The 57210-nt window shown below is 54.6% G+C and carries 50 protein-coding genes, 1 tRNA gene, 3 pseudogenes and 1 riboswitch (1 of these 55 only partly in view); of the genes and pseudogenes, 27 read left to right on the top strand and 27 right to left on the bottom strand.

Annotated features, from left to right (window positions below; all coding sequences use genetic code 11):
- The 3 genes in view from LA04_RS00715 to LA04_RS00705 are tightly spaced (each overlapping or abutting the next) and all read right to left on the bottom strand, a layout consistent with a single transcriptional unit that may run on beyond the window.
- Nucleotides 1-906, bottom strand: the 5' portion of a protein-coding gene (locus tag LA04_RS00715; protein WP_047650110.1) for a FecCD family ABC transporter permease. The gene continues 135 nt to the left of window position 1, outside the view; only the first 906 of its 1041 coding nucleotides appear in the window; it begins with the start codon at nucleotides 904-906; the stop codon falls past the left edge of the window.
- Nucleotides 903-1886: a FecCD family ABC transporter permease gene (locus LA04_RS00710; RefSeq protein ID WP_047650109.1), complete on the bottom strand. Its 984-nt coding sequence runs from the start codon at nucleotides 1884-1886 to the stop codon at nucleotides 903-905. Before LA04_RS00710 ends, LA04_RS00715 begins: the two co-directional genes overlap by 4 nt.
- Nucleotides 1883-2695 (bottom strand): ABC transporter ATP-binding protein, encoded by an 813-nt coding sequence (locus LA04_RS00705; RefSeq protein WP_047650107.1) that lies wholly within the window; start codon nucleotides 2693-2695, stop codon nucleotides 1883-1885. Before LA04_RS00705 ends, LA04_RS00710 begins: the two co-directional genes overlap by 4 nt.
- Before the next feature lie 386 nt (nucleotides 2696-3081).
- Between LA04_RS00705 and LA04_RS00700 the strand changes: the two genes are divergently transcribed.
- Nucleotides 3082-5223 carry a TonB-dependent siderophore receptor gene (locus LA04_RS00700; protein WP_047650105.1) on the top strand — a complete coding sequence of 714 codons (2142 nt, stop codon included), beginning with the start codon at nucleotides 3082-3084 and terminating at the stop codon, nucleotides 5221-5223.
- 187 nt (nucleotides 5224-5410) lie between these two features.
- Here the strand turns inward: LA04_RS00700 and LA04_RS23065 are convergent, their stop codons facing one another.
- The 7 genes from LA04_RS23065 to nudF form a co-directional block, all read right to left on the bottom strand.
- Nucleotides 5411-6253, bottom strand: a complete 843-nt coding sequence (locus LA04_RS23065) for an HNH endonuclease (protein WP_052119506.1) — start codon at nucleotides 6251-6253, stop codon at nucleotides 5411-5413.
- A 50-nt stretch (nucleotides 6254-6303) separates the two neighbouring features.
- On the bottom strand, nucleotides 6304-8394 hold the full coding sequence (locus LA04_RS23060; RefSeq protein WP_081957632.1) for an AAA family ATPase: 2091 nt from the start codon (nucleotides 8392-8394) through the stop codon (nucleotides 6304-6306).
- An 80-nt stretch (nucleotides 8395-8474) separates the two neighbouring features.
- The gene (parE, locus tag LA04_RS00685; RefSeq protein ID WP_047650103.1) at nucleotides 8475-10361 is read right to left on the bottom strand and encodes a DNA topoisomerase IV subunit B; all 1887 of its coding nucleotides are present in this window, start codon (nucleotides 10359-10361) and stop codon (nucleotides 8475-8477) included.
- Nucleotides 10362-10389: 28 nt separating this feature from the next.
- Nucleotides 10390-10971 (bottom strand): esterase YqiA, encoded by a 582-nt coding sequence (gene yqiA, locus LA04_RS00680; RefSeq protein ID WP_008502976.1) that lies wholly within the window; start codon nucleotides 10969-10971, stop codon nucleotides 10390-10392.
- Nucleotides 10971-11798 (bottom strand): 3',5'-cyclic-AMP phosphodiesterase, encoded by an 828-nt coding sequence (gene cpdA, locus LA04_RS00675; protein ID WP_047650102.1) that lies wholly within the window; start codon nucleotides 11796-11798, stop codon nucleotides 10971-10973. Before cpdA ends, yqiA begins: the two co-directional genes overlap by 1 nt.
- A gap of 27 nt (nucleotides 11799-11825) precedes the next feature.
- Nucleotides 11826-12248 (bottom strand): DUF1249 family protein, encoded by a 423-nt coding sequence (locus LA04_RS00670; RefSeq protein WP_003862516.1) that lies wholly within the window; start codon nucleotides 12246-12248, stop codon nucleotides 11826-11828.
- Nucleotides 12245-12877 carry an ADP-ribose diphosphatase gene (gene nudF / locus LA04_RS00665; protein ID WP_008502974.1) on the bottom strand — a complete coding sequence of 211 codons (633 nt, stop codon included), beginning with the start codon at nucleotides 12875-12877 and terminating at the stop codon, nucleotides 12245-12247. Before nudF ends, LA04_RS00670 begins: the two co-directional genes overlap by 4 nt.
- A gap of 204 nt (nucleotides 12878-13081) precedes the next feature.
- On the opposite strand from nudF, the gene tolC reads away from it, so the two are divergent.
- From tolC to LA04_RS00650, 3 genes are all read left to right on the top strand, one after another.
- Nucleotides 13082-14560, top strand: a complete 1479-nt coding sequence (gene tolC, locus LA04_RS00660; protein ID WP_047650101.1) for an outer membrane channel protein TolC — start codon at nucleotides 13082-13084, stop codon at nucleotides 14558-14560.
- Nucleotides 14561-14720: 160 nt separating this feature from the next.
- A complete protein-coding gene (locus LA04_RS00655) occupies nucleotides 14721-15389 on the top strand; it encodes a DUF1190 family protein (protein WP_047650100.1) in 669 nt (222 codons plus the stop codon).
- A 2-nt stretch (nucleotides 15390-15391) separates the two neighbouring features.
- A complete protein-coding gene (locus LA04_RS00650; protein WP_047650098.1) occupies nucleotides 15392-16552 on the top strand; it encodes a glutathionylspermidine synthase family protein in 1161 nt (386 codons plus the stop codon).
- 92 nt (nucleotides 16553-16644) lie between these two features.
- On the opposite strand, the gene ygiD is transcribed toward LA04_RS00650, so the two are convergent.
- Nucleotides 16645-17433 (bottom strand): 4,5-DOPA dioxygenase extradiol, encoded by a 789-nt coding sequence (gene ygiD / locus LA04_RS00645; protein ID WP_047650096.1) that lies wholly within the window; start codon nucleotides 17431-17433, stop codon nucleotides 16645-16647.
- 196 nt (nucleotides 17434-17629) lie between these two features.
- Between ygiD and zupT the strand changes: the two genes are divergently transcribed.
- Nucleotides 17630-18403, top strand: a complete 774-nt coding sequence (zupT, locus tag LA04_RS00640; RefSeq protein WP_047650094.1) for a zinc transporter ZupT — start codon at nucleotides 17630-17632, stop codon at nucleotides 18401-18403.
- A 32-nt stretch (nucleotides 18404-18435) separates the two neighbouring features.
- On the opposite strand, the gene ribB is transcribed toward zupT, so the two are convergent.
- Nucleotides 18436-19089 carry a 3,4-dihydroxy-2-butanone-4-phosphate synthase gene (gene ribB / locus LA04_RS00635; protein ID WP_023309208.1) on the bottom strand — a complete coding sequence of 218 codons (654 nt, stop codon included), beginning with the start codon at nucleotides 19087-19089 and terminating at the stop codon, nucleotides 18436-18438.
- Between the two features lie 106 nt (nucleotides 19090-19195).
- Nucleotides 19196-19346: riboswitch (FMN riboswitch) on the bottom strand.
- Between the two features lie 119 nt (nucleotides 19347-19465).
- On the opposite strand from ribB, the gene ubiK reads away from it, so the two are divergent.
- Entirely contained in the window at nucleotides 19466-19762 is a 297-nt protein-coding gene (gene ubiK / locus LA04_RS00630; RefSeq protein ID WP_045371366.1) for a ubiquinone biosynthesis accessory factor UbiK, read from the top strand.
- 96 nt (nucleotides 19763-19858) lie between these two features.
- Here the strand turns inward: ubiK and hldE are convergent, their stop codons facing one another.
- From hldE to LA04_RS00615, 3 genes are read right to left on the bottom strand one after another with little or no spacing between them, the layout of a single operon-like run.
- Nucleotides 19859-21289, bottom strand: a complete 1431-nt coding sequence (gene hldE, locus LA04_RS00625; protein WP_047650091.1) for a bifunctional D-glycero-beta-D-manno-heptose-7-phosphate kinase/D-glycero-beta-D-manno-heptose 1-phosphate adenylyltransferase HldE — start codon at nucleotides 21287-21289, stop codon at nucleotides 19859-19861.
- 40 nt (nucleotides 21290-21329) lie between these two features.
- Nucleotides 21330-24185 (bottom strand): bifunctional [glutamate--ammonia ligase]-adenylyl-L-tyrosine phosphorylase/[glutamate--ammonia-ligase] adenylyltransferase, encoded by a 2856-nt coding sequence (gene glnE, locus LA04_RS00620; RefSeq protein WP_047650089.1) that lies wholly within the window; start codon nucleotides 24183-24185, stop codon nucleotides 21330-21332.
- A gap of 21 nt (nucleotides 24186-24206) precedes the next feature.
- The gene (locus LA04_RS00615) at nucleotides 24207-25508 is read right to left on the bottom strand and encodes a CYTH domain-containing protein (RefSeq protein ID WP_047650088.1); all 1302 of its coding nucleotides are present in this window, start codon (nucleotides 25506-25508) and stop codon (nucleotides 24207-24209) included.
- Nucleotides 25509-25737: 229 nt separating this feature from the next.
- On the opposite strand from LA04_RS00615, the gene LA04_RS00610 reads away from it, so the two are divergent.
- Nucleotides 25738-26358 (top strand): TIGR04211 family SH3 domain-containing protein, encoded by a 621-nt coding sequence (locus LA04_RS00610; RefSeq protein WP_047650365.1) that lies wholly within the window; start codon nucleotides 25738-25740, stop codon nucleotides 26356-26358.
- Between the two features lie 60 nt (nucleotides 26359-26418).
- Nucleotides 26419-27660 (top strand): multifunctional CCA addition/repair protein, encoded by a 1242-nt coding sequence (locus LA04_RS00605; RefSeq protein ID WP_047650086.1) that lies wholly within the window; start codon nucleotides 26419-26421, stop codon nucleotides 27658-27660.
- A gap of 10 nt (nucleotides 27661-27670) precedes the next feature.
- Here the strand turns inward: LA04_RS00605 and bacA are convergent, their stop codons facing one another.
- Together bacA and folB are read right to left on the bottom strand one after the other, a co-directional pair.
- Complete coding sequence (bacA, locus tag LA04_RS00600; RefSeq protein ID WP_008502957.1) at nucleotides 27671-28492, bottom strand: undecaprenyl-diphosphate phosphatase; 822 nt, start codon at nucleotides 28490-28492, stop codon at nucleotides 27671-27673.
- A gap of 106 nt (nucleotides 28493-28598) precedes the next feature.
- Complete coding sequence (gene folB, locus LA04_RS00595) at nucleotides 28599-28967, bottom strand: bifunctional dihydroneopterin aldolase/7,8-dihydroneopterin epimerase (protein WP_023309215.1); 369 nt, start codon at nucleotides 28965-28967, stop codon at nucleotides 28599-28601.
- Nucleotides 28968-29074: 107 nt separating this feature from the next.
- On the opposite strand from folB, the gene plsY reads away from it, so the two are divergent.
- On the top strand, nucleotides 29075-29695 hold the full coding sequence (gene plsY, locus LA04_RS00590; protein WP_032659895.1) for a glycerol-3-phosphate 1-O-acyltransferase PlsY: 621 nt from the start codon (nucleotides 29075-29077) through the stop codon (nucleotides 29693-29695).
- Between the two features lie 84 nt (nucleotides 29696-29779).
- Nucleotides 29780-31246: an MFS transporter gene (locus tag LA04_RS00585; RefSeq protein WP_047650085.1), complete on the top strand. Its 1467-nt coding sequence runs from the start codon at nucleotides 29780-29782 to the stop codon at nucleotides 31244-31246.
- 40 nt (nucleotides 31247-31286) lie between these two features.
- Here the strand turns inward: LA04_RS00585 and LA04_RS00580 are convergent, their stop codons facing one another.
- Nucleotides 31287-31709 (bottom strand): MarR family winged helix-turn-helix transcriptional regulator, encoded by a 423-nt coding sequence (locus tag LA04_RS00580; RefSeq protein ID WP_047650083.1) that lies wholly within the window; start codon nucleotides 31707-31709, stop codon nucleotides 31287-31289.
- 147 nt (nucleotides 31710-31856) lie between these two features.
- Between LA04_RS00580 and LA04_RS00575 the strand changes: the two genes are divergently transcribed.
- From LA04_RS00575 to ureG, 9 genes are all read left to right on the top strand, one after another.
- A complete protein-coding gene (locus LA04_RS00575; protein WP_047650082.1) occupies nucleotides 31857-32870 on the top strand; it encodes an alpha/beta hydrolase in 1014 nt (337 codons plus the stop codon).
- A gap of 145 nt (nucleotides 32871-33015) precedes the next feature.
- Complete coding sequence (locus tag LA04_RS00570) at nucleotides 33016-33843, top strand: urease accessory protein UreD (RefSeq protein WP_047650080.1); 828 nt, start codon at nucleotides 33016-33018, stop codon at nucleotides 33841-33843.
- Between the two features lie 10 nt (nucleotides 33844-33853).
- Nucleotides 33854-34156 carry an urease subunit gamma gene (locus LA04_RS00565; RefSeq protein ID WP_047650079.1) on the top strand — a complete coding sequence of 101 codons (303 nt, stop codon included), beginning with the start codon at nucleotides 33854-33856 and terminating at the stop codon, nucleotides 34154-34156.
- Between the two features lie 10 nt (nucleotides 34157-34166).
- Nucleotides 34167-34481, top strand: a complete 315-nt coding sequence (locus LA04_RS00560; protein ID WP_047650077.1) for an urease subunit beta — start codon at nucleotides 34167-34169, stop codon at nucleotides 34479-34481.
- Nucleotides 34474-36177, top strand: a complete 1704-nt coding sequence (gene ureC / locus LA04_RS00555) for an urease subunit alpha (protein ID WP_047650076.1) — start codon at nucleotides 34474-34476, stop codon at nucleotides 36175-36177. Before LA04_RS00560 ends, ureC begins: the two co-directional genes overlap by 8 nt.
- A gap of 9 nt (nucleotides 36178-36186) precedes the next feature.
- A complete protein-coding gene (gene ureE / locus LA04_RS00550; RefSeq protein WP_047650074.1) occupies nucleotides 36187-36651 on the top strand; it encodes an urease accessory protein UreE in 465 nt (154 codons plus the stop codon).
- 9 nt (nucleotides 36652-36660) lie between these two features.
- Nucleotides 36661-37200, top strand: a complete 540-nt coding sequence (locus tag LA04_RS00545; protein ID WP_047650073.1) for a HupE/UreJ family protein — start codon at nucleotides 36661-36663, stop codon at nucleotides 37198-37200.
- Nucleotides 37200-37874: an urease accessory protein UreF gene (locus tag LA04_RS00540; protein WP_047650072.1), complete on the top strand. Its 675-nt coding sequence runs from the start codon at nucleotides 37200-37202 to the stop codon at nucleotides 37872-37874. The genes LA04_RS00545 and LA04_RS00540 overlap by 1 nt, the downstream gene beginning before the upstream one ends.
- Nucleotides 37875-37883: 9 nt before the next feature.
- Nucleotides 37884-38501: an urease accessory protein UreG gene (gene ureG, locus LA04_RS00535; protein ID WP_014071813.1), complete on the top strand. Its 618-nt coding sequence runs from the start codon at nucleotides 37884-37886 to the stop codon at nucleotides 38499-38501.
- Between the two features lie 43 nt (nucleotides 38502-38544).
- On the opposite strand, the gene tsaD is transcribed toward ureG, so the two are convergent.
- Entirely contained in the window at nucleotides 38545-39558 is a 1014-nt protein-coding gene (gene tsaD / locus LA04_RS00530) for a tRNA (adenosine(37)-N6)-threonylcarbamoyltransferase complex transferase subunit TsaD (protein ID WP_024906472.1), read from the bottom strand.
- Between the two features lie 236 nt (nucleotides 39559-39794).
- Here tsaD and rpsU point away from each other — a divergent pair, with 236 nt between their 5' ends.
- From rpsU to rpoD, 3 genes are all read left to right on the top strand, one after another.
- A complete protein-coding gene (gene rpsU / locus LA04_RS00525; protein WP_001144069.1) occupies nucleotides 39795-40010 on the top strand; it encodes a 30S ribosomal protein S21 in 216 nt (71 codons plus the stop codon).
- Nucleotides 40011-40125: 115 nt separating this feature from the next.
- Nucleotides 40126-41871 carry a DNA primase gene (gene dnaG / locus LA04_RS00520; protein ID WP_047650069.1) on the top strand — a complete coding sequence of 582 codons (1746 nt, stop codon included), beginning with the start codon at nucleotides 40126-40128 and terminating at the stop codon, nucleotides 41869-41871.
- 154 nt (nucleotides 41872-42025) lie between these two features.
- On the top strand, nucleotides 42026-43873 hold the full coding sequence (gene rpoD / locus LA04_RS00515) for an RNA polymerase sigma factor RpoD (RefSeq protein WP_023309228.1): 1848 nt from the start codon (nucleotides 42026-42028) through the stop codon (nucleotides 43871-43873).
- A gap of 102 nt (nucleotides 43874-43975) precedes the next feature.
- Here rpoD and LA04_RS00510 read toward each other — a convergent pair.
- Nucleotides 43976-44310 (bottom strand): annotated as a pseudogene (locus tag LA04_RS00510) (uracil-DNA glycosylase family protein).
- A gap of 124 nt (nucleotides 44311-44434) precedes the next feature.
- On the opposite strand from LA04_RS00510, the gene LA04_RS00505 reads away from it, so the two are divergent.
- From LA04_RS00505 to LA04_RS00490, 5 genes are all read left to right on the top strand, one after another.
- A tRNA-Ile gene (locus LA04_RS00505) sits at nucleotides 44435-44510 on the top strand.
- A gap of 129 nt (nucleotides 44511-44639) precedes the next feature.
- Entirely contained in the window at nucleotides 44640-45380 is a 741-nt protein-coding gene (locus tag LA04_RS00500; protein ID WP_152594338.1) for a hypothetical protein, read from the top strand.
- A 74-nt stretch (nucleotides 45381-45454) separates the two neighbouring features.
- Nucleotides 45455-45679: a helix-turn-helix transcriptional regulator gene (locus LA04_RS23200; RefSeq protein ID WP_065356082.1), complete on the top strand. Its 225-nt coding sequence runs from the start codon at nucleotides 45455-45457 to the stop codon at nucleotides 45677-45679.
- A 10-nt stretch (nucleotides 45680-45689) separates the two neighbouring features.
- Nucleotides 45690-45881 (top strand): helix-turn-helix transcriptional regulator, encoded by a 192-nt coding sequence (locus LA04_RS25195; RefSeq protein ID WP_047650065.1) that lies wholly within the window; start codon nucleotides 45690-45692, stop codon nucleotides 45879-45881.
- 155 nt (nucleotides 45882-46036) lie between these two features.
- Nucleotides 46037-46684, top strand: coding sequence for a YagK/YfjJ domain-containing protein (locus LA04_RS00490; protein ID WP_081957631.1), 648 nt, complete (start codon nucleotides 46037-46039; stop codon nucleotides 46682-46684).
- Nucleotides 46685-46915: 231 nt separating this feature from the next.
- Here LA04_RS00490 and LA04_RS00485 read toward each other — a convergent pair whose 3' ends face one another.
- The 7 genes and pseudogenes from LA04_RS00485 to LA04_RS25185 form a co-directional block, all read right to left on the bottom strand.
- The gene (locus LA04_RS00485) at nucleotides 46916-48688 is read right to left on the bottom strand and encodes an Hsp70 family protein (protein ID WP_047650062.1); all 1773 of its coding nucleotides are present in this window, start codon (nucleotides 48686-48688) and stop codon (nucleotides 46916-46918) included.
- Entirely contained in the window at nucleotides 48673-49983 is a 1311-nt protein-coding gene (locus tag LA04_RS00480; RefSeq protein ID WP_047650061.1) for a hypothetical protein, read from the bottom strand. The genes LA04_RS00485 and LA04_RS00480 overlap by 16 nt, the downstream gene beginning before the upstream one ends.
- A complete protein-coding gene (locus LA04_RS00475) occupies nucleotides 49976-51064 on the bottom strand; it encodes a C2H2-type zinc finger protein (protein ID WP_047650059.1) in 1089 nt (362 codons plus the stop codon). The genes LA04_RS00480 and LA04_RS00475 overlap by 8 nt, the downstream gene beginning before the upstream one ends.
- 112 nt (nucleotides 51065-51176) lie before the next feature.
- Complete coding sequence (locus tag LA04_RS00470) at nucleotides 51177-54425, bottom strand: type I restriction endonuclease subunit R (RefSeq protein ID WP_047650057.1); 3249 nt, start codon at nucleotides 54423-54425, stop codon at nucleotides 51177-51179.
- A complete protein-coding gene (locus tag LA04_RS00465; RefSeq protein WP_047650055.1) occupies nucleotides 54422-55777 on the bottom strand; it encodes a restriction endonuclease subunit S in 1356 nt (451 codons plus the stop codon). The genes LA04_RS00470 and LA04_RS00465 overlap by 4 nt, the downstream gene beginning before the upstream one ends.
- Nucleotides 55777-56550 (bottom strand): annotated as a pseudogene (locus tag LA04_RS25190) (SAM-dependent DNA methyltransferase); the annotation flags it as partial. The gene LA04_RS00465 and the pseudogene LA04_RS25190, both read right to left, overlap by 1 nt.
- A 15-nt stretch (nucleotides 56551-56565) precedes the next feature.
- Nucleotides 56566-57210 (bottom strand): annotated as a pseudogene (locus tag LA04_RS25185) (N-6 DNA methylase); the annotation flags it as partial.

The raw sequence follows: 57210 nt of genomic DNA, 5'->3' as shown, positions 1-57210 counted from the left end.
CGCGCCCAGCACGGCGCTTCCCGTCAGGAGCGCGGTTTGCCCACCGCGCAGCAGCAGGCGCGCCATATGAGGGGCAATCAGCCCAACGAAACCAATACTGCCCACGCACGAGACGCAGGCCGCCGTCAGCACCACCGGAGCGAGAACCCGCAGCAGCGCCAGCCGGGTTGTACGCACGCCAAGGCCCACGGCGGCCTGATTGCCGAGCAAAGCCACGTCCGCAGCCCGTGCGGTAAACAGCAACAGCGCAAACGCGGGGGCAGCCCAGAGCGCAGCCAGGCCCACCAGCGTCCAGTTTGCCGCATGCAGGCTTCCCGCCAGCCACAGCATCGCCGTCTGCACGTCGCGCACGTCGGCGGTGGTGATAAAGACGCCCATTGCGGCGGCAAACGCCCACGACACGCCGATGCCGATCAGGATGAACCGCGGGCGCGAGATATCGCGTGCCAGGGCAATAACCAGCAGCGCGGTAAGTAGCCCTCCGGCCATGCCGACCAGCGGACGCCAGGCCAGGCCCAGCGCCGGGAACTGAAAAATCAGCAGCAGTACCGCCGCGCTACAGCCCTCCTTCACGCCGATAAGTCCGGGGTCAGCCAGGCCATTGCGGGTGATGGACTGCATTGCCGCCCCCGCCATGCCGAGCATCGCGCCGCACAGCACCGCCATCAGCAGGCGCGGCAGGCGGATATCCATCACGATGTAGTGCGTCTCCGCCGTCAGGCTCTCAGGCGAAAACAGCGCCCGCCCGATGGCGGAGGTGGGAATGGGCAGAGAACCGTGCGTCAGGCCAAAACCCAGCAGGCTTAGCGCCACCAGAGATAAAAGCGTCAGGCACGCCAGCGCCCTCGGGCGAACCAGCGCCGATAAACGGCCAATACGGATCGCGCGGAATCCGGCCCGGTTCATTTGAACATCCTCGACGCCATAAAGATGAATACGGGTGCGCCGACCAGGGCCGTCATGATGCCGGTTGCCAGCTCCCACGGCGTGAACAGCGTGCGGGCGGCGATATCCGCCAGCAGCAGAACCAGCGCGCCACACAGGGCAGACAGCGGCACCATCACGCGTAAATCGACCGACACCAGACGACGAATGAGCTGCGGCACCACGAGGCCGATAAAGCCAATCGGCCCGGCAATGGAGACGGCCGCGCCGCAGAGCAGCGCAATCGCCAGCAGGGCGAGCAGGCGAGTTTTCAGCAGCGACACCCCAAGCCCCTGCGCCATTCGGTCTCCCAGCGCCAGCATGTTGAGCGAGGGCGACAGCGCGATGGCGAGAACAAAACCGGCTGTTGCAGCCCACAGGGCGCTCCGGAGCGTCTGTATGCTGACCCCGGCCAGGTCCCCTGCCAGCCAGGTACGCATGGCGAGCAGCGTCTGTTCATCGAGGATTAACACCGCGGCGGTAATCGACGAGGCAAACGCCGACATCGCCACGCCGCACAGCGTGACCTTCATCGGCGTAAGCCCGGTGCGACCGGACGAGGAGAACATCAGCACCTGCAAAAACAGCGCGGCGGCACCAGCGGCGGCAACGAGCGGGCGACCAAACGGCAGCGACAGCCCAAGCGCGCTGGTAATCACGACCGCCAGCGCGGCCCCGGCGTTGAGTCCCAGAATATGCGGCTCGCCGAGCGGGTTGCGGATCACAGACTGCAGCAGCACGCCCGCCACGCCGAGCGAGGCGCCCGTCACCATCGCGGCGCAGAGGCGCAACAGTCTTAATTTGATAATGACGTTATGGTCGAAATTGCGCGGATCGAAATGGAAAAATGCCTCCACCACCGTCTGCGGGGCGATGAAGCGTGCGCCGATGCCCAGATGCATTATCGCGCCCAGCGCCAGCAGCAATGCGAAGATCGGGAAGGCCAGAGAGGAGCGCATCATGGCTGAACGGTGCTCTGGCGAAACGGCATAAAGAACGGCTTGCCGGTCAACGGGTTGATGGACATATGCACATCCACATCAAACACCGCTTTAATCAGCTCCGGCGTGCAGGCATCGCCCTCATGCAATACGCCTTCAACTTTCCCCTGGCGTAAAAAGACCAGCGAATCGCCGTAGTTTACGGCGAAGTTGAGATCGTGCAACACCACCACGACGGTACGTCCGTGCTGGCGGGTCAGGGCGTGCAGCAGTTCCAGGATCTCCACCTGATAGCGGAGATCGAGAAACGTCGTGGGCTCGTCAAGCAGGATATACGGCGTTTGCTGCGCCAGCGCCATAGCGATCCAGCAGCGCTGACGCTGGCCGCCGGATAAGCTTTCCACCGGAATATGGGCAAACTCTGCCGTGCCGGTCAGGCGCAGGGCCTCTTCCACCGCCAGCTCGTCCTCGTCGCTCCACTGGCGCATAAAGTTTTGCCAGGGAAAACGCCCGCGCGAGACCAGCTCAAAGACGGTTAACCCTTCCGGCAGCAGCGGAGACTGCGGCAGGATACCCAGCTGGCGGGCGACAGCTTTGGTCGGCTGCTCGTGGATCGCCTTACCGTCGAGAACTGCCGCGCCGCCAAGCGGCTGAAGCAAGCGCGCAATGGTGCTCAGCAGCGTGGATTTTCCGCAGCCGTTCGCCCCTACCAGCACGGTCATTTTCTGCTGTGGGATCGCAAGGGAGATATCATCAACGATGATTTTTTTCTGATAGCCCGCAGTGAGGTTCTCCAGAACCAGTCCCGGTTTTTTTGTGTTGTGAGCCACGTGAATGCCAACGTAATAAAAAAGCGCAACAAATATAAATAAAAATCATTCTCTTTTGAGAGTTTGACGCTGCGCCATGTAGTAGTCAAGAGAAGAAACACCCTGATAAAACCAGGGATAAGACTGACGGAAAATGAATACGGAACGGCTTACAAAAACATTTATTTCAATAAGTTAATTTTTATTCCTCGGCGCTTGTATGCCCGGCGAAACGTTGTAGTCGATTTTTTCTTTTTTCCATTTACTACTACATTCGCGCATGATTGAATGATTCTCAATTACATGTCCGATGCCCGCCGTGGCTAACGGACAGACCGTAAAGGGCAATGACTCACACATTTTTCCGCGAAACGTCATTCGCGGGATATTTCGGGATAACAGATGTAATGGCTACGTTCACACCTTCACTCTCTGGGATAAAAGGGCGCGCGCTCTTTTCACTGCTGTTCATGGCGCCGCTGGTGCAGGCAGCAGATAACACCGCGGCTAAAGACGGCGAAACGCTTACCGTCACCGCCGATCCAAATACGACGGCGGAGGCCACGAATGGCTATCAGCCGCTGAACACCTCCACCGCGACGTTAACCAACATGCCGATGCTGGATATACCGCAGGTGGTCAATACCGTCAGCGATAAAGTGCTGGAGGATCAGCATGCCACCACGCTGGATGAAGCGCTCTATAACGTTAGCAACGTGGTGCAGACCAACACCCTGGGCGGTACGCAGGATGCCTTCGTGCGCCGCGGATTTGGCGCGAACCGCGACGGCTCGATCATGACCAACGGCCTGCGCACCGTCCTGCCGCGCAGCTTTAATGCCGCAACCGAGCGCGTGGAGGTGCTGAAAGGCCCGGCCTCGACGCTCTACGGCATTCTCGATCCGGGTGGTCTGATCAACGTCGTCACCAAACGCCCGGAGAAAACCTTCGGCGGTTCCCTTTCCGCCACCTCTTCCAGCTTTGGCGGCGGCACCGGACAGATCGATGTTACCGGCCCGATTGACGGTACGCGCCTGGCGTATCGCCTCACGGGTGAGTATCAGGACGAGGATTACTGGCGCAATTTCGGCAACGAACGTAGCACCTTTATCGCCCCGTCGCTGACCTGGTTTGGCGACGACGCCACCGTAACCGTGCTCTATTCGCATCGCGACTATAAAACGCCGTTCGATCGCGGAACGATCTTCGATCTCAACACTAAAAAAGCCGTCGACGTCGATCGCAAAACCCGCTTCGACGAACCGTTTAACGTAACCGACGGCCAGTCCGATCTCGCTCAGCTCAACGCGGAGTATCGCCTCAACAGCCAGTGGACCGCGAAGTTCGACTATAGCTACAGCCAGGATAAATACAGCGATAACCAGGCCCGCGTGATGGCCTACGATTCCAAAACCGGCAACCTGACCCGCCGCGTGGATGCGACCCAGGGCTCGACCCAGCGTATGCACACGACGCGCGCTGATCTGCAAGGGAACGTGGACATCGCGGGCTTTTACAATGAGATCCTGACCGGCGTGTCGTATGAGAATTACGATCTGCTGCGTACGGACATGATCCGCTGTAAGAACGTTAAGGGCTTCAATATTTACCACCCGAGCTACGGCAGCCTCGGCAAGTGTACCACCGTCTCGGCATCCGACAGCGATCAAACCATTAAGCAGGAGAGTTACTCCGCCTACGCGCAGGACGCGCTGTACCTGACCGATAAGTGGATCGCCGTCGCAGGCATGCGCTATCAGTATTACACCCAGTACGCGGGGAAAGGCCGTCCGTTTAACGTGAACACCGACAGCCGCGACGACCAGTGGACGCCAAAGCTGGGTCTTGTTTATAAGCTCACCCCGGCGGTCTCGCTGTTTGCCAACTATTCCCAGACGTTTATGCCGCAGTCTTCCATTGCGAGCTACATCGGCGACCTGCCGCCAGAAACGTCAAACGCGTATGAAATCGGCGCTAAGTTTGACATTTTCGACGGCATTACCGCTAACATCGCGCTTTTTGATATCCATAAACGCAACGTGTTGTACACCGAAAGCATTGGAGATGAAACCGTCGCCAAAACCGCGGGCCGCGTACGCTCGCAGGGTGTGGAAGTGGATCTCGCCGGATCGCTGACCGAGAACACCAACATTATCGCCAGCTACGGCTATACCGACGCGAAGGTGCTGGAAGATCCGGACTACGCGGGCAAACCGCTACCGAACGTGCCGCGCCATACCGGCTCCCTGTTCCTGACCTACGATATTCACAATGCGTTTGCCGGGAATACCCTGACGCTGGGCGGCGGCGGGCACGGCGTAAGCCGTCGTTCCGCAACCAACGGTGCGGATTATTATCTGCCGGGCTATTTCGTGGCGGATGCGTTTGCGGCTTACAAGATGAAGCTACAGTATCCGGTGACGCTGCAGGTGAACGTGAAAAACCTGTTTGATAAGACCTACTACACGTCGTCCATTGCGACCAACAACCTGGGCAACCAGATTGGCGATCCGCGCGAAGTGCAGTTTACGGTGAAGATGGAGTTTTGACGCTGCTCATCGCTCTTTCATCCACATTATAATCAGCAGACCTGACTCTCCAGAACATCTGGAAGGGAAAAGGATACCACCCAGTATGAACCGGTCAGAGCAGAATATCATTTGACAGGTTAATACTGGGAAAAGCTTCTTCAGCACTGCAAAATACACGCTAATGGTTAGCCCTACTAGCATGAAATCACTTAGTGCTCACTGAGGGTAACTTACCAAAATGCTGCTCGATAGTTATTCGACACATCTGCGAGTAAGAAAAAGTAGGTGCAGAACACCGATGCATCTCTTTGAACAAATAGAACAAAAGATCTTTTACAAGTTCCCGACTTTCCCCCGCTAATGTGCGATCATTTAGAAGCACAACAAGCTTATCAGCGGTATAAATGAGAACCTTTAGTGAAAGCAATATCTCTTTTCTTCTGGCCACCAGGCTAACGCGATTTAATCCTAATAGCTCGATGGTTTTATCTACCCTCGCCAATACGCCGGGGGAGGACAGCGTACTTTTAGAAGGGGCGATAATTGCCTCATCAGTAAAAGTGAAAAGGTCATCTATATTGTCAACTGTAGGGTTGAGCAGTAATGATGGCTCACCAGCAATGGTTGCAGCGAGATTGGCATTATTGATGATGAATGTGCTATTGAACACCACCGTGGCTTTTGCACCGCTTAAAGGGAAATGGTCATGTTTTCCCGCTTTCTTATCCTTCTTTAACAATATGCCCGTCAGCGGATCAAAGAGGTATTGATACCGTTCCCGATTACAGTCGATACAGGAGGGTAGAAGATTTTCCCAAACTGCCGCCAACCAGAAGTAACCCGTTTTATCATTTTTCGGCCTGAAATGTTCGACATCTACCGGCTGCGTAGCGGAATAATAGCTTTCACAATAAGAACATTTCCCGTGAAAGAGCTTTTCCAGCGCTGCTTTTACGGCATCATCGCTATAAACATTAAAGACCTTTGCCTTACTGTTTTTAATATTTCTTTGCAGTTCTTTGTAAGCCGCACTTTTTTTATTATCCATATCAAGACAGCCAGGTCTTGGGACCAGAGTTCGATCAAAATATCGCATAATTATCGTCCGGCAGCCTGAGTCCAAAGAACATCAAGTTCCGTAATCAAATCATCATTCAGGGCATCCATTATATCTCGCTCAGGGCTTTTAGCGATCATTCTGTCAATGGTTTGATAAACTAGCTGATCGCGTCGAGTCCCCGAGAAAATTCCCGTGCCCGCACCGCGAGCCGCTAAACTGCTTCGCAAAACCTCAAGCCGACTGAGATTAACTGTTGATAAATCTTCACCCTTCGTCTGTTTATAAAGCAATGCATAATATTCAGCAAAATCAGCTTCAGTTTCAGGATCAAGGGTTGAGTTTAGGCCGAAATGAGCCGAAGTCAGTAATTGTTCTGCTGTCAAGCCGCTAACCGGAGGAAGACCATCAACAAATTTCACTCTACTGTTGGACCGTCTCAACACTCTTACTTCATCATCTTTTAATCCACGCAGACACAACGGTTCGTGTGTACTGCACATAAACTGCGTATCAGGAAACAGCTGACGCAGACTTTTTACAATCTTCATTCTCCAGCGAGGATGAAGATGGGTTCCCAATTCATCAATGATAACAATGCCATTAAAATCTTCCGCTCTTTCAAACCCCAGATTCATGGCCGTATTAGCGATATCCATATAAAGGGAAACAATTGATTTGAAGCCATCGCTAAGCTGGCTAAAAGCGAAGGGTTTTTTATCTATAATAAACCTCACATTTTCTGCACTTGCACCTTCTGACATAATTTGTAAACGTCGGTGTTTGCCAAAGAGCTCAGATAAACTGTCAACACAATAAGCCAGCCTCTGCGGATCCAGAGATTTAATAGAGAGGTTAACGTCGGAAAGTGGTTCAAAACTATCAAACAGTGTATCAATATAGCAAGTATCTACTCGATCCTTTGCAGGATGCCGAGCATTAGGATGTAAACGCGATGCGCCGTAAGCGTTAAGTACAATAGGGCTTACCCTTCTTGCCGAATCAGAAAAAATGGCACCGTGTGGCGTAATGGTTAAAATCAGTTCGGGAAAATCACGAGTAAATAAAAGTTTTATATATCCCTCTTTGGCCCCGTAACGAAGGAAATCGGTTAAACTAACATTGAGCTCCCTTAAAAGATCCGTAGCTCGTTTCTCTCCAGCCAGAAGCAGCGCTGCTAGTTTTAATAATGTACTTTTACCGACCCCGTTATCGCCAAGCAGCATCAACCAGACATCATTATCGTCACTCAATTCTATAATATGCTTACCAGATATCGGGCCTATATCTTTAATAATAATACGTTTAATTTTAGGGCCGTACAATCGTATTTTTTCAGCTGGCTTAACCATCTTTGAATGATACTCTTGTTTTGGTTTTGCTATTACGCGCTGATTAAATTGTGAAATGAGCTGTTGTGATAGAGCCAGGAACTGGCCATTGTGAGTTTTTAAGAAATCATTAATACGATCTTCATTCGCATTCGCTTTGAGTTGTTGTAGCAAAAGCACCGCGTGGAGTTTACGTGCTCCGACTAACGATGGTCTGTTCAGACCAAGAATGTTAATGGTCATTTCACCGCGCTCGCTTAGAGGAAGAACTGTACCATCTTCTATAAAATCCAGATGTTCTTCAATACGCAACTGCGGATCGCAAGGATCCAGTAACAACGGCATTTCATACGCGAGTTCATCTCCAGTTGCAAACAATTCACAGATAGGACCTGCGATAGGGAATTTATTGCCTTTTCGCCCATTGCATTCTGGACAAGAGAGGTAAAGATTACTCCAGGAGTTTCTCAACCATAAATAATGTAAAGGGAATGCTTTGCCTGTTTCCACATCTATTACGCCGCTACCCGGTCGGAAGTTATCAATATACATTGTGATATCGGGTATACATTGTTCGCAATAGGCGCACTTATTATTGAATAATATAGTTAACGCCTCACGATAGCGAACAGACGATCTACGACTCCTACCCGGAAGTTTATTTCTCAATTCCTTAATTTTATAATTTGAATATATCCGTTCAGTCAGGGGCATTCTTTCATTGATAAATTTAATATCCCTCATGACTACATCCTGATCATCCCATGGAATATTCAGAGCGTTTCTATCTACAAATATCATTATTTTAATCTCTCAATGTAGGGTAAAAAAAACCTGAAACTTATGAGTTTCAGGTTTTTTTCCCAAATAAGTAATCAGGCCTAGATATCCGCCATATCGCCTTTCTCCTGCAGCCAGTTACGTCGGTCTTCCGAACGTTTCTTGGCAAGGAGCATATCCATCATGGCGTTGGTCTGCTGTTCGTCTTCGTCGCTGATCGTCAGCTGCACCAGACGGCGCGTGTTCGGATCCAGCGTCGTTTCGCGCAGCTGCATCGGGTTCATCTCGCCCAGCCCTTTAAAGCGCTGTACGTTCGGTTTGCCCTTCTTACGCTTCAGCTGTTCCAGCACGCCCGCTTTCTCTTCTTCCGTCAGCGCGTAGTAAACCTCTTTGCCAAGGTCGATACGGTACAGCGGCGGCAGCGCAACGTGGACGTGACCGTTTTTAACCAGCGTTTTGAAGTGCTTCACGAACAGCGCGCAGAGCAGCGTGGCGATGTGCAGACCGTCGGAGTCCGCATCCGCGAGGATACAGATCTTGCCGTAGCGCAGCTGGCTCAGATCGTCGCTGTCCGGATCGATGCCGATCGCCACCGAAATATCGTGCACTTCCTGCGAGGCCAGCACTTCATCAGACGAGACCTCCCAGGTGTTCAGGATCTTACCCTTGAGCGGCATGATCGCCTGATATTCACGATCGCGCGCCTGCTTGGCCGATCCGCCCGCCGAGTCACCTTCCACGAGGAACAACTCGGTACGGTTGAGATCCTGCGCGGTACAGTCCGCCAGCTTGCCCGGCAGCGCAGGGCCGCTGGTTAGCTTTTTACGCACCACTTTCTTCGCGGCACGCAGACGACGCTGGGCGCTGGAAATCGCCATTTCGGCCAGCATCTCTGCCGCCTGAACGTTCTGGTTCAGCCACAGGGTAAACGCATCTTTCACCACGCCGGAGACGAACGCCGCGCACTGACGTGACGACAGGCGCTCTTTGGTCTGACCGGCAAACTGCGGATCCTGCATCTTCACGGAGAGCACGTAGGCGCAGCGATCCCAGATATCTTCCGCCGACAGCTTTACGCCGCGCGGCAGAATATTGCGGTATTCGCAGAATTCGCGCATCGCATCCAGCAGCCCCTGACGCAGGCCGTTGACGTGCGTACCGCCGAGCATGGTCGGGATCAGGTTGACGTAGCTTTCCGTCAGCAGCTCGCCGCCTTCCGGTAGCCACAGCAGCGCCCAGTCCACCGCTTCGGTATCACCGCTAAAGTTACCGACGAACGGTTTTTCCGGCAGCGTCGGCAGGCCGTTTACCGCTTCGCACAGGTAATCGTTCAGACCGTCGGCGTAGCACCAGGTTTGTGCGGTATTGTTAACGTGGTCTGTAAAGGTAATTTCCACGCCGGGGCACAGCACCGCTTTAGCTTTCAGCAGGTGCGTCAGGCGAGAAACGGAAAAGCGCGGGCTGTCGAAGAAGCTTTCGTCAGGCCAGAAGTGGACGCTGGTGCCGGTGTTGCGTTTGCCGCACGTGCCGACAACCTGCAGATCCTGCACCTTATCGCCGTTTTCAAACGCGATTTTGTAGACCTGACCGTCGCGACGGACGTTCACTTCCACGCGTTTGGACAGGGCGTTGACCACGGAAATGCCCACGCCGTGCAGACCACCGGAGAACTGGTAGTTCTTGTTGGAGAACTTACCGCCCGCATGCAGACGACAGAGGATCAGCTCAACGGCAGGCACGCCCTCTTCCGGGTGAATATCCACCGGCATGCCGCGCCCGTCGTCGATGACTTCCAGCGACTGATCGGCGTGCAGGATAACGTCAACGCGTTTGGCATGGCCCGCCAGCGCTTCGTCCACACTGTTATCAATAACTTCCTGGCCCAGATGGTTTGGGCGCGTCGTATCGGTGTACATCCCCGGGCGGCGGCGAACCGGCTCAAGCCCGGTGAGGACCTCAATGGCATCAGCGTTATAGGTTTGCGTCATGATTTAAACTAGCAATTCGCATTGATTGTCAGTGGCTGTGCAGTCCAAGAAAATCGACAATCTGGGTGAAATGATTCTCAAAGCCCGTGAAAGCATGGTTTCCGCCCTCTTCTATAGTCTGGCGGCAGGAGGCGTAATACGCCACTGCCTGGCGGTAATCCAGCACTTCATCCCCCGTCTGTTGCAGCAGCCAGATGAGATCCGGTGCCTCAAGCGGGTCGACCTGCATAACTTTGAGATCGTAAATATGGCGTGACTCTAGCACATATTGCTGCCCGGTGTAGGGGTTCTCGTTTTCGCCAAGAAAGTCCCGCAGCAGCTCAAATGGCCGTACCGCCGGATTAACCACAACGGCGGGCAGCATGAAGCATTGTGAGAGCCAGGTGGCGTAATACCCGCCCAGCGATGAACCGACCACACCGAAGGTTTCGCCGCCGTGCGCAAGCACAATAGATTCCAGCATCTCCGCGGCCTCTGCCGGGTAAGGCGGCAGCTGCGGGATAATCATCTCAACGTCGGGGTGATGCTCGCTGAGCCACTGGCGAAACTGTGTCGCTTTTGCGGAGCGCGGCGAGCTGTTGAATCCGTGCAGATAAAGGAGCGTAGACATCAATAGCCTTCTGAAGCGGTATCCGGGCGGAATTTTGCACCGGTCAAACGGCAGACTTCCGTGGTCAGCGTGCCGTCGGCATGCAGTTCCAGCCAGCGCCAGCCTGGCGCGATGGTATCCAGCGTAAAGTTGGCACAGTGCGGCTTAAACTGAACGCAGGTCGACGGCGTCGCCAGCATGCGGCGCCCGTTCCAGTCGAGATCCTGTTCCTGATGAATATGCCCGCACAGCAGATTTTTCACCCGTGGGAATTTCGCCAGCACGCGATCCAGCGCTGCGGAGTTGCGCAGGCTGTGCTGATCGAGCCAGCTGCAGCCCGCCGGCAGAGGATGATGATGCAGCAACAGCAGCGTGTGCCGTTCAGGTTCAGCAGCCAGTTTGGTCTCAAGCCAGTCGAGCTGAAACTCGCTTAACTCACCGTGCGGGACGCCAAACACCTGGCTGTCAAGCAGCAGGATCTGCCACTGTTCACCCGCAAAAACACATTTCGCCGGAGAAATCCCCGCATCCTGAAGAGAACTGTACATGGCGGGCTGGAAGTCATGGTTTCCCGGCAGCCAGACGCAAGGCACGCTAAAGCTCGCGATGCCTTCAGCAAAATGCTGGTAGGCCGCGGAGGATTGATCCTGCGCCAGATCGCCCGTTGCGACAATCAGATCGCATGCACGGTTTTCGGCGTGAATGGCGCTAAGTACCGCCAGATAACTCTCCCAGGTATTCACCCCCAGCAGCGTTTCATGCTTTTCGGCAAAAAGGTGGGTATCGGTGATTTGTAATATCCTGACTGGCGCCCCACCAGCAACAGTCAGGTTCAACAGGCTTTCCAAATGGTGTCCTTAGGTAGGTTTATGACGCTAACAAACCGGAATCGCCATTGCTCCATGTGCTAAACAATATCTTAGCCAGTCGGCTAAAAACTGGTTAATTTGATGCTTTTCGTCGCGTTGATGCAACTTTTTATTCGGGTAATCATACCGCGCCTTGAAGCGAAAGATCTGCTGGCTTGAACACACTTCAGCGACCATCGCGTCGTGATAGAGGCGCACCGTCATCGACGGCAGGCTCCAGTAGCTAATGCTGGGTGCCGTTTGCTCAATCTCCACCAGCGTAGTGTAGCGCGTTGATTCTGTTATCGTTAACCGATACTGCGCGTTGCTCACCTGATAGCTTACCGTTTCGCCGGGTGCGTCGTTTCGCGGCAGCAGGCGGCGCAACTGTGCGAAATTGGTTTCGCACAGGCGCATCATTTCTGGGAAGTCAGGCGTATAGCGCTTCATTTTTTCCACTCGTTTCGTAATGTCTGATAATGCAGCTGTAGCCATTGCAGGGCGATGACAGACGCTGCGTTGTCGATTTTCCCCTCTTCTACCCACTGATAAGCCTGTTCCCGGCTCACCACATGAACCCGAATATCTTCGTTTTCATCTGCCAGACCGTGGATCCCTTCCGCCGTCGTGGCGTCCACTTCGCCCACCATAATGGACAAGCGCTCGCTGGTACCGCCCGGGCTTGCCAGATAGCTCAGCACCGGTTTTGTACGGCCCACCACCAGCCCGGCCTCTTCCAGCGCCTCGCGCCGGGCGACGTCTTCAACCGTCTCACCTTCTTCGATCATCCCGGCCACCATCTCCAGCAGCCACGGACTCTCACTGACGTCATAAGCGGCGATGCGGATCTGCTCCACCAGCACAACTTCGTCACGCACTGGGTCAAAGGGTAGCAAGACTGCCGCATGCCCGCGCTCAAAAATTTCGCGTCTGATTTCGCCGCTCATTTCCCCGTTAAACAGGCGATGCCTGAAACGGTAAAGATCCATTGAAAAAAAACCGCTATAAAGCGTTTCTCGTGCAATAATTTCTACATCGTTTTTGGCGAATGTCACGGGCAACTTTTCTGGTTTTTGCATGAGTCGAGTCCTGGTAGCAATGGTGATGAAATTGTGAATTTCAAGGCTGTTTGGCTGCCGTTTGTAAGGCTATATGGTAGATTGGTGCAAATTACCGCCAGATGGCACGTTACGCCAACCTTTTGGTATGGAAGATTCTGTTAGAATCGGCAATTATTTTTTAATTAGATCAGCGCTAATACTGCTTCACAACAAGGAATGCAAATGAAGAAATTGCTCCCCATCCTTATCGGCCTGAGCCTGACGGGCTTCAGTGCAATGAGCCAGGCGGAAAACCTGTTACAGGTCTACCAGCAGGCACGTCTGGGCAACCCTGATTTACGTAAATCAGCGGCCGATCGTGATGCTGCGTTTGAAAAGATTAACGAAGCGCGTAGCCCCTTGCTGCCACAGTTAGGTTTAGGTGCAGATTATACCTACAGCAACGGTTTCCGCGACGCTAACGGCGTAAACTCCAATGCTACCAGCGCCTCACTGCAATTGACACAGACGCTGTTTGATATGTCCAAATGGCGCGCCCTGACCCTGCAGGAAAAGAGTGCGGGTATCCAGGATGTGACCTATCAGACCGACCAGCAGACGCTGATCCTGAACACCGCCACGGCGTACTTCAACGTGCTGAGCGCGATTGACGCACTCTCCTACACCGAAGCGCAGAAACAGGCGATTTACCGCCAGTTAGATCAAACCACCCAGCGTTTCAACGTGGGCCTGGTCGCGATCACCGACGTGCAGAACGCCCGTTCACAGTACGACACCGTGCTGGCTAACGAAGTGACCGCGCGTAACAACCTCGACAACGCGCTGGAGTCCCTGCGTCAGGTCACCGGGAATTACTATCCTGAGCTGGCGTCGCTGAACGTGGACAGCTTTAAAACGGATAAACCGCAGGCCGTTAACGCCCTGCTGAAAGAGGCGGAAAACCGCAACCTGAGTTTGCTGCAGGCGCGTCTGAGCCAGGATCTGGCCCGCGAGCAAATTCGTCAGGCGCAGGACGGCCATCTGCCAACCCTGAGCCTGAGCGCGTCTACCGGCGTTTCCGACACGACCTACAGCGGCTCTAAAACCAATACGTCCCAGTATGACGACAGCAATATGGGTCAGAACAAAGTGGGTCTGAGCTTCTCCCTACCGCTGTACCAGGGCGGTCAGGTTAACTCTCAGGTGAAACAGGCGCAGTACAACTTTGTTGGCGCGAGCGAGCAGCTGGAAAGCGCGCACCGCAGCGTGGTGCAGACCGTGCGTTCCTCCTTCAACAACGTAAACGCCTCCATCAGCAGCATCAACGCCTATAAACAGGCCGTTGTGTCTGCACAGAGCTCCCTGGACGCGATGGAAGCGGGCTATTCGGTCGGTACGCGTACTATCGTGGACGTGCTTGACGCGACCACCACGCTGTACAACGCCAAACAGCAGCTCTCCAGCGCGCGTTACCAGTACCTGATTAACCAGCTGAACATCAAACAGGCTCTGGGTACGCTGAACGAGCAAGATCTGCAGATGCTGAACAGCGCGCTGGGTAAACCGGTTTCCACCTCTCCGGACAGCGTTGCGCCGGAGAACCCGGAGCAGGTTGCCGCGGTTGATAACTTCAACGCTAACGGCAACACCCCGGCGGCACAGCCAGCCGCTGCGCGTACCACTACATCCGCCAGCAAAGGCAATAATCCGTTCCGTAATTAAGTTATGACCAGGCCCTCTCCCACAGGGAGAGGGCGCATCTGAATCACATCCGAACGTAAGCCAACGTAAAGATCCCCCTGATTCCGCCCCTCTTCGCTTCATTTTCAACCACTCATCCTCTATCCTGAGCGTTATTACCACTGGGTCCTGGAAGACAAAGATGAAACGGACAAAATCCATAAATCACGCTTCGTTCCGTAAGAGCTGGAACGCGCGTCACCTCACCCCTGTTGCGCTGGCGGTCACGGCTGTCTTTATGCTGGCAGGCTGTGAGAAAAATGACGAAACGGTATCGCTGTATCAAAACGCAGACGACTGCTCCGCCGCAACCGGCAAAGCCGCTGAATGTAAAACGGCTTACACCAGCGCGCTGAAAGAAGCGGAACGTACCGCACCGAAATATGCCTCACGCGAAGACTGCGTGGCGGAGTTCGGTGAAGGTCAGTGCCAGCAGGCACCGGTTCAGGCAGGCACTGCACCTGAAAATCAGGCGCAGGCGCAGTCCAGCGGCAGCTTCTGGATGCCGTTGATGGCAGGCTACATGATGGGTCGCCTGATGGGCGGCGGTGCGGGCTACCAGCAGCAGCCGCTGTTTAGCTCGAAAAACCCGGCCAGCCCGGCTTACGGTCAATATACCGATGCCAGCGGCAAAGGCTACGGCGCAGCGACCCCTGGCCGCACCGTGACCGTACCGAAAACGGCGATGGCGCCGAAGCCTGCCACCACCAGCACCATCACCCGCGGCGGGTTTGGTGAATCAGTGGCGAAGCAGACCAGCATGCAGCGCAGTGCGACAGGCACCTCCTCTACTCGCTCAATGGGCGGCTGATCATGGAACGAGTCAGTATCACCGAGCGCCCGGACTGGCGCGAAAAAGCCACCGAGTACGGTTTTAACTTTCACACCATGTACGGCGAGCCGTACTGGTGTGAAGACGCCTATTACAGGCTCACGCTGGCTCAGGTGGAAAAACTGGAAGAGGTGACGGCCGAGCTGCACCAGATGTGCCTGAAGGTTGTGGAAAAGGTCATCGACAGCGACGAGCTGATGGCAAAGTTCCGCATTCCGAAGCACACCTGGGGCTTTGTGCGCCAGTCGTGGAAAACGAATCAACCTTCGCTTTACTCTCGCCTGGATCTGGCGTGGGACGGCAAAGGTGAACCGAAGCTTCTGGAAAACAACGCCGATACGCCAACCTCTCTGTACGAAGCGGCGTTCTTCCAGTGGATCTGGCTGGAAGACCAGGCCAATGCCGGAAACCTGCCGGAAGGCAGCGACCAGTTTAACAGCCTCCAGGAAAAGCTGATTGAGCGTTTTGCCGAGCTGCGCGAACAGCATGGCTTTAACCTGCTCCATCTCGCCTGCTGCCGCGACACGGAAGAAGACCGTGGCACGGTCCAGTATCTGCAGGACTGCGCCGCCGAAGCGGAAGTGGCGACCGAGTTCCTCTACATCGAGGATATCGGCCTGGGTGAAAAAGGGCAGTTTACGGATATGCAGGACCAGGTGATCAGCAACCTGTTCAAGCTCTACCCGTGGGAATACATGCTGCGCGAGATGTTTTCCACCAAGCTGGAAGATGCTGGCGTGCGCTGGCTGGAGCCGGCATGGAAGAGCATTATCTCTAACAAAGCCCTGCTGCCGATGCTCTGGGAGATGTTCCCGAACCATCCGAACCTGCTGCCAGCGTATTTTGCGGAAGATGATTACCCGCAAATGGAGAAATACGTCGTTAAGCCGATCTTCTCCCGCGAAGGGGCAAACGTCTCGATTATCGAAAACGGCAAGACGCTGGAAGCGGTTGAAGGGCCATACGGCGAAGAAGGGATGATCGTCCAGGAGTTCTGGCAACTGCCGAAATTTGGCGACAGCTATACCCTGATTGGCAGTTGGCTCATTAACGATCTGCCGGCCGGGATTGGCATTCGCGAAGATCGCGCGCTGATCACGCAGGATCTGTCACGGTTTTATCCGCACATTTTTGTCGAATAGGCCGCGGCCTGATGCCCTCACCCCGCCCCTCTCCCACAGGGAGAGGGTGCAAACACTAAAAACGGCAACCTGAGGTTGCCGTTTTGCTTTTATTATCCCACCTGCACCGACAGCATACTCAAACTCCCCATCTCGATACCGTCGACCGGGATCGTCACCGGTTCCTGACCATCCCACGCGCCAAGAACGTACAGCAGCGGCAGGAAGTGTTCCGGCGTCGGGTTAGAGAGCGAACCGCCTTCGTGATCCAGATAGTTCACCAGCGGATGCTCCTCAGCCGGGCCTTGCCAGGTCAGGTTCGCTTTGACGTAGTCGTTAAAAGAGGTTGCCCACGGATACGGCGTGTTCTCACCGTGCCAGCGTGCGGTACGCAGGTTATGCACCACGTTGCCGCTCGCCACCAGCATGATGCCTTCATCACGCAGGGTTGCCAGCTTACGCCCCATCTCCAGATGCCAGGCCGCCGGTTTAGTGCTGTCGATGCTCAACTGCACCATCGGGATATCCGCGTCAGGATACATTTTAATCAGCACGCCCCAGGAGCCATGGTCAAAGCCCCAGGCTTCTTTATCCAGCGTCACAGGGACAGGTGCCAGCAACTCTACCAGCTTTTGCGCCAGCTCAGGCGAGCCGGGGGCCGGATAATGCGTGTCGTACAGCGCCTGCGGGAAGCCGCCAAAATCATGAATGGTTTTTGGCGCTTCCATGGCGGTCACGCCCGTCCCACGGGTAAACCAGTGCGCAGACACCACCACGATCGCTTTCGGCCGCGGCAGCGTCTCGCCCAGGTGACGCCAGGCGCGGGTATAGACGTTGTCTTCCAGAACGTTCATAGGGCTACCGTGGCCTAAAAACAGGGCTGGCATACGGGAAGAAGTCATGGTGATATCCTTACAGAAGGTGTCAATTTAATGGTGCTACATTACGCGCAATCCAGCAAAGATGAACGCAGATAAGCGTGAAGATCATCATCAGGAAATTTGAATGTAAGGAATGTGTAAAGCCGGGTTTTCACCCTCGCTTTGCCAGAAATGGATCATTTATATTAATGAGAATGATTATCAAAAGGAGCAATGCATGTCAGTCCCCTTGATCCTGACCATACTGGCGGGTGCCGCGACCTTCATCGGTGCGCTCCTCGGCGTGCTCGGCCAAAAGCCCTCTAACCGCGTGCTGGCCTTTTCACTGGGCTTTGCTGCCGGGATCATGCTGCTCATCTCCCTGATGGAGATGCTGCCTGCCGCGTTGGGCACCGAAGGCATGTCTCCGCTGCTGGGCTACGGCATGTTTGTCTTTGGCCTGCTGGGATACTTTGCCCTCGATCGGATGCTACCACACGCGCATCCGCAGGATTTAATGCAGAAAAACGTGACGCCTATGCCGCGCAATATCAAGCGTACCGCCGTGCTGTTAACGCTTGGCATCAGTCTGCACAACTTCCCGGAAGGGGTCGCTACCTACGTGACGGCCAGCAGCAATCTTGAGATGGGCTTTGGCATCGCGCTGGCGGTCGCCTTACACAATATTCCTGAAGGACTGGCCGTCGCCGGACCCGTGTATGCCGCAACGGGATCGAAACGCACTGCGGTGTTCTGGGCGGGTATTTCCGGGATGGCCGAAATCCTTGGCGGCGTGCTGGCCTGGCTGATTCTTGGTAGCCTGGTCTCTCCGGTAGTGATGGCGGCGATCATGGCCGCGGTAGCCGGGATCATGGTTGCGCTTTCGGTGGACGAACTGATGCCGCTGGCGAAGGAGATCGATCCAAACAACAACCCCAGCTATGGCGTGCTGTGTGGAATGTCGATTATGGGGTTAAGTCTGGTTCTGCTGCAGAGCGCAGGAATCGGGTAAAAAAACGCCGGGACTTCCCGGCGTTTTTATTATCAGCTGGCTTTGCGCTCGTGCGCCTGGCGATACTCAACCAGATCTTCAATCGTGACCACCGGCATGTTGTGCAGACGGGCAAAGGTGATGCACTCCGGCGCGCGCGCCATGGTGCCGTCATCGTTGGTCAGTTCGCACAGCACACCAGCAGGTTTGAAGCCAGCCAGCGTCACCAGGTCGATCGTCGCTTCGGTGTGACCACCGCGGGTCAACACGCCGCCCGCCTGCGCACGCAGTGGGAAGACGTGGCCAGGACGGTGCAGATCGGATGGCTTCGCACCATCGGCAATCGCTGCACGTACGGTGGTCAGACGGTCAGCCGCAGACACACCGGTGGTCACGCCATGCGCCGCTTCAATGGTCACGGTAAAACCGGTACCAAAGGCGCTGGTGTTGTTTTCGACCATCATCGGCAGATCGAGCTGCTTACGACGATCTTCATTAATACACAGGCATACGATGCCGCTGCCGTGACGGATGGTCAGCGCCATCTGTTCAACGGTCATGTTTTCGGCGGCGAAAATCATGTCGCCTTCGTTTTCACGGTTTTCATCGTCAAGCACCATCACACCGCGGCCTTCGCGCAGTGCATCCAGTGCATGTTCAACACGTTGAGTTGAAGTGCCAAAAGAGGAAAGTAGCGTCTGATTCATGGTAAAAAAACCTCATTAACATTATGGTTACCAGAATCAGGGCAGTCTTAGGAGCGCCGTATAAGCGGCAAAAAGATAACGTGAGCGGGCCCATGCCCGACTTGATCGTTACTCTCTCCCATCCGGACTCTAACCGTCGGCCCCGGAATTACACCGGATCTGCTGACCTTTGAGTTTTCACCCAAAGCGCTCGCGGGCTTTCAGCGTCACGCTGATTTACCGCCGGTGGGGAATTTCGCCCCGCCCTGAGAATAAGCGAGATAACTATAACGCTATTGATTATCCTGGGCAATGCATAAGCATCAAACAATTTTGTTTACCCCGGGCATGACGCGCTACAATGGACACTAACACTTTTCCATCAAGGGAAACGCCAATGATTGACCCGAAAAAAATTGAGCAGATCGCGCGTCAGGTTCATGAATCTATGCCAAAAGGCATTCGTGAATTTGGTGATGACGTAGAAAAGAAAATCCGCCAGACGCTGCAGGCGCAGTTGGTTCGCCTTGATTTAGTCAGCCGCGAAGAGTTCGACGTGCAGACCCAGGTTCTGCTGCGCACCCGCGAGAAGCTGGCGCTGCTGGAACAGCGTCTGAGCGAGCTGGAAAACCGCAATGCGCCGGAAGAAGTGAAGCCGGCACCGGCCATTCCACCGGTGGACGATCAGGCGTGAAGTTAATGCAAAACGGCAACCTTGGTTGCCGTTTTTTTATCTTTACTCCCTCTCCCTATGGGAGAGGGTTGGGGTGAGGGCATCAGCCCGCACGAACTACTTACTGTCCTTCTGGATCTTCTTGATGATGTTGGTGGTTGAGCACCCGTCCTCAAAATTGAGCACCATCACTTCACCGCCGTTGGCCCAGACCTCTTCGCTACCCGCGATTTGCTCCGGCTTGTAATCCCCGCCTTTTACCAGCAGGTCCGGCAGAATGCCGGCAATCAGGCGCTGCGGGGTATCTTCTTCAAACGACACCACCCAGTCCACGGCTTCCAGCGCGCCGAGCACGATCATGCGCTGCTCGAGCGGGTTCACCGGACGCGTTTCGCCCTTCAGGCGTTTCGTCGATGCATCGCTGTTAACCGCCACAATCAGGCGATCGCCCAGCTTGCGCGCGTTCGCCAGATACGAAACGTGGCCCGCGTGCAGAATGTCGAACACGCCGTTGGTCATCACCACTTTTTCACCACGCTTGCGCGCGGCGGCGACGGCCACCTTCAGCTCTTCTTCGGTCATGACGCCAAAACCGGTATCCGCACGACCGCGCACCGCGTTTTCCAGCTCGATTGGCGAAACGGTTGAGGTACCGAGTTTACCGACGACCACGCCCGCCGCGGCGTTGGCGAAGTAGCATGCCTCTTCCAGCGAGTTTCCTGCCGCCAGCGTCGCCGCCAGCACGCCGATCACCGTATCACCGGCACCGGTCACGTCGTACACTTCCTGCGCCTGGGTTGGCATATGCAGCGGCGCTTTGCCCGGCTGCAGCAGCGTCATCCCCTGCTCGGAGCGGGTCACCAGCAGCGCGGACAGCTCGAAGTCGGCAATGATCTTCATGCCGCGCTCAACCAGCTCTTCCTCGGTTTTGCACTTGCCCGCCACCGCTTCAAACTCGGAGAGGTTCGGCGTCAGCAGCGTCGCGCCGCGATAGCGCTCAAAATCGGTCCCTTTCGGGTCGATCAGCACCGGCACGTTAGCTTTACGCGCCAGTTGGATCATCGTCTGCACGCTGGCCAGCGCGCCTTTTGCGTAGTCGGACAGCACCAGCGCGCCGATATTGCCCAGCGCCTGGTTGATACGCTCGTGCAGCGGCTCGGGATCAACGCCTTCAAACCCTTCTTCAAAGTCGAGGCGGATCAGCTGCTGGTTGCGCGACAGCACGCGCAGTTTCGTAATCGTTGGGTGGGTCGGAACAGAAACGAAGTCGCACTTCACGTTCACGTCCGCCAGCGACTTGCTCAGCGCGCGCGCCGCATCGTCGATGCCGGTCAAGCCCACCAGACGCGACTGCGCGCCCAGGGAGGCAATGTTCATCGCCACGTTTGCCGCGCCGCCGGGACGCTCTTCAATGGTGTCGACCTTAACCACCGGTACCGGTGCTTCCGGAGAGATGCGGCTGGTCGGTCCATACCAGTAGCGATCCAGCATCACATCCCCAACAACCATTACCCCAGCACGTTCAAACTCTGGCAGTGTTACTTTCATTCCTGACTCCAGAAAGATTCACAATTTGCGCGCGATAATATCACACTTGATTTGTTACGCACGGTTCCACCAGCCACTTCTGCCAGCTGGCCGTTACCTGAGCACGTTCATTCGCGAAACAGTCCAGCGCCACGTGCCCCGGCTCCTCCTGCAGCGCCAGATGATGAAGCTCATCGCGCAGCGTCGTGTAGGCGAGGGTTAAGGCCTGCGCCTCCAGCTCGTCCATGATGTCATTTTGCGCCAGCAGCTCCAGAATGCGCACGTTATCGGACCAGCGCGTCAGCTTCGGCTTGTCGTGGGCGTGCAGCAGCACCAGATACTGGGTAATGAACTCAATATCGGTAATACCGCCCTCGTCGGCTTTAATATCAAAGCGATCGCGGTGTTTATTGCCGAGATGCGCGCGCATTTTCTCGCGCATTTCCCGCACTTCTGTTTGTAATGTGGCGCCCTCTCGCACCGTCGTCATAACGTCCTTACGGATGACGTCAAACTGCGTTTTGAGCTGCGGATCGCCATACACCACGCGAGCGCGCACCAGCGCCTGATGCTCCCACGTCCAGGCTTCATTCTTCTGGTAATCGGCGAAGGATTCCGTTGAGGTCACCAGCATGCCCGCCGCGCCGGACGGACGCAGGCGCGCATCGACTTCATACAAAATGCCCGACGAGGTGCGGGTGCTGAACAGATGCATAATGCGCTGCGCCAGGCGCAGATAGAACTGACGCCCGTCAATCTCGCGCTCGCCGTCGGTCATCACGTCAACCGGGCAGTCGTGCAGGAAGATTAAATCCAGATCGGAGCTATAGCCCAACTCCCAGCCGCCAAGCTTGCCGTAACCCACCACGGCAAACCCTCGTCCCTCACGATCGGCAAGGTGCTTCGGCTGGCCGTAGCGGGCCACCATCTGCACCCACGCCTGATGGACCACCGCGTCGATGATCGCCTCTGCCAGCCAGGTTAAGTGATCGCTCACTTTCATCACCGGCAGCGTTCCGGCGATGTCCGCCGCCGCCACGCGCAGCATCTGAGCCTGCTTAAACTGGCGCAGCGCCTCCAGCTGCTGCTCTTCGTCCTCTTCCGGCACGCGCAGCAGATACTGACGCAGCTCGTCCCGGTAGGCATCCGTCGCCGTGGGCTGATACAGCGTGTTCGGATCGAGCAGCTCATCCAGCAGCAGCGGGTAACGCGCCAGCTTGTTGGCCACCATCGGCGAGGCGGCGCAGAGCGTAATCAGGTGCTTCAGCGCCCCCGGAAACTCGCTCAGGAGCTCCAGATAGGTGGTACGCGTGATAATCCCGCTCAGCAGCGGCATCATGCGCGACAGCGGTACCGGCGCATCCGCCCGCGAGCAAACCTCGCTCAGGAGGTGCGGCATCAGGTGATCCAGCACCTGACGGCCGCGCGGGCCGATGGCGCGTTTGTTCAGCTCAAGACGGAAATCAGCGATCAGCGCCACCACGCGATGGCGCGCGTCGTCTGTTAAGTGCGTCAGCACCGGCGTGGTGTCATCTTCCTGGAGCGCGTCCTGCCACAGCTCGCGCCAGTGCTCGGAAAGCGCATCGTCCTGCGATTCGCTTTCGTCATCACCGATCAGCTCGTTAAAGATGCGGCGTACGCCCGCCATGTGGGCATCCAGCCGTTCGGTCAGCGTTGACCAATCGTCCACGCGCATGCCCCAGGCCAGGCGCGCCCGGTTAAGGTCATCGCCCGGCAGGGTCTGGGTCTGTTCGTCGTTGATGCTTTGCAGCAGGTTTTCCAGACGACGCAGGAACAGATAGGCCTCGCGCAGGGTTTGCGCGTCGCCGTCCGGCAGCAGGTGAAGCTGCTCGATGGCGCTAAGGGTCGGCAGCAGCGAGCGGGACTGTAACGACGGCTCACGCCCGCCGCGAATCAGTTGGAAAACCTGAACGATAAATTCGATTTCTCGAATGCCGCCCGCGCCGAGCTTGATGTTGTCCTTCAGCCCACGACGGCGAACCTCACGGGCAATCATCCCTTTCATATTGCGCAGGGACTGGATGACGCTGAAGTCGATATAGCGACGGAACACGAACGGGCGCAGCATGGCGCGCAGCTCGTTGGCGTAAGCGTCGTCGCTGTCGCCCATAATCCGCGCTTTAACCATTGCATAGCGCTCCCAGTCGCGCCCCTGCTCCTGGTAGTAATCTTCCAGCGCGGCAAAGCTCAGCACCAGCGGTCCGCTGTCGCCAAACGGACGCAGGCGCATGTCCACGCGGTAAACAAAACCGTCCTGCGTCGGCTGGTCCAGCGCCTTGATCAGACGCTGGCCGAGACGGGTAAAGAACTGGGCGTTGTCCAGCTCGCGACGGCCGCCGCGCGTGGAGCCGTTCTCGGGCCAGGCAAAAATCAGGTCGATGTCGGAGGAGAAGTTCAGCTCGCAGCCGCCCAGCTTGCCCATCCCCAGAATCAACAGCGGCTGAGGAACCCCTTCCTCGCTGCACGGCGTGCCCCACTCTTTACAGCAGGCGGCGTAGAGCCAGTCGCGCGCGGCGACAATCAGCGTTTGCGCCAGCTCGCTTAACTGCTGCAGCGTGCTCTCTTCGCTCACCCGCTCCAGCGCCTGAGCCCAGGCAATGCGCACCATCACCCGACGGCGGAACTGGCGCAGGACGCGCATCAGCGTGGCTTCATCCGCAACGTCTTCGAGCGCGGTTTGCAGCCAGCCGGCGTAATGCCGCCACTCGTCCGCCTGCGGCGGCGCGTTCTCAAGCTCTGCCAGCCAGTCCGGGTTGGCGGTGATACTTTCCTGCACAAAATCACTGAAGGCGAGCACGCTCTTCGCCTGCTCGCTTAACGATGACGCCGGTAATGACTCAGGCAGACGTTCGCAAACGGTCTGCCACTGCTGCTGTAACGGTGAAGAAAGCGGCATTATAGGGGTTCCTTGCCAGAGTTAACGTTTTCCGCTGTGCAGCCAGAACGGCTCCTGCGAAATGGCCTCGTTACGGAAATGCTCAATCTCAATATGCTGGCGGGTTTCGATGGCATGCTTCAGCCCCTGCCAGTTTTCCAGCCATGCCTGCGCCTGTGGCCCGTCGTAGGCGCCGGAAAGGAGCAGCATGCTGTCGATGTTGCGCGAAAGACGGGGAAGCTGATCGCCATACTTATCGCCGAGCGGATACGCAAAGGTGCTCTTCAGCTCGGCGGCATGACGGGAAAGATGAATATCCGCGAAACGCTTAAAGTTTTCCGCGATTTTGGTTTCCGCTTTCGCATCCAGAAAGGCGCGCCAGCCGCGCGTGACCAGAAACTCGGTCAGCGCCAGTTTTGCCGAAGCGGCCTGCGGGCTGTAAATCGCCGTTTGCGCCGAGACGTCCGAGAGCATCAGCGTTTCGGTTTGCGTCAGCAGATCACGTAAGTGAGCGCTCGCTTTGCGAGGAACGATACCGCCGAACAGCGCCAGGGAATGACGCACCAGGGCAATCGCCGCCAGCACGTGGGATTTGGCGTTTTTCACGTTTCGCACCCACAGCTCTTCATGGTACTGCCACTGCGAAAGCGCCAGCTCCAGCGCGGCTTCCAGCCCCTGCTCAACGCTGGCTTTCGGCGCAACGCGCAAAATGGTCGTCTCTTTCAGGACGCGCGGCGCATTTCCGGCCGCCAGATGGTAACCCCGCGCGGCTTTACTCAGGCTTCCCTGACGCAGTCCGGACTGGCTCACCAGCCTGCGCGCCAACTTCAGCACGTCATTCGCGTCCCCTTCCAGCAGCTCAAGCTCCAGTTCACAAATGGGCTCCTGGAACTCCCCCGCCTTCACCTCACCGAGATCGAGGGCGATTTCGATGCGGCTTTTACCTTCCGTCACCAGCCATTTTTCGCGCCAGAAATCGGTGCTGAACAGCGGCTGTACCTGTTCCGCCAGCGTGGAGGGCAGCTCGCCTTCCGGCCAGACTTCCGCCGGGAAGCGTTCGAGCTCAAGTTCTGGCTTGCTGATGTCGATATTGTATTCCGGGCGCTGATGTAAACCGCCGACCACGCGGCCGGCAATTTTCATCGTCATCTCGTAGCGCCCGCTCGCGCCGCGGATGCGCAGCCCCATATCGTGGCGGCGCAGCCAGTTGTTTGGCGTTTCGTAATAGATATTAAGCAGTTGTACCGGTGCATGGTGTTCGCCGGAAAGCGTATGCAGATGCTGGCGGAGTGCGTCAACGCTGTCTTTTTCGACGATAAACTTTAATTCAATTTCTTGTGCCATAGCCTTGTACTTTTGCGGGCGTCACAGACGCGTCAATGAGGGCGAACTTCCTCGCCATTTGTTTGTCAGTACATAGTATTTTGCGCCAAATTGCCATGCAATGAGCAATTTGTCGGGCGTAAATGTGTAGAGTCGTGACACAGATGATTCTGATTGCTGACGAATGCTTTGCGTAGAGACACTGTTGCCACTACTATCGTTCCACTATTTATGAAAATAACGACTAATGATGCTTAAATTACGCCTGATTGGACTTACTTTACTCGCTTTTAGCGCCGCAACCGCAGTGCACGCTGAAGAGAAGCGTTACGTTTCTGACGAACTGAACACCTGGGTACGCAGTGGCCCCGGAGATAATTATCGCCTCGTGGGCACGGTGAATGCCGGCGAGGAAGTCACCCTGTTACAGACCAACGCGGACACCAACTACGGTCAGGTTCGCGACAGTACCGGCCGTACGTCCTGGATCCCGCTGAAAGAGCTGAGCACCTCGCCAAGTCTGCGCACGCGCGTGCCGGATCTGGAAAACCAGGTGAAGACTCTGACCGATAAGCTGAACAACATCGACGGCACCTGGAACCAGCGCACCGCTGAAATGCAGCAGAAAGTGGCGCAAAGCGACGGTGTGATTAACGGTCTGAAAGAAGAGAACCAGAAACTGAAAAACGAGCTGATTGTCGCGCAGAAGAAAGTGAATGCCGCCAATCTGCAGCTCGACGACAAACAGCGCACCATCATCATGCAGTGGTTTATGTATGGCGGCGGCGTGCTGGGCGTAGGTCTGGTGCTGGGTCTGGTGCTGCCGCATCTGATCCCAAGCCGCAAGCGTAAAGATCGCTGGATGAACTAATTCGTCTTCTCTGCCAGACTTACGTATCATTCTGGAAAAGAGAAAACGGGAGAGTTGGGCGTGAAGAGTTATCTGGTCGGTGGTGCGGTACGTGATGCGTTGTTAGGTCTGCCGGTCAAAGATAAAGACTGGGTGGTGGTTGGCGCCACCCCGGAAGAGATGCTCGACGCGGGCTACCAGCAGGTAGGCCGCGATTTTCCCGTATTCCTGCACCCGAAAAGCCGTGAAGAGTATGCCCTGGCGCGTACCGAGCGGAAATCGGGCTCGGGCTATACGGGCTTCACCTGCTATGCCGCGCCGGACGTCACGCTGGAGCAAGATCTTCTGCGCCGCGATCTCACCATCAACGCGCTGGCGCAGGACGAGAACGGCCAGATTGTTGACGCCTATGGCGGTCAGGACGATCTGCGCAACCGTCTTTTACGTCACGTTTCCCCGGCGTTTTCTGAAGATCCGCTCCGCGTGCTCCGCGTGGCGCGCTTTGCCGCGCGTTACGCCCATCTCAGTTTCCGTATTGCCGATGAAACAATGGCGCTGATGACCGCCATGACCGAGGCGGGCGAGCTTGAACACCTGACGCCAGAGCGCGTCTGGAAAGAGACGGAAAATGCTCTCACCACGCGCAACCCGCAGGTCTTTTTCCAGGTCCTGCGCGACTGCGGCGCGCTGAAGGTGCTGTTCCCGGAAATAGACGCGCTGTTTGGCGTGCCTGCCCCGGCAAAATGGCACCCGGAAATTGATACCGGCGTACACACGCTGATGACGCTCAGCATGGCCGCCATGCTCAGCCCGGACGTGGACGTGCGTTTTTCCACCCTGTGTCACGATCTTGGCAAAGGCCTAACGCCAAAAGAATTCTGGCCTCGCCACCACGGGCACGGTCCGGCAGGGGTGAAGCTGGTCGAGGGTCTGTGCCAGCGTCTGCGCGTGCCGAACGAGATCCGCGATCTGGCGAAACTGGTGGCCGAGTTCCACGATCTGATCCACACCTTCCCTATCCTGAAACCGGCCACCATCGTTAAGCTTTTCGATAACATCGACGCCTGGCGTAAACCCCAGCGCGTAGAGCAAATCGCGCTCACCAGCGAAGCTGACGTGCGTGGTCGTACCGGGTTTGAAGCGTGCGATTACCCGCAGGGACGTTTACTGCGTAAAGCCTGGGACGTTGCGAAAGCGGTACCCACGAAGGACGTTGTCGAAGCGGGATTCAAAGGGCCGGAAATTCGCGAAGAGCTCACGAAACGGCGAATTCAGGCGGTGTCGGACTGGAAGGAAAAGCATTGCCCTCAGCCGAAAGACTGAGGGCCATCGGTCAGAAGAAGACCACGTACACCGCAGCCGCCACGATAAAGCGATAGATCGCGAACGGAATAAACGAGATACGCTTAATCAGCTGCAGGAAGGTTTTAATCGCAATCAGCGCCACGATAAACGCGGTGATGAAGCCGACGGCGAACATCGGAATGTCGCCCGTGGTAAGGAAACCAATGCTTTTATAGAGGTCAAGCGCGGTGGCGCCCATCATCATCGGCACCGCCAGCAGGAACGAGAACTCTGACGCGGCGTAACGGCTTACGCCCATCAGCATCCCGCCGGAGATGGTTGCGCCTGAACGAGAGAAGCCCGGCCACAGCGCCAGACACTGGAAGCAGCCAATGATAAACGCCTGACGATACGTCATATCGTCCAGCCCTTCCGCGCGCGGCGTTTTTGGCTTCAGCACTTCCGCTGCGATCAGCAGGAAGCCACCTACCACCAGCGCGTACATCACGTTAATCGGGTTAAACAGCGATTTGATGGCGTCGTGGAACACCAGGCCCAGCACCACCGCAGGGATCATCCCGAGCAGAATATGGATCAGCGACAGGCGGCCTTTACTCATCCCTTCGTGCTGAGGCGGACGGCCAAAATGGATGCCAATCAGACCAAACAGACGGCGCCAGAACATCACCACCACCGCCAGAATAGACCCCAGCTGGATAACCACTTCAAACGTTTTGGCGGTATCGCCTTCGAAGCCCAGCAGATGGCCAACGATAATCATATGGCCCGTACTGGAGACCGGCAAAAACTCCGTCAATCCTTCGACCACACCCAGTATTGCCGCCACCAGCAGCGAGTGCATATCGCTCATCTATAAACCCCTAAAAAGATATAAAAAAACGGCGTCCCATACGGACAACCGATAAAGATACATTCCTGAGACCGGTATAACCTAAAATGGTTTAGCTATTATGACGTTAAATCTTTCCTTTCAGATTTGTGCCACGCTCGATAATGACGCCAACGTTGGCGGCTCGCGCCACCGCGCCCGGCTTGCTCAGCTTGATGCGCACCCAAGGTGAGTTGAATTTTTTCAACAGCAATTCTGCGACTTCTTCCGCCACCCGTTCGACCAGCGCAAAACGCTGCCCTTCAACGTGGGCGATGACCGTTTCACTGATATCGGCATAGCTCAGACAATCGTTCACGTCATCGCTTTTTGCCGATTTGCGGTTATCCCATCCCATTTCGATATCGAACACCAGCTTCTGTTCGATGGTCTGTTCCCAGTCGTAAACACCAATTGTGGTGATTACCGAAAGTTGCTCTATAAATACAATATCCATCACGACCTGCCTGCTTTTTGGCTAAACCGGATACCACTTCCGGCGAATTATGCGTATTATCCACAGATGTTGAGAATACAGATACATTTTCAAAACGGAACAGCGTTATGAGTGCAATCGCGCCTGGAATGATCCTCCTCGCCTATCTTTGCGGCTCAATCTCCAGCGCCATTCTGGTCTGCCGCATTGCCGGGTTACCTGACCCGCGTGAAAATGGTTCCGGGAATCCGGGGGCGACCAACGTACTACGAATTGGCGGCAAGGGAGCAGCCGTAGCGGTTTTGATTTTTGATGTTCTGAAAGGGATGCTGCCCGTCTGGGGCGCGTATGCGCTGGGCGTCACGCCGTTCTGGCTGGGGCTCATTGCCATCGCCGCCTGCGTCGGCCATATCTGGCCCATTTTCTTTGGTTTTAAAGGCGGAAAAGGCGTTGCGACGGCCTTCGGTGCGATTGCACCTATCGGCTGGGATCTCACCGGCGTCATGGCCGGAACCTGGCTTCTGACCATTCTTCTGAGCGGCTACTCGTCGCTGGGCGCCATCGTCAGCGCGCTGATCGCCCCGTTCTACGTCTGGTGGTTTAAACCCCAGTTCACCTTCCCGGTGTCGATGCTCTCCTGTCTTATCCTGCTGCGTCATCACGACAATATCCAGCGCCTGTGGCGTCGTCAGGAGACCAAAATCTGGACTAAGCTCAAGAGAAAGAAAAAAGACGCTCCGAAGAGTTAGTTATGCCTTATAGCCAAATGTGATTTTGGTCACCTTCTGCCTGTGGTAACTGTTAGGGACACAACACAACCACATAAGAAGAAAATGGCTGAAATCACAGACACCACTTCCCTTTCAACGGCAGGTAATCCTCCTGATGGCGACATCCAGTGGGTGCGCAGCGCGTCGGATGTATCACGCCTCGTTAATGACGGCTCTCAGGGCCGGGCAAACGCCCGTATCGTGGTCGGTATCGCGCTGGGCGGAATTTTCCTCGATGCCTACGATCTGGGCGCGCTGGCGTTCGGCATTAAAGACATCACCCGCGAATTTAACCTGACGCCCGCCGGTACCGGTATGGTGGCCTCGGCGATTACCTTTGGTGCCATTGTCGGGGCGCTGCTCGGCGGTTACCTCACGGATAAAATCGGGCGCTACCGCGTTTTTATGGCTGATATGGTGTTCTTCGTGGTGGCAGCGATCGCCTGTGCGCTGGCCCCGAACGAATATGTGCTCGCGGGTGCCCGCTTTGTGATGGGGCTGGGGGTCGGGATCGATCTTCCCGTGGCGATGGCGTTTTTAAGCGAGTTCGCCAGGCTGAAAGGGCCCGGAAATAAGGCCTCCAGCGTCGCGATGTGGTGCCCCACCTGGTATGCCGCCATCAGCGTCTCTTACCTGCTGGTGCTTTTCTTCTACGCCGTGTTGCCGGAAAGCCACAGCGACTGGCTGTGGCGTTTGATTCTCGGCTTTGGCGCGGTGCCCGCGCTGGTGATTATCGCCATCCGCAGCCGCTATATGAGCGAATCTCCGGTCTGGGCGGCGAATCAGGGCAACCTGAAAGAGGCGGCGTCAATTTTACGCCAGTCGTATAACATCAATGCCCACGTGCCGCAGGACGCGCTCGGCCAGCCTGCACCTGTCGTGAATAAAGCGAAATGGTCAAATTATCTGAACCTGTTCCGCGGCATCTACTTGCGCCGCACGACGCTCGCCACGCTGCTGTCCGTCGTCTCGTCGTTTGCCTATAACGCCGTGGCGTTTGGCCTGCCGGTGATCATCTCCAGCTTCTTTGTCCAGTCAATGCTCACCACCATCCTGATTTCTCTGGTGCTTAACCTGCTGTTTGCCTTCGTCGGCGGACTGCTGGCGGTACGCTACGTACCGCGCTTCGGCGCCTGGCGGATGTCGCTGGCGGGTTATGCCTGCCAGCTTGTCGCGCTGCTGGGCCTGGCGCTGATTGGCCGACCGGAAGGTGCCTCTGAAGGCGTGCTTGCCGTAGCCATGCTGGCGCTTTTCCTGTTCGGTCAGGGCTTCGGCCCGGGCGCGCATACCATGACGTTCGCCTCTCTGAGCTACCCGACCTCGCTGCGCGGCGTGGGCGTGGGTCTCAACCAGACGCTGATGCGCAGCAGCTCGACGCTGTCGCTGTTCCTGTTCCCGCTGCTGGTCGCGTCTCTCGACACCGCCGTGTTCTGGGTGATTGCGCTGGCACCGTTTATCGGCCTGGCGTCGCTGCTGGCAATCCGCTGGGAGCCGTCGGGGTATGATGTGGACGCGGAGGACTACCGGTAACGACACATTACTTCGGTGGGATCACCCCACCGAAGGGTTCTTACAAATCGTCGAGCAGCGTTCGGGAGAGTTTTTTTAGCGTCTCAAGCTCATCGTCATTCATCCGCATGCTGCAGCGGATCTGGTCCGGCAAAGCCATCACCCGTTTCTTCAGTTCTTTCGCCTTATCGGTCAGTACGACATTTTTCATCCTTTCATCACCCACAACCGCGATACGGTTGAGGAATCCTTTTGCCTCAAGCTTTTGTACAAGCGGGGTCAATGTGCCCGAATCAAAAAACGTCTTATCGCTGAGATCGCGAAGTGGGATGTTGTCTTTCTCATAAAGCGCCATCAACACAACGAATTGCGGATAGGTCAGATCCATCTCTTGCAGTAAGGGGCGATACTGGCGAACAAACGCGTTGGTGACCGAGTACAGCGAGAAGCAAAGTAAATCATCTAGCGTTTTGTTTTCTTTCATTTTTCTATCAACTCCGAATCGGTTTCCTGAAAAAATTATAAATAATGTTTGACTAAAAGTATCTTGCGCGAAAGTATTATGCTAACAACTAAGTAGCACACTACTTAATTATCTCATCCGATCAAATACGCTTAAAGAGGCACTACCATGAAAACACTCACCGCCATCCTGGTTTCTTCTGTCTTCGCGTCAGCCGCGGCATCCGCTCAAACCACCAATACCCCAACCCCGACCGCAGGCGTACAGGCATTTCTTAATGTTTTGAATTCCGGCAAGGGTAAGCCAATGGAACAGATGACCCCGCAGGAGGCCCGCCAGGTACTGATTGGCGCGCAGCAAGGCGCAAAACTGCCGCCCGCTCAGGTTTCTGAAAAAACGATCCAGGTAAATGGCCAGGCGATAAAACTGAAAATAGTGAAACCTGAAAACGCCAGCGGCACGCTCCCCGCCTTTATGTTCTTTCACGGCGGCGGTTGGGTGCTGGGTGACTTCTCTACCCATGAACGTTTAATCCGCGATCTTGTTCGCGCTTCGGGTGCCGCTGCGGTTTACGTCGATTACACCCCGTCACCTGAGGCCCATTTCCCGGTGGCCATTAATCAGGCCTATGAAGCGACAAAATGGGTCGCCGGGCACGGTCAGGAAATTGGCGTGGACGGTAGCCGTCTGGGTCTGGTGGGTAACAGCGTCGGCGGCAACATGGTGGCTTCGGTGGCGCTGCAGGCCAAACAGTTCAATGGGCCAAAGATTCGCTACAACGTCATGCTCTGGCCGGTTACCGATGCGAACTTTGATACTGCCTCGTATAACCAGTTCGAAAATGGCTATTTCCTGTCGAAAAACATGATGAAATGGTTCTGGGATAACTACACCACCAGCGCTGCCGATCGCAACAATATCCTTGCGTCTCCGCTTCGCGCCAGCACCGCGCAGCTGAAAGGTTTCCCCGAGACGCTGATCCAGACGGCTGAGCTGGACGTTCTGCGGGATGAAGGTGAAGCATTCGGGCGTAAACTGGATGCGGCTGGCGTCCCGGTGACCGTCACGCGCTATAACGGCATGATCCACGACTACGGCCTGCTTAACCCGCTGAGCCAGGAGCCAACGGTTAAAGTTGCCCTTGAGCAGGCAGGTGCAGCGTTGCATGAACACCTGAAGTAGGATCGTCATTCTTAATACAGAGCACGGCCCCGGCCGTGCTTTTTTATTTCTCCTGCCTGGCCATCCATAAGCGACTCATATGACAGGCTTCATTTCCGCCAGGGCATACTGAAACGTATCCCGATGGTGTGGAAATGGATGCAGCATGTTAGCAGCTCAGGTCACTGATAATACGTATAAAGGCTGGCAGGCGTCGCTTGCCCTGCAGTTTTGTTACACCCCTGAGAAAACCCTCCTGCACTCCGCCCACCACGTCGGGCCGCTCACCGTTCAACGTCCGTTTTACCCCGAAGGGGAAACCTGCCACCTTTACCTGCTGCACCCGCCCGGCGGAATTGTGGGCGGCGATACGCTGGACATTTCCGTTCGGCTGGACGCCAAAAGCCACGCGCTCATCACCATGCCCGGGGCGAGCAAGTTCTATCGCAGCAGCGGCCCGCAGGCGCGTCTTAACCAGCACTTTTACCTCGATGAAGATTCCACGCTGGAGTGGCTGCCGCAGGACACCATTATCTTCCCCGGCGCGAATGCCGCGCTGCGTTCCGTCTTCCACCTGAAGGCCTCCAGCACGCTGCTGGCGTGGGAGCTGTACTGTCTGGGACGCCCGGTGATCGGTGAGACCTTTAGCCACGGCACGCTGGAAAGCCGCCTTGAAATCTGGGTTGAAAACGAACCGCGCCTGATCGAGCGTCAGCATCTTAGCGACGGCGATCTCACGCCCGTCGCCGGGCATCCGTGGCTCGGCACGCTGCTGTTCTATCCGGCCAAAGAAGAACATCTCGACGCGGTGCGCGAACGGCTCGCGCCCCTGGAAAATTATGCAGGTGCAACGCTCACAGACGATCTGCTTTCGGTGCGTTTTCTCTCCGACGACAACCTGATTTGCCAGCGGGTGATGCGCGACATCTGGCAGTCGCTTCGCCCGCTTCTCACCACCAAAACCGCCTGTTCGCCGCGTATCTGGCAGACATAAGAGAAACGTTATGGAACTGACCCCCAGAGAAAAAGACAAGCTGTTGCTGTTCACCGCCGCGCTGGTTGCCGAACGCCGCCTTGCGCGCGGGGTAAAGCTCAATTACCCGGAATCGGTCGCGCTGATCAGCGCCTTCATTATGGAAGGCGCGCGCGATGGCGAAACCGTCGCCTCGCTGATGGAAGCGGGCCGCCACGTCCTGAAGCGCGACCAGGTAATGGAGGGCGTCCCGGAGATGATCCCCGATATTCAGGTCGAAGCCACCTTCCCGGACGGTTCGAAGCTCGTCACCGTCCACAACCCGATCGTCTAAGGAGCGCGTGATGATCCCAGGTGAATACCAGATCCAGCCCGGAACGATTGTCCTCAACGTCGGGCGTGAAACCCAACGCGTGGTTGTCGAAAATCACGGCGACAGGCCGATCCAGGTCGGCTCGCACTACCACTTTTACGAGGTCAACCCGGCGCTGAAGTTCGATCGGGAAGCCACCAAAGGCTACCGGCTGAACATCCCGGCAGGCACCGCCGTGCGCTTTGAGCCCGGTCAGAAGCGGGAAGTGACGCTGGTTCAGGTCACGGGGGCGCAGCGCATTTTCGGCTTTCGCGGCGAGGTAATGGGCGAGGTGAAACATGGCTGAGATTTCGCGCCGGGCTTATGCCGATATGTTCGGCCCCACCACCGGGGATAAAGTGCGGCTTGCCGACAGCGAGCTGTGGATCGAAGTGGAAGACGATCTCACGGTCTACGGCGAAGAGGTCAAGTTCGGCGGCGGAAAGGTGATCCGCGACGGCATGGGCCAGGGGCAGATGACCGCTGACGGCTGCGTGGATCTGGTTCTCACCAACGCGCTGATCGTCGATCACTGGGGGATCGTGAAGGCCGATATCGGCGTCAAGAACGGGCGGATCTTCGCCGTCGGCAAAGCCGGGAACCCGGACATTCAGCCCGGCGTGACGATCCCGATTGGCGCGGCAACGGAGGTGATTGCCGCCGAGGGGAAGATCGTCACCGCCGGCGGGATCGATACCCACATCCACTGGATCTGCCCGCAGCAGGCGGAAGAAGCGCTGGTCTCCGGCGTCACCACCATGATCGGCGGCGGCACCGGGCCGGCGGCGGGCACCAACGCCACCACCTGCACGCCGGGGCCGTGGTATATCGCCCGCATGCTGCAGGCTGCCGATACGCTGCCGGTGAATATTGGCCTGCTCGGCAAAGGTAACGGCTCCAACCCGGACGCCCTGCGCGAGCAAATCGCCGCGGGCGCCATCGGGCTGAAGATCCACGAAGACTGGGGCGCGACGCCCGCCGCCATCAATTGCTCGCTGGAGGTGGCTGACGAGATGGATATTCAGGTGGCGCTGCACAGCGACACGCTGAACGAGTCCGGTTTTGTCGAAGACACGCTGGCAGCTATCGCCGGGCGCACTATCCACACCTTCCACACCGAAGGCGCGGGCGGCGGCCACGCGCCGGATATCATCACCGCCTGCGCGCACCCGAATATTCTGCCCTCCTCTACCAACCCGACCTTGCCCTATACGGTGAACACCATCGACGAGCATCTCGACATGCTGATGGTTTGCCATCACCTCGATCCGGATATCGCCGAGGACGTGGCTTTTGCCGAATCGCGCATTCGTCGTGAAACCATCGCCGCGGAAGACGTGCTGCACGACATCGGCGCGTTCTCGCTCACCTCGTCAGATTCGCAGGCCATGGGCCGCGTCGGGGAAGTGATTATCCGCACCTGGCAGGTGGCGCACCGCATGAAGGTCCAGCGCGGCGCGCTGCGGGACGAGACAGGCGATAACGACAACTTCCGCGTGAAGCGCTATGTCGCCAAATACACCATTAACCCGGCGCTCACCCACGGCATCGCCCATGAAGTCGGTTCGATTGAGGCGGGCAAGCTGGCGGATCTGGTGGTCTGGTCTCCGGCGTTCTTTGGCGTCAAACCCGCCACCATCGTCAAGGGCGGGATGATCGCCTGCGCGCCGATGGGCGATATCAACGCCTCGATCCCTACGCCGCAGCCGGTGCATTACCGCCCGATGTTTGGATCGCTGGGCGCCGCGCGCCACGCCACCCGACTAACGTTTATCTCGCAGGCCGCCAGTGCGAACGGCATCCCTCAACAGCTCAACCTGCAGAGCGCCACCGCGGTGGTGAAAGGCTGCCGGACGGTGAAAAAGGCGGACATGATCCACAACGGCCTGCAGCCGAATATTACCGTCGACTCGCAAACCTACGAGGTGCGCGTCGACGGTGAACTGATAACCAGCGAACCGGCTGACGTTCTGCCGATGGCGCAACGCTATTTCCTGTTTTGAGGAGTGATGATGATCTATTTAACCCAGCGCCTGGACCACGCGCATCCGATTACCGCCAGCGTCACGCTGCCGATTGACGTGCGGGTGAAAAGCCGCGCCCGCGTGGCGCTTAACGACGGGCGCGAGGCCGGGCTGATGCTGCCGCGCGGCCTGCTGCTGCGCGGGGGCGACCTGCTGACTACCGACGACGGCAGCGAGGTCATCGAAGTGATCGCCGCCCCGGAGTCGGTTTCCGTGGTGCGCTGCGCCGATCCGTTCCTGCTTGCCCGCGCCTGCTACCACCTGGGCAACCGCCACGTGCCGCTGCAAATCACGCCCGGCGAGCTGCGCTATCACCACGACCACGTTCTCGACGACATGCTGCGCCAGTTCGGTCTGGAGGTGGCCTACGCCAGCCTGCCGTTTGAACCGGAAGCGGGCGCTTACGCCAGCGATGCCCACAGCCACAGCCATTCTCACGCTCATTCACATTAAGGATCCATCATGCGCAAGTATTTACCGCTGTTACTGCTGGCTTTTTCCGTTCCCGCGCTCGCGCATCCCGGCCACGGTACCGACAGCTTTCAGGCCGGTTTTCTCCACCCGCTGACCGGGCTCGATCACCTGCTTATGCTCACCGGTGCGGGCGTGCTCTCGGCCCTGAGCGGCCGTAAACTCCTGCTGCCGTTTGCCACCCTCGGGATGATGCTTGTCGGCGCCATTGCGGGCAGCCTGCTCGGCGGCTTCAGCGGCATGGAGATGCTGATTATCGCCTCGCTGGCGGTATCCGGCGTGATGATGTTTAAAACTGAAAACCATCTGCTGCTGGCGGTGCCTGCCCTGGCGATGTTCCACGGCTGGGCGCACGGCGTGGAGATGTCCGGCCACAGCTTCTGGCTCTTCACCAGCGGCTTTATGCTCGCCAGCGCCACGGTGCTGTGCGCCAGTTTTGCCGCGGGGCTGCTGCTGCGCCGTCACGACGGCCTGCGTAAAACCTTCGGCGGCGGGCTGATCGTCTCCGCCCTGCTGGCGCTGATGAGCTGATGGAGCACGCCCGCCAGAGGCTGCGCCTGATGCAGCTCTCCAGCAGCAGCCTGCCGGTCGGGTCGTTTACCTGGTCGCAGGGGCTGGAGTGGGCCGTTGAGGCAGGCTGGGTCACCGACGCCGACGCGTTCAAACGCTGGCAAATCCAGCAGATGGAGCAGAGCTTTTTCTGCGTCGACCTGCCGCTGTTTATTCGGCTATTCCGGGCCTGCGAGCAGCAGGATCTGACGATGGCCAAACGCTGGACGGCATACCTTCTCGCCTGCCGGGAAACGCGCGAGCTGCGCGAAGAGGAACGCAACCGCGGGGCGGCGTTTACGCGGCTGATTAAGAGCTGGGAACCTGACTGTCCGCCCGAATGGCTGCCGCTGTTTATGCAAAGCCAGCTCTGCGGCATGGCCTGGCTCGGCGTGCGCTGGGGCATTAGCGCACGCGAGCTGGCGCTGAGCCTCGGCTACAGCTGGATAGAGAGCGCGGTGATGGCGGGCGTCAAGCTGGTGCCGTTTGGGCAACAGGCCGCACAGCAGCTGATTATCGAACTGGGCGACCATTACGCCGCCGGGCTTGAACAGGCATTTTTGCGTAGCGACGACGCGCTGGGGGCAGCGACGCCGCTGTCCGCCATCGCCTCCGCGCGCCACGAAACCCAATATTCACGACTATTCCGTTCCTGAGGAGTCAACATGGCTGATTACAAACATCCCCTGCGCGTGGGCGTAGGCGGCCCGGTAGGGTCGGGCAAAACCGCGCTGCTGGAAGCGCTTTGCAAGGCGATGCGCGACACGTATCACCTGGCGGTGGTGACCAACGATATTTACACCAAAGAGGATCAGCGCATTCTCACCGAGGCGGGCGCGCTGGAGCCGGAGCGCATCGTGGGCGTGGAGACGGGCGGCTGTCCGCATACTGCCATCCGCGAAGATGCCTCGATGAACCTGGCGGCGGTGGAAGCGCTCAGCGAGAAGTTCGGCAATCTGGATCTGATCTTCGTTGAAAGCGGCGGAGACAACCTGAGCGCGACGTTCAGCCCGGAGCTGGCGGATCTGACCATTTACGTGATCGACGTGGCCGAAGGGGAAAAAATCCCGCGCAAGGGCGGGCCGGGGATCACCAAATCCGATTTTCTGGTGATCAATAAAACCGACCTCGCGCCGTACGTCGGCGCGTCGCTGGAGGTGATGGAGCGCGACACCAACCGCATGCGCGGCGAGCGCCCGTGGACGTTTACCAACCTGAAGGCGGGTGACGGGTTAGCGACGATTATTGCGTTTCTGGAAGAGAAAGGGATGCTGCGGGTGTAATCAAACGATCCCCTCTCCCTTTGGGAGAGGGTTAGGGTGAGGGTCACGCTTCCGGCAGTTCCGCCAGCGGCCAGCGCGGACGCACGGACACGCTCAGGTCAGACGTCGCACCCGCATTCAGGCGCACCATTCCCGCGTAAGCGATCATCGCGCCGTTGTCGGTGCAGAATTCCGGACGCGCATAGAACACTTCCCCGCGACGCTTTTGCATCATCTCGGCGAGCTTCGCGCGCAGCGTGCGGTTAGCGCTCACGCCACCCGCCATCACCAGACGCTTAAAGCCGGTCTGATCCAGCGCGCGCTTGCACTTGATCATCAGCGTGTCCACCACCGCATCTTCGAACGCGCGGGCGATATCGGCGCGGGTCTGCTCGCTGTCATCGTTATTGCGAATCGTATTCGCCGCGAAGGTTTTCAGCCCGGAGAAGCTGAAATCCAGCCCTGGACGGTCGGTCATCGGACGCGGGAAGACAAAGCGCCCTTCTGTTCCCTGCGACGCCATTTTGGACAGCATCGGGCCGCCCGGATAATCCAGGCCCAGCAGCTTGGCGGTTTTATCGAACGCTTCCCCGGCGGCGTCGTCGATTGACTCGCCCAGCAGCTCATACTTGCCAATGCCCGTTACGCTAATCAGCTGCGTATGGCCGCCGGAGACCAGCAGCGCCACAAACGGAAATTCAGGCGGATTCTCTTCCAGCATCGGCGCCAGAAGATGCCCTTCCATATGGTGAACCGGGATCGCCGGCACATCCCACGCAAACGCCAGCGAACGGCCAACCGTCGCGCCGACCAGCAGCGCGCCGACCAGGCCCGGGCCTGCGGTATAGGCCACGGCATCAATATCGGTTGAGCTCAACCCGGCCTCTTTCAGCGCCGCCTGGATCAGGGGAACCGTTTTACGCACGTGGTCACGAGAGGCCAGTTCAGGTACGACGCCGCCGTAGTCAGCGTGCAATTTCACCTGACTATACAGCTGGTTGGCCAGAAGCCCTTTTTCGTCGTCGTAAATGGCGATGCCGGTTTCATCGCAGGATGTTTCAATACCCAGTACACGCATGACTTGTTTTACCTCGTTTCAATACCGCGCAGTGTAGAGCCTGGGCGGGTTGATGTAAAACTTTGTTCGCCCCAGGAAGAAGGCTCGTGTATACTCCTCACCCTTATTAAAGTCCCTTTCAAAATCGCATCGGTGCTTTACAAAGCAGCAGCATTTGCAGTAAAATTCCGCACCATTTTGAAATAAGCTGGCGTTGATGCCAGCGGCAAACCGAATTTATTAAAGGTGAGAGTTACATGCCGGTAATTAAAGTACGTGAAAACGAGCCGTTCGACGTAGCACTGCGTCGCTTCAAACGTTCATGCGAGAAAGCAGGTGTTCTGGCTGAAGTTCGTCGTCGTGAGTTTTATGAAAAACCAACGACCGAACGTAAGCGCGCTAAAGCTTCCGCTGTGAAACGTCACGCGAAGAAACTGGCTCGCGAAAACGCACGCCGTACTCGTCTGTACTAATTGGTTGAGGGCCTCAGCCCTCAATTGACAGACAGAGTAATAGTCGTAAGGCCGTGCTTCCGGAAGGAATGCGCGGCTTGTTTTCGTTTATAAGTCGCTTAAAGTTTTGGGGCATATGGCCGGAAGAATCCCACGCGTTTTCATCAATGACCTGCTTGCCAGAACCGACATCGTCGATCTCATCGACGCGCGGGTAAAGCTGAAAAAACAGGGCAAGAACTACCATGCGTGCTGTCCGTTCCATAACGAAAAAACCCCTTCCTTCACCGTAAACGGTGAAAAGCAGTTTTACCATTGCTTCGGCTGTGGTGCTCACGGTAATGCCGTTGATTTTTTAATGAACTACGACAAGCTCGAGTTCGTTGAAACCGTCGAAGAGCTGGCGGCGATGCATAACCTTGAAGTGCCGTATGAAGCAGGCAGTGGGCCAAGTCAGATCGAGCGCCATCAACGGCAAACGCTGTATCAACTGATGGATGGCCTGAATTCGTTTTACCAACAGTCTCTTAAGCAATCTGCGGCTGAGCCTGCGCGTCAGTATCTGAACAAGCGCGGACTGAGCGACGATGTCATTGCGCGTTTCGCTATTGGTTACGCCCCGCCCGGCTGGGACAACGTGTTAAAGCGTTTTGGCGGCAATAGCGAAGATCGTAAGTCTCTCATCGATGCAGGCATGCTGGTCACCAACGACCAGGGACGAAGCTACGACCGCTTCCGCGAACGGGTGATGTTCCCGATCCGCGACAAGCGTGGCCGGGTAATTGGTTTTGGTGGTCGCGTGCTGGGTGATGCCCTGCCGAAGTACCTTAACTCCCCGGAAACCGATATTTTCCATAAGGGCCGCCAGCTGTACGGCCTTTATGAGGCGCAACAGGATAACGCGGAACCTCCGCGTCTTCTGGTCGTCGAAGGCTATATGGACGTCGTTGCGCTGGCGCAGTACGACATCAACTACGCGGTTGCGTCGTTAGGTACGTCCACCACCGCCGATCATATTCAACTGCTGTTCCGGGTGACCAACAACGTCATCTGCTGTTACGACGGTGACCGCGCAGGACGCGACGCCGCCTGGCGCGCGCTGGAAACCGCGCTACCCTATATGACCGACGGGCGTCAGCTACGCTTTATGTTCCTGCCCGACGGTGAAGACCCGGATACGCTGGTGCGTAAAGAGGGCAAAGCGGCGTTTGAAGCGCGGATGGAGCAGGCTCAGCCGCTCTCCACGTTTTTGTTTAACAGCCTGATGCCGCAGGTCGATTTGAGTACCCCTGACGGGCGCGCGCAGCTCAGCACGCTGGCGCTGCCGTTAATCAGCCAGGTGCCCGGCGAAACGCTGCGCATCTATCTGCGTCAGGAGTTAGGCAACAAGCTCGGCATTCTGGATGACAGCCAGCTTGAACGTTTAATGCCAAAACAGGCTGAAAACGGTGCGGTTCGCCCCGCGCCTCAGCTAAAACGCACAACCATGCGTATACTGATAGGGTTGCTGGTCCAAAACCCCGAGCTCGCACCGCAGGTGCCGTCGCTGGCGGGTTTAAACCACGAAAAATTGCCCGGGCTTGGCTTATTTTCAGAACTGGTGAACACGTGTTTGTCTCAGCCAGGTCTGACCACCGGACAACTTTTAGAGCATTATCGCGGCACAAAAGAGGCCGCTACCCTTGAAAAATTGTCGATGTGGGACGATATAGCAGATAAGGACATTGCAGAAAAAACGTTCACCGACTCACTCAACCATATGTTTGATTCGATGCTTGAGCTGCGCCAGGAAGAGTTGATAGCTCGCGAGCGCACACACGGTTTAAGCAGCGAAGAACGCCGGGAGCTCTGGATGATTAACCAGGAACTGGCGAAGAAATAAAGAAATTTAACGGCTTAAGTGCCGAATATCGATCGGGAAGCCCCCGGCAGCCGCACTGAGAGGCAGCGGCAAAAATATAAGTACGCCCTCGCTTTAAAGGTTGGCAGCCCCATCGCCGACACCAATCAAACGAATTAAGTGTGGATACCGTCTTATGGAGCAAAACCCGCAGTCACAGCTGAAACTTCTTGTCCAACGTGGTAAGGAGCAAGGCTATCTGACCTATGCCGAGGTCAATGACCATCTGCCGGAAGATATCGTCGATTCAGATCAAATCGAAGATATCATCCAAATGATCAATGACATGGGCATTCAGGTGATGGAAGAAGCACCGGATGCCGATGATCTGTTGCTGGCTGAAACCTCCAACAACACTGACGAAGATGCGGAAGAAGCTGCTGCACAGGTACTGTCCAGCGTGGAATCTGAAATCGGGCGTACCACTGACCCGGTCCGCATGTACATGCGCGAAATGGGTACCGTTGAACTGTTGACCCGCGAAGGCGAAATTGACATCGCAAAACGCATCGAAGACGGGATCAACCAGGTTCAGTGCTCCGTTGCCGAGTACCCGGAAGCGATCACCTATCTGCTGGAGCAGTACGATCGCGTTGAAGCGGAAGAAGCGCGCCTGTCTGACCTGATCACCGGTTTTGTCGACCCGAACGCTGAAGAAGATATGGCGCCTACCGCCACTCACGTCGGTTCTGAACTGTCTCAGGAAGAGATGGATGATGACGAAGACGAAGATGAGGAAGAGAGCGACGACGACACCGCGGACGATGACAACAGCATCGACCCGGAGCTGGCGCGTGAGAAGTTTGCCGAGCTGCGTACCCAGTACGAAGTGACGCGTGACACCATCAAAGCGAAAGGCCGCAGCCATGCCGCCGCTCAGGAAGAGATCCTGAAGCTGTCTGAAGTATTCAAACAGTTCCGCCTGGTGCCAAAACAGTTCGACTACCTGGTGAACAGCATGCGCGTAATGATGGATCGCGTACGTACCCAGGAACGCATCATCATGAAGCTGTGCGTTGAGCAGTGCAAAATGCCGAAGAAGAACTTCATCACCCTCTTCACCGGCAACGAAACCAGCGAAACCTGGTTCAACGCGGCTATCGCGATGAACAAGCCGTGGTCTGAAAAACTGCACGACGTGAAGGACGATGTGCATCGCGGCCTGCAGAAACTGCATCAGATTGAAGAAGAGACCGGCCTGACCATCGAGCAGGTTAAAGACATCAACCGTCGTATGTCCATCGGTGAAGCGAAAGCCCGCCGTGCGAAGAAAGAGATGGTTGAAGCTAACTTGCGTCTGGTTATCTCTATCGCCAAGAAATACACCAACCGTGGTCTGCAGTTCCTGGATCTGATTCAGGAAGGCAACATCGGTCTGATGAAAGCGGTAGATAAGTTTGAATACCGTCGTGGTTACAAGTTCTCCACCTACGCAACCTGGTGGATCCGTCAGGCTATCACCCGCTCTATCGCGGATCAGGCGCGCACCATCCGTATTCCGGTGCATATGATTGAGACCATCAACAAGCTCAACCGTATTTCCCGCCAGATGCTGCAGGAGATGGGCCGCGAGCCGACGCCGGAAGAGCTGGCCGAGCGCATGCTGATGCCGGAAGACAAGATCCGTAAAGTGCTGAAGATCGCCAAAGAGCCAATCTCCATGGAAACACCAATCGGTGATGATGAAGATTCGCATCTGGGTGATTTCATCGAGGATACCACCCTCGAGCTGCCGCTGGATTCTGCGACCACCGAGAGCCTGCGCGCTGCGACGCACGACGTTCTGGCCGGCCTGACCGCCCGTGAAGCAAAAGTCCTGCGTATGCGTTTCGGTATTGATATGAACACCGACCACACGCTGGAAGAAGTGGGTAAACAGTTCGACGTTACCCGCGAACGTATCCGTCAGATCGAAGCGAAGGCGCTGCGTAAGCTGCGTCATCCAAGCCGCTCTGAAGTGCTGCGTAGCTTCCTGGACGACTAATCGGTCCTGACAGTGAAAAAGCTCCCAATCGGGAGCTTTTTTTTGTTTATTCCCTCTCCCACAGGGAGAGGGTCAGGGCGAGGGCATCAGGCCGCAGAGGCCCTAAAGCCCCCGCACCATCAGCGCCTCATCCAGCTCGCGATACGCCTCAACCAGCTTATCCAGCGTCGCCCTGTTGAGCCCGCTCGGGTTCGGCAGCACCCACACCTGCGTAACGCCAATCATGATGCTCTGCTTACCCCACCGCAGCGCGTGTCCAGCAAATGCTGTTCCTCTTCGGGCTTGAGTAGCCTGTCGGTAAACCCGGCCTGGTAGATCACCTTCCAGAAGCGATTGCCCGGATGGGCAAAGTGAAAACCGGTGTGCGCCGAGGACTTACCCGGGTTGATTCCGCAGAACACCACCCGCAGGCCAGGGGCCAGAATATCGTTGATCATCTTTACTCCCGCTGATACATCGTTATGGAAGTATAAAGGATTGATTATGCGTTGTTTATAAAAACAGCAGGCAGGTGTGAATGGCTGGATTGCTGCGGGGAGTTACTTTATAATTCACCGCCACGGCCCCTTAGCTCAGTGGTTAGAGCAGGCGACTCATAATCGCTTGGTCGCTGGTTCAAGTCCAGCAGGGGCCACCAAATAAAACAAGGGCTTAGATAAGAAATTATCTAAGCCCTTTTTCTTTGCGTCGAATTTGGGTCAGGTAATGGGTCAGGTAACGTTTTGGCTTCGAACCTGAAATGCCAACTTCCAGACTAAAGGTTTACATGAACACTTTTGCTTCGGAAATCCACGCTCTGCTGCAACGACTCGTCAGCGAAGAAACCCCAAACCTGAGTAAGTACGATAAGGATTTGCTATCACACCTTGAGGTGGCGCTATATCACTTACTGGTGGCTGAAAATGGATTGGAGTCAGTTTACAAGGTTCGTTTCGAGGATAGCGGCCATCTGTTAAAGCAGCAAAACGCAGGAATGGGGCCTGATTCAACAACAGATTTAAAGGATGATTTTCAAGCACAAGCAGGTATACACATATTGAGACTCACGAATATATTGTGTCTTGATTACGTACATCGCTACCTATCTGATCGCTTCAAAAAAATCACGCTTGTAGAGTCAGGCCATGTTGTAAACAGCATGAGAAAAGATGAAAACCAGCGAGAAACTAAAAAACGGAAAAATGGTGGTCAAAAGAGCCATCAACGTATGGTGCTTGTAAAGAATCATATCCTCAGTCTCACAATGGCTTTTTTGAACAATCAACCTCCCAAGCCTTCAGGCACTTCCTATACGTTGAAAGAAATAAACACAGCCATTCATAACGATGTCATCAATTTCTTTAAAGAACACCCGGACTTTCCTCAAAGTAAAAAAATTCTCTTAAACTCTGATAACACTCCTAAGCTTGAACCTGATGCCACAGATGCAATCACGAATAAACTAAGCTCACTTAAAAAAGAAGGCTTGCTTAGACCATTTTTTGAGCCGTCAACACCGAACCAGTAAGTGGTTCGGTATACGTCCCCTGTCGTACGAACCAGAATGCCTCCTGTCCATTAAAATCAAGAGAGGCATTATCAATGTTTGAAGTTTCACCAGAACAACGCCTTAGCATTCTCAAAACCTATGGTCTGACTGTCGACAGATTGGTACGTGAAGATGAGCGCAAATCTATTACCAGCATCTCTCGTTCTCGTGCGTGGGAGCTAGAAAATCAGGGCAAATTTCCCCCGCGCAAAAAACTGGGTTCTCACAGTTGCGCATGGCTGCTTTCTGATTTGTTAATCTGGAGCCACCAGCGTTAGGGGGTCCGGTATGTATATTTTCTCTCACAATAATATGGCACCGGTTTCTTTTCGCCGTTACCTCAACAAAGTTGAAGTGTGCCTTTTTCTTCGTATCAGCTTACCGACGCTTAACCGCTGGATACGTAATGGTGATTTCCCCCCACCTCATAAAATTGGTCAGTACATTGTGGGCTGGCCGCCAGAAATAGTTAAACGCTAAAGGATATAACGAAAATCAGCAGGCTCCAGGAGCCTGCGGGTTTTATTTATCGCAAGCATGAACCTGAATGGCGTAATTTTTACAGACAATAAGCCATCAGAACTACAGGCCTCATGACCATATTGCCAAAACTAACTCAGGATTATTTATAATATATGTCCACCAGCACACCCATGAATCCGTTTCAGATATCAAGAAAAAAGCTTGGTGCCTTTATCTATCAAGGTTATGCCTTACCCGTGTATGAATGGCCTCAGCGTGCGGTATATCCTGAGCCTAAAATCATGCGTGCGATGATGGACGGCCTTACTGAGATATTCAGCCAATCGACTAAAGTGCTGGTGCTACGTTTCGACTTGCATGTCAAAGAACACAGCGAGTCTAATCAGGTCATCAGCCAGTTCAGTCAGGCACTGGCAAGCACGCTGAAGAAACAATATCCTGGTACTTGGTTTCATCTGATGTGGGTTCGTGAGCATGGTCGCAGCCCGAAACAACATTATCACTGTGTGTTAATGGCTAACGGTCAAAAGATACAGCATCCGGCGAAACTCATCCCAATGATAGACGAATGCTGGCAGACCTCCTCCGAGGGGACTTTCAGCCTGCCATCCAACAGCTATTACTTCTGGAAACGTGGCGAAAGCCATTTGCTCGGACTGATTATTTATCGGCTTAGCTATCTGGCGAAAAACATCACTAAAAAACGTTTTAACATCAAAACCAGACGTTACGGCAATCGTTGTCTCTCTGCCAGCAGCCAACTTCCCGCACAAACGTTGAGCGTACTGTTAGGCCGGTAAGATTGACGTTAAGACACTTCAGAACTGTAATAACACGGTGTTCGGTGAATCGCTCTTTGCATACGACTATCTCCTTAAGGGACATAATCAGAGTGAGGATAACAACTGAAACCTGGCCTGTTTTAGTTAACTGATGAACATCAAGGTCTTGCAGCTAGCAATTATTTACTGGCTGCAGAACCCTTGAATAATCACAACAATGAAAGGCCATAGGTAGGCGAATCAGCTTTCTCAGCTATTCGAGCAACAATTTTTACCCCACCTTGCCCCACAGTTACTGCATGGCTGATAACGAACAAATTCGGTTCTTTGTTGTTCAGTAAGAGTTTTCCTCAGAAACGGATGTTCGTCATTGTAAGCTTTCAAAAGTTCCCCTGGGACAAGCTCCCAGTCTTCTTTATCAGGCGTCACATTTGCTCTGATCATCAAACCATAAGGAAGCTTTTTCTCGCCTTTTAACTTAAGCCGTTTTTTTTTTGATTCCGGCTGAACCGTCATCGTTGCAAGACCGAATTCAAGATCATAAAACTCTGTCGAGCGCGGTATCTGCATATCCCCGCCAACACCAGAAACATGAACAATCAGATTTTCATCGATGCTAATTTCCAGCTCAATTCTCTCTTCCAGAGGGGGAAAATCCGGGTTAATCGGGATAACCAATTCACCATAGTTGGTGCGCGGATCTGCGGCAGCAGTTTTACCTACCATTTGTGGTCGTTTAAACGACGCAAGTGCATTCCCATCTCGAGGGTCTGTGCAATACATGGATTGTGGATAGCTGATCGAATTTCCACGGGTCGGTAGCAATGTCCCCTCAGGGATGATAGTCAGCATCGAATTGCGTGCTTCGAGTAGTTCAAAAGGCTTTGATAATGTCAGCTTCAACTCATCCGACGCGATCCAGGCTGCGCCCTCAGAAATAATACGGTCTCCCTTTTTTGAAATCTCAAGCGAAGCAATACCAAACAACTCACTCAACTGCCGTTTGATAAGGGGCATGTTAACCATGCCACCAGTAGCCAGACACAAAGCGATCGTCTGCCTATCAATATCGGCCTGATTATCAGCTAACAACGCATCGATTTCATTAATCCCTTGGCTAATTAATCGTTTAGAAATAGCCTCAAGCTCTTCTCGAGTTAACCAGTAATCGATTTCCGACTCTTCCCCTTCACCAAGGTAGTAGTCAGGCACAAAGATAGAAGTCTTGTCGTGGGTTGAAAGCGTGATTTTTGCACGCTCACAGGCCGCCTGTAATTTGGCTAGCATCCCAGGACTACGCTCTAGCTGGCTCTCATCGTCCCAGTTGTGCTGCTCTGCATGCTTTTGCTCAACATACTTCTGAATAGCATCATCAAGATAGTCTCCTCCCACGGAGTTATTACCGCGGTTCAGGATTTGCAGGATATTGCCATTAACCACCTTGCATAACGTTAGATCAAGGGTACCGCCCCCCCAGTCAAACACCAGTAACATCTTGCCTTCGAATCGTCTTAGTGCCCCTTTAGGGTCTTCCTGATCACGAAAATAGCCATAGAGGGCTGCAAGAGGCTCATGTACAAAGCTCTCAACATAGACACCAGCGTTTAGCAATGCCTCACGAAGTACCTGCCGCTCGCGGCCTCCCATCGCAACAGGAATAGTCACCACTGCATTCTTCAAATCGGCACTTTCTTCGTCATCTTCATCTCGGGCGTGTTCAATAAGATATCGAATATACTCAGTCACCACTTCGCCAGGACTGAGTAAACGCCCATCAACATTGATATCAGTACAACCCAACAGCTTTTTAGGGCCACGAACGGTATTTCCTAAAACACCGATTCCATGCTGATCGAGCTTATCTTTTGCTTTTTTACCACAGATGGTTTTATCGCTCTCATAGCGAACAACTGAAGGGTGAGGTCGTCCTAAGTCATCGAATGATTTAATTTTCCCAGCACGCGTCACCACCGAAATCAGACTGTTTGTGGTGCCAAAATCGATACCTATTTTCTGAACCATGATAATTCTCTCTCAATGCTTTCAAGGACCAGCTCGACATAATGTGTCGCAATTTCCACCTTCGGCTTTTCTCTCTGCAATGCATTAAGAGATAATTTAAGTGGCTCCATAACATCTTCATTTAACAGATTGAAAGCGCGTGATTTTGCCTTACTGACGTCATCTTTCAGGTGTACACGCTGAGCTTTATCATCAAGCACTTGCTCTTCAGACTGGGTTTTAACCTGACTAAGGCTAACTTTTAGCAGCTCAATTTCCTGCTGCAACGTAGATACTTGATGCGTTAGTTGAGTTTTTTCAGCCTCTGCATCATTCATTCGTTTGTTGAGTTTTTCTATGATGCTGTCACTAAACCGCTGACCTTCACGAGCGCTGGTCAGTAATTTTCCGTAGTAGCTAACTGTATCAGCGATACCGCCTCGCGGCTCGCTGAGTTGAGAAGCGAGAAAGCCACAAATTTTCTTCTCATTGATTAAGCCATCACCGCGCTCTAAGATGCGATTTTCGAATGCCTGAATGCCTATTTTTACATCACATTTGCCTGTTTCTACCGCCCACAAATAACAGATAGTCAGCAAATTTTCGCATTGCTGGCGAAGATGCTCCGGAGTTAGTGAGCGAAGCGAAGAAGATGATGTGTCTGAGCCCTCTTTCTGTTTAAGTTGCTCCTTAATCGACGTAATTCTTGCTTCATAGCGTTTACTAAAGCTACGAGTTAAGTGCGCCAGAATCCCCGGATTACTCAAACTCAGAGGTTCAGCCGCCGACAGAAAGAGATTTGAGTACCCCAGGTGTTTGCCCACCCAATGCTCACTTAATGCCTTTACCGCAAAATCGAGGACTACCTTGCTAACCTCATGATTCCCTTGAGTGAGAATCACTATTTGCGACAATTTGTTGAACTCAGGATCTGACATACCGACAGATGCAACCAGCTTCTCAAGCACCTCGTTAGGTATTCTTCCCGGCTGCTGTATGCGCTTTAAATCGGACTGCAATACCTGAGTTAGCGCGCTTGCACGCACCTTGCCATCCTTATTCGTCACAGGAATAAACAGTTGGCTTAAAATACTCTCTAGTGTTTTTATTTTTTCAGCATCATTCGCTTTGCTACTGCTCGCAGCTACTTCTGGCGACCCTTTGTCTGAAAAACGTTCTGCCTTGTCGAACTCGGCCTGGTTTTCGGCAATCACTGATTCAGTTTCAGTGGCAACTGGATTAGCTTGGGGTTCCGCATGATCCTTGTTTCGTTTCAAGGATAAGGTCCCTGTCTTTTTTTCTTTATTTTCAGACATCTGAAGCCTCTGATTCTGGAACTGTAACGTTAAAAACTTCACTATATTTCAATTTTGTACCGTAGTTACGCTGAGCTTTAAGATTACCTTCCTCCGTCGCCTTGAGATAACGAAGGTAATTCAGTTTTTGGCGATCCTGATTAACCAGTTTCGAGATGTTAATCTGGTCGATAGCCAGCTCGAGGCTTTCCAGTGTATAGCGTGAAAAATGGGCAACATAATCATTCAGAATACGGCTGGTAATATGGTCTGTCGGTAATTTTAAAATGACATTCTGGTCGCCAGCATTGGTCAAAATAGTATCCCCACGGAAGAGCATCAACGCGTCATCCAGACGAGAAATAGACGATCGCCCATAGAAATCTGAAAAATCATTAAATGAGAATTTAATGAGTTGAGACAGTGAATACGATAGCGCCGTGGGATACTGCACAAGCAACTGATGTGAACGATTAAAACACTTTGCAAAGTCTTCAGTGGTTAATCGTTCAGCGCGCTGATCCTTCGCCATCACACCATGTAAATAACGAATAAGCCCATCTCTGTACCAGATAACTTCATCGCAGCCCTCCGTTTCACTTATGAAATGAGATATCGTATCGCCATCGAAATCATCCCGACCAAACAGGCGCAAGAAACTCTGATCGACCTGTTCAAGCTGAGTCAGAGAGGCTACCAGCAAATCAATCTTAATGCGCTTAGGACGTATCCCCCGGCGCGATAGCTTTATATCAAAAAAGCCTTTCTTCGCTGAACAGAGTTGTTTCAATAACTCGTCCGGGTGTCCGAGAACATCACCGTTCAGTTCAATTTCATCAACACAACTTAATACAATGTCTTCCGGACCCACCGCTCGAGTAAGCTTGAAATTATCTCCCATGACCTCTCGTCCATCGATGGTAAGCATAGGATTCGCAACAGGATGAAGGCGTTCATGTTGGCTAAGCTCCGACAAAGAAGAAAATTCCATCGGGCATTCACGACATTTAAATTTGGTCGTTGCCCCTTTTTCTTGCGCTGAAAAACCTCGTTCAAGAAAGAGGTCAATGGCCGTCTCCTGAATCCAACCTACGGTAGGCATAGCTTGCTCCTGTAAATGAACGCAACTAACTCAAGAAGTCAGAAGGAACTAAGCAGGCACATCATCTGTTCTCGGTGATGTCCTGCCCTATTGCTCCCAATCAGTGCAACAATTAAGCCCCTTTCAACATATCAAACACCACGCGGGCAAAGCCTTTCGCCAGTTCAGGGTTAGAGAGGTATTGCACCATCATCTCCTGCTGGGCGTCGTTGCTGTCCATCACGGCATCATCAATGGCTTTCGGGAAATCGCCCAGCATCGCCTGTTCGCGCGTATTGTTCGCAATCTGGGTCATCACTGCCTGGTTTTCTGACAGTTTGTCGCGCACCGCAAAGGCATAATTGATCATGTCTTTATCGGTGAGATTATCGGTAACGAACAGCTCGTTAAGACGCGCCAGAATATTCGACAGAAACTCTTCTTTCTTGTCTTTCGGCTTTGCCGTACCGACATCATTACCCGGTGTGATTTTGTATTCCGCCGCATCTTCCTGCAGCTTCAAGTGCTGTTCGTGGAGCTTCGACAGGCGGTAATGGCTCATCTCGACGTTGCTTAAATCAATCTCATCTTCTTCGATACGCTGTTCATGCAGCAACGGACGCAGGTGGCGGGCAAACAGGCTCAGCTTCTCCAGGTTCTTGTCGTCGTAATCGACGATTTGCGACATAAACTCGTAAAAGCGGACAAAGCTGCCGAGATCTTTCTTGAAGATATCCAGCTTACTTTTTTCTTTCTCGCACTCTTTGAAGGTGTTTTCCGCATTGGTGATCAGCACAATATCGCCGGTCTTCTTGGTGCGTTCAAACATCTCTTTGGCCAGCACATATGCATCAATCGCCGAGGTGTAGCGATGTTTCCAGCGCTCCACCGCAGGTTTGCAGATATTGCTAATGGCGGCGTTGGATTTGTTTTTACTGAAGAACGCCTCGCAGAACTGCTCTACTTCGTTCCACAGGAAAATACCGCTGGTACGCAGCTTTTCAAAAAGTTCAAAGACCTGTTGAGGGTCGCTGACATCCGTCAATTCTGCGGTCTGGTAGTACGGCTGGAAAGCACCCAAAATCTCGTCAGGCTCATTGTAGAAATCGAGTACAAACGTGCCGGACTGCGCCTTCCCTGGATAGGTACGGTTCAGGCGCGACAGCGTCTGTACGCACTCCACGCCGCCCAGTTTTTTATCCACATACATGGCACACAGCTTGGGCTGGTCGAAACCGGTCTGGAATTTGTTGGCCACCAGCATCACCTGGTAGTCGTCGGTATCAAAGGCTTTGCGCATATCCCGGCCTTTCAGCCCTGGGTTCATGTTGATCTCGGTGAACTTCTGGTGAAGCAGCGCAAGGCTGTTGTGGTCATCTTCATGAAACTCAACTTCACCGGAGAACGCCACCATCGCGCTTATCTTGTCGTATTTTTGCTCGGCGATGTATTTATCGAACGCCAGCTTGTAGCGCACCGCCGCTTTACGCGAGCTGGTCACCACCATAGCTTTCGCCTGGCCTGCCAGTAAGTGCATCACATGCTTACGGAAATGCTCAACAATCACCGTCACTTTCCGCGACACGTTATAATCGTGCAGCGTCACCCACTGGTTCAGTTTGATCTTAGCTTTCTTGCTGTCCACTTCCCGATCAGGATCTTTCAACTTTTGAAGCAGCTTGTACGCCACTTTGTAGTTGGTGTAGTTCTTCAGCACATCGAGAATAAAGCCCTCTTCGATGGCCTGGCGCATGGAGTAAACGTGGAACGCTTCCGGTTTGTTCGTTTTCGACGCCGGTTCCTGTGGATTAGGGCGACGACCAAACAGCTCCAGCGTTTTGGCTTTCGGCGTGGCGGTGAAGGCGTAATAGTTGAGGTTGTTGCTGCCTTTACGCGCGGCGACGGTGGCATCCAGAATATCTTCTGAAGACATCTCCACATCGTCATCCGCCTCTTCCGTCATCAGCACTTCTTTCAGCTGACGCGCCGTAGAGCCGCTCTGCGAGGAGTGCGCTTCATCGGCAATCACCGCGTATTTACGCTGCTTGAGGCTGACGCTGTTTTCAATCGCCTTCAGGACAAACGGGAAGGTCTGAATGGTGACGATAATGATTGGCTGCGAGTTTTCTAGCGCGCTGGCCAGCTTCTCTGATTTAGAGCCGTCGCCTTCTTTGTTATTGATGCGCCCGACCACGCCATCCTGGTGTTCAAACTGGTAGATGGTGTCCTGCAACTGGTCGTCCAGCACGGTGCGGTCCGTCACCACAATCACCGAGTGAAACTGCTTCTCGCCATTTTCATCGTACAGGCGGGAAAGCTGGTGGGCCGTCCAGGCGATAGAGTTCGATTTGCCCGAGCCCGCACTGTGCTGAATCAGATATTTATTGCCGGTCCCTTCCACCGTGGCGGCGGTGATCAGTTTGTTCACCACGTCCCACTGATGATAGCGCGGGAAAATCAGGCTCTCGCTTTTGTACTTCAGGCCAATGGCATCTTCTTTTTCTACGATTTGCAGATGCACAAAACTGGCGAGAATTTTCAGCAGGTTGTCCGGTAGCAACACCTCATTCCACAGGTAGCTGGTGGCGTAGTCATTGGCATCTTCTGGGATGTCATTCCCCGCGCCGCCGTCATGGGTGCCTTTGTTAAACGGCAGGAAGAAGGTTTTATCGCCCTCGAGCTTGGTCGCCATAAACACTTCGTACTGGCTGACAGCAAAGTGCACCAGCGCGCCGCGTTTAAAGGTCAGCAGCGGCTCAGGCTTATTAGTGCCAGGATCTTTGGGCAAACGCGTTTTCTTATATTGCGTGATGGCGTTTTGCACCGCCTGCTTAAATTCAGACTTTAGTTCGAGGGTCGCTATTGGCAGGCCATTGACGAACAACACCAGGTCGATACGCCATTTCTTCGCCTTCACGCCCGTTTCTTCAAAGGCGGCGTTCGACGCATGCGGGCTGTAAACCAGCTCCGGCACGATGCGGCAGATATTCTGTTTATAGCGCGTCAGAGTTTCCGGATTGAGGTTATGTTCCGGTTTAAACTGGCACAGGGAAAAGCGTGCGTTATGGCTTTTGATACCATGACGCAGCACGCCGAGCGTACCGTAAGTGCGAGACAAAACATCGGTGGCGTTGATATCCGCTTTTTTCAGCTGCGCCACCAGCGCATCGAGGAAATGACGCTCGGTATCGGTAGGGTAAATTTTGGCAAACTTCTCCCACTCCTGCGGCTGCGTGGTTTGCACAAAGGTCAGCGCATCCTGGGAATACAGCGCACGTTCGCGATCGTAGCCGTCGGTTTTACCACAAATCCAACCTTTTACTTCCATCTGAGCAATCATCTCATTCTGGAAAATCAGCTCTTTGGTGCTGTCCATGCTCATGCGGTGGCCTCCTGTGGCTCCTCAACATCCTGCATGTCAGCGGCAACCCAGTCGCGGACGTCGATTTTTCCGGTGACGGCGGCGGAGATTAGGGCTGTGCGGCGTTCCTGGAGAAATTTTATAGAGTTATTTAGTTTTGTTTCGAGCTGATCAAAGATCTTATTTTTTGCAGTTATAAAACTAGCAATTTCGACTTGTTCACTAAAGCAGGGTGCAACCATATAAAATGACTTTATTGATTCTTTCGTTATATTATTTGCTAACCCCTCAGCACCATTTATAGCCAACTTAATCTGGTTTCGCATTGGCAGGGAGCCCATTAAATGAGATAAAAATTCAGGGGCAATTTTTTTTATTGGTATAACTCTAAATGTTTTATCTGAAAGCAACAATTTCGTTCGACAATTATAGACAAAAGCCATTGAACCGATTAAATCGACCGAACCGCTTGCTCGAGACATAATGAGATCACCGGGATGAACCTCATACTCAATATTTGGAATTATTGAGGATGGTAGCGCTTTATGCTCTTTTTCATTAAATAGACCACCATTCACGCACCCAGACTTCAAAACACCCCATTCATTTTCTTCAGCATTACGCGCCTCGCACTCAGGACTTTTTCCCTGTTCAATCCGAACAATTGCATGACGCATATGCATCACAACCCAATGCGCCGGCACTTCCCCCAACCACTCAACACCGGAATCTTTCATCGGTACATCAGGGTTTAGCCCTTTGGTGACGGCATGGCTAATCACTGCCTGACGTTTTTCTTTCAGCAGTTCAATCAGTTGTTGCTGCTTTTTGATCAAGTTATCGATTTTTGCGGTTTCGTGATCGAGGAAACATGCAATTACATTACTCTCATCATCTGCCAATTCAGGGATAAGGATATTCTTCATTTCAGAAGAATTTGTACTCCAAAGGTCTGCAACAATGCCTTTACCATAGCGGTAAAACTCTTCCTGGAACGGATAACTGCGGAGTAAATGGTGAGCAAATTTAGGGTTTATTCTTTTAGGCTCCATTACTATGCTAATTAATGAAACAGACCCATTAAGTTGAGACACTCCCGAAGATCCCTTCCTATCTGAACGGCTATTAATAACAAAATCATTTTTCAAAACCAGCTTACGATTATCCCCTGCATCTGTTTTAGCTGCAGTATCAATTTGGGGGACAATACCCTGCATAGTTACAGATAAAGGAGGATAGTCTTTATCACTAACTTTATCTCTTCTTTCCTCAAAAAATTGACCAAGCCGCTTAATATTCCAGTGAGAGGGTACCATCCCCAACCACTCAACCCCAGAATCCTTATACTCCGGATACGCCTTATACTTAGCCATCAGGAATGCACCTCCTGCAGCAGTTTCATAATCTCGGCGCTGACCGCATCCAGATCGGCATCAATCTCTTCCAGCGGGCGTGGCGGCTGATAGACGTAGAAATGGCGGTTAAACGGAATCTCGTAACCAACAATCCCCACCTCACCATCTTTCGCATCGCGCTTATCGGCGTTGATCCATGCGTCATTCACATGCGGCAGCACTTCTGCCTTGAAGTAATTTTCAATCAGGTCACTGGTGGATACAGCTGGGTTCAACGGCACGTTTTCGTTATCGCGTAGCTCGCCGTCCTGTTCGAACTCAACCACTTTGCCCTGGTATTCAAATGCCCCGTACAGCGGCTGAGCGGCTTCTTTCAGCACCTTTTTCACCACCGGCTCGGCATCCGGGTTTTTGGTGGTGATGGCATCGATAAACTGCTTGTTCTCTTTCGCATCAAGCTTCACGCCAGCCGTTTTGATGGCCCCTTTCAGGGTCAGCTGGAACTGGTTGAAGTCATTGCTCACCAGCATTTTTCCACCCGCCTGTGTCCCCAGAGCCGTCTGAATCTGCTGTGCTTTTTCCATCAATCCGCGCTGTGCCAGCCACAGTTTGCTGTCGAGCAGGTCTTTAATCTGCTTCTCTTTCAGCTCGGCGAATTCAGCTTTAATGATGGCGCGCGCATCGGCTTCCAGCTCGGAGAAATCACCATAGCTATCCGCCTGCCATTGGGCTGCGAACGCTTCATAAAGACGTTCCATTGGCGCGTTAAACGGCTTCGGCGCAAANCCCGCCTGTGTCCCCAGAGCCGTCTGAATCTGCTGTGCTTTTTCCATCAATCCGCGCTGTGCCAGCCACAGTTTGCTGTCGAGCAGGTCTTTAATCTGCTTCTCTTTCAGCTCGGCGAATTCAGCTTTAATGATGGCGCGCGCATCGGCTTCCAGCTCGGAGAAATCACCATAGCTATCCGCCTGCCATTGGGCTGCGAACGCTTCATAAAGACGTTCCATTGGCGCGTTAAACGGCTTCGGCGCAAAGCGCAGAGTCGCAATCGCCTCATCCGTCACCTGAGCAGATAAACGCAGTGGGCGCTCAATGGTCAGGCGGCGATAGCCAAAATCAGTACTGTTAAAGATTTTACTGGCGAAGGTTTTCGGCGCTTCGGTTTTGGCTGTGGCAGGCTGACGGCCTCGGTTGGATTTTTGCTCGGCGGCTTTCTCCAGACCCAGTTCTTCCAGAGTTGTGACATCCACCACCTCAAACTCACCGAAGGTCTGGGTGATCAGCTTGATATCGTCTTCGCCCATCAGGTTACGTTTGGAACCCAGCGATTTACGCATTTTGCCGCACAGGTTGGTGCCATCAATCAGCTGTACTTTGCCTTTACGCTCAGGCGCTTTCTTGTTGGAGAGGATCCAGACGTAGGTGGCAATGCCGGTGTTGTAGAACATGTC

The organism is Enterobacter sp. UCD-UG_FMILLET (assembly GCF_000762975.1).
Classification (GTDB): Bacteria; Pseudomonadota; Gammaproteobacteria; order Enterobacterales; family Enterobacteriaceae; genus Enterobacter; species Enterobacter dykesii.
Note: the sequence above shows the minus strand (reverse complement) of the source record. Positions and strands in the feature narration are given on the sequence as shown.

Bases quoted from the DNA above. Each gene is read 5' to 3' on its own strand.
- LA04_RS00710 (WP_047650109.1), bottom strand. From the start codon at position 1,886: ATGATGCGCTCCTCTCTGGCCTTCCCGATCTTCGCATTGCTGCTGGCG.
- LA04_RS00700 (WP_047650105.1), top strand. From the start codon at position 3,082: ATGGCTACGTTCACACCTTCACTCTCTGGGATAAAAGGGCGCGCGCTC.
- LA04_RS23065 (WP_052119506.1), bottom strand. From the start codon at position 6,253: ATGGATAATAAAAAAAGTGCGGCTTACAAAGAACTGCAAAGAAATATT.
- LA04_RS23060 (WP_081957632.1), bottom strand. From the start codon at position 8,394: ATGATATTTGTAGATAGAAACGCTCTGAATATTCCATGGGATGATCAG.
- parE (WP_047650103.1), bottom strand. From the start codon at position 10,361: ATGACGCAAACCTATAACGCTGATGCCATTGAGGTCCTCACCGGGCTT.
- yqiA (WP_008502976.1), bottom strand. From the start codon at position 10,971: ATGTCTACGCTCCTTTATCTGCACGGATTCAACAGCTCGCCGCGCTCC.
- LA04_RS00670 (WP_003862516.1), bottom strand. From the start codon at position 12,248: ATGAAGCGCTATACGCCTGACTTCCCAGAAATGATGCGCCTGTGCGAA.
- nudF (WP_008502974.1), bottom strand. From the start codon at position 12,877: ATGCAAAAACCAGAAAAGTTGCCCGTGACATTCGCCAAAAACGATGTA.
- tolC (WP_047650101.1), top strand. From the start codon at position 13,082: ATGAAGAAATTGCTCCCCATCCTTATCGGCCTGAGCCTGACGGGCTTC.
- LA04_RS00655 (WP_047650100.1), top strand. From the start codon at position 14,721: ATGAAACGGACAAAATCCATAAATCACGCTTCGTTCCGTAAGAGCTGG.
- LA04_RS00650 (WP_047650098.1), top strand. From the start codon at position 15,392: ATGGAACGAGTCAGTATCACCGAGCGCCCGGACTGGCGCGAAAAAGCC.
- ygiD (WP_047650096.1), bottom strand. From the start codon at position 17,433: ATGACTTCTTCCCGTATGCCAGCCCTGTTTTTAGGCCACGGTAGCCCT.
- zupT (WP_047650094.1), top strand. From the start codon at position 17,630: ATGTCAGTCCCCTTGATCCTGACCATACTGGCGGGTGCCGCGACCTTC.
- ribB (WP_023309208.1), bottom strand. From the start codon at position 19,089: ATGAATCAGACGCTACTTTCCTCTTTTGGCACTTCAACTCAACGTGTT.
- ubiK (WP_045371366.1), top strand. From the start codon at position 19,466: ATGATTGACCCGAAAAAAATTGAGCAGATCGCGCGTCAGGTTCATGAA.
- hldE (WP_047650091.1), bottom strand. From the start codon at position 21,289: ATGAAAGTAACACTGCCAGAGTTTGAACGTGCTGGGGTAATGGTTGTT.
- glnE (WP_047650089.1), bottom strand. From the start codon at position 24,185: ATGCCGCTTTCTTCACCGTTACAGCAGCAGTGGCAGACCGTTTGCGAA.
- LA04_RS00615 (WP_047650088.1), bottom strand. From the start codon at position 25,508: ATGGCACAAGAAATTGAATTAAAGTTTATCGTCGAAAAAGACAGCGTT.
- LA04_RS00610 (WP_047650365.1), top strand. From the start codon at position 25,738: ATGCTTAAATTACGCCTGATTGGACTTACTTTACTCGCTTTTAGCGCC.
- bacA (WP_008502957.1), bottom strand. From the start codon at position 28,492: ATGAGCGATATGCACTCGCTGCTGGTGGCGGCAATACTGGGTGTGGTC.
- folB (WP_023309215.1), bottom strand. From the start codon at position 28,967: ATGGATATTGTATTTATAGAGCAACTTTCGGTAATCACCACAATTGGT.
- plsY (WP_032659895.1), top strand. From the start codon at position 29,075: ATGAGTGCAATCGCGCCTGGAATGATCCTCCTCGCCTATCTTTGCGGC.
- LA04_RS00585 (WP_047650085.1), top strand. From the start codon at position 29,780: ATGGCTGAAATCACAGACACCACTTCCCTTTCAACGGCAGGTAATCCT.
- LA04_RS00580 (WP_047650083.1), bottom strand. From the start codon at position 31,709: ATGAAAGAAAACAAAACGCTAGATGATTTACTTTGCTTCTCGCTGTAC.
- LA04_RS00575 (WP_047650082.1), top strand. From the start codon at position 31,857: ATGAAAACACTCACCGCCATCCTGGTTTCTTCTGTCTTCGCGTCAGCC.
- LA04_RS00570 (WP_047650080.1), top strand. From the start codon at position 33,016: ATGTTAGCAGCTCAGGTCACTGATAATACGTATAAAGGCTGGCAGGCG.
- LA04_RS00565 (WP_047650079.1), top strand. From the start codon at position 33,854: ATGGAACTGACCCCCAGAGAAAAAGACAAGCTGTTGCTGTTCACCGCC.
- LA04_RS00560 (WP_047650077.1), top strand. From the start codon at position 34,167: ATGATCCCAGGTGAATACCAGATCCAGCCCGGAACGATTGTCCTCAAC.
- ureC (WP_047650076.1), top strand. From the start codon at position 34,474: ATGGCTGAGATTTCGCGCCGGGCTTATGCCGATATGTTCGGCCCCACC.
- ureE (WP_047650074.1), top strand. From the start codon at position 36,187: ATGATCTATTTAACCCAGCGCCTGGACCACGCGCATCCGATTACCGCC.
- LA04_RS00545 (WP_047650073.1), top strand. From the start codon at position 36,661: ATGCGCAAGTATTTACCGCTGTTACTGCTGGCTTTTTCCGTTCCCGCG.
- LA04_RS00540 (WP_047650072.1), top strand. From the start codon at position 37,200: ATGGAGCACGCCCGCCAGAGGCTGCGCCTGATGCAGCTCTCCAGCAGC.
- ureG (WP_014071813.1), top strand. From the start codon at position 37,884: ATGGCTGATTACAAACATCCCCTGCGCGTGGGCGTAGGCGGCCCGGTA.
- tsaD (WP_024906472.1), bottom strand. From the start codon at position 39,558: ATGCGTGTACTGGGTATTGAAACATCCTGCGATGAAACCGGCATCGCC.
- rpsU (WP_001144069.1), top strand. From the start codon at position 39,795: ATGCCGGTAATTAAAGTACGTGAAAACGAGCCGTTCGACGTAGCACTG.
- dnaG (WP_047650069.1), top strand. From the start codon at position 40,126: ATGGCCGGAAGAATCCCACGCGTTTTCATCAATGACCTGCTTGCCAGA.
- rpoD (WP_023309228.1), top strand. From the start codon at position 42,026: ATGGAGCAAAACCCGCAGTCACAGCTGAAACTTCTTGTCCAACGTGGT.
- LA04_RS00500 (WP_152594338.1), top strand. From the start codon at position 44,640: ATGAACACTTTTGCTTCGGAAATCCACGCTCTGCTGCAACGACTCGTC.
- LA04_RS23200 (WP_065356082.1), top strand. From the start codon at position 45,455: ATGTTTGAAGTTTCACCAGAACAACGCCTTAGCATTCTCAAAACCTAT.
- LA04_RS25195 (WP_047650065.1), top strand. From the start codon at position 45,690: ATGTATATTTTCTCTCACAATAATATGGCACCGGTTTCTTTTCGCCGT.
- LA04_RS00490 (WP_081957631.1), top strand. From the start codon at position 46,037: ATGTCCACCAGCACACCCATGAATCCGTTTCAGATATCAAGAAAAAAG.
- LA04_RS00485 (WP_047650062.1), bottom strand. From the start codon at position 48,688: ATGGTTCAGAAAATAGGTATCGATTTTGGCACCACAAACAGTCTGATT.
- LA04_RS00480 (WP_047650061.1), bottom strand. From the start codon at position 49,983: ATGTCTGAAAATAAAGAAAAAAAGACAGGGACCTTATCCTTGAAACGA.
- LA04_RS00475 (WP_047650059.1), bottom strand. From the start codon at position 51,064: ATGCCTACCGTAGGTTGGATTCAGGAGACGGCCATTGACCTCTTTCTT.
- LA04_RS00470 (WP_047650057.1), bottom strand. From the start codon at position 54,425: ATGAGCATGGACAGCACCAAAGAGCTGATTTTCCAGAATGAGATGATT.
- LA04_RS00465 (WP_047650055.1), bottom strand. From the start codon at position 55,777: ATGGCTAAGTATAAGGCGTATCCGGAGTATAAGGATTCTGGGGTTGAG.